The organism is Geodermatophilus sp. SYSU D00766 (assembly GCF_054049915.1).
This window is the reverse complement of record NZ_JBJGYI010000030.1, coordinates 1-56,108: the sequence shown is the minus strand read 5'-3', so window position 1 is coordinate 56,108 and position 56,108 is coordinate 1. Positions and strand designations below refer to the sequence as shown.

General features: G+C 76.3%; 58 protein-coding genes and 1 tRNA gene. 32 read left to right on the top strand and 27 right to left on the bottom strand.

Going from position 1 to position 56,108, the window contains the following annotated elements; all coding sequences use genetic code 11:
• The first annotated feature begins 12 nt into the window (after positions 1-12).
• Complete coding sequence (locus ACI8AD_RS18820; RefSeq protein ID WP_456872050.1) at positions 13-729, top strand: methylase; 717 nt, start codon at positions 13-15, stop codon at positions 727-729.
• Between the two features lie 6 nt (positions 730-735).
• Here ACI8AD_RS18820 and ACI8AD_RS18815 read toward each other — a convergent pair whose 3' ends face one another.
• Positions 736-1,440, bottom strand: coding sequence for a hypothetical protein (locus tag ACI8AD_RS18815; RefSeq protein WP_456872049.1), 705 nt, complete (start codon positions 1,438-1,440; stop codon positions 736-738).
• Between the two features lie 52 nt (positions 1,441-1,492).
• On the bottom strand, positions 1,493-2,116 hold the full coding sequence (locus ACI8AD_RS18810) for a TetR/AcrR family transcriptional regulator (RefSeq protein WP_456872048.1): 624 nt from the start codon (positions 2,114-2,116) through the stop codon (positions 1,493-1,495).
• Positions 2,117-2,595: 479 nt separating this feature from the next.
• On the opposite strand from ACI8AD_RS18810, the gene steA reads away from it, so the two are divergent.
• Genes steA through ACI8AD_RS18770 form a run of 8 tightly spaced genes read left to right on the top strand, consistent with a single transcriptional unit; the run spans position 2,596 to position 12,951 of the window.
• The gene (gene steA, locus ACI8AD_RS18805) at positions 2,596-3,732 is read left to right on the top strand and encodes a putative cytokinetic ring protein SteA (RefSeq protein ID WP_456872047.1); all 1,137 of its coding nucleotides are present in this window, start codon (positions 2,596-2,598) and stop codon (positions 3,730-3,732) included.
• Positions 3,729-4,682, top strand: coding sequence for a copper transporter (locus ACI8AD_RS18800; protein ID WP_456872046.1), 954 nt, complete (start codon positions 3,729-3,731; stop codon positions 4,680-4,682). The genes steA and ACI8AD_RS18800 overlap by 4 nt, the downstream gene beginning before the upstream one ends.
• Positions 4,679-5,497, top strand: a complete 819-nt coding sequence (locus tag ACI8AD_RS18795) for a hypothetical protein (protein WP_456872045.1) — start codon at positions 4,679-4,681, stop codon at positions 5,495-5,497. The genes ACI8AD_RS18800 and ACI8AD_RS18795 overlap by 4 nt, the downstream gene beginning before the upstream one ends.
• Positions 5,498-5,514: 17 nt before the next feature.
• On the top strand, positions 5,515-7,134 hold the full coding sequence (gene murJ / locus ACI8AD_RS18790; protein ID WP_456872044.1) for a murein biosynthesis integral membrane protein MurJ: 1,620 nt from the start codon (positions 5,515-5,517) through the stop codon (positions 7,132-7,134).
• Positions 7,127-8,275 carry a glycosyltransferase family 4 protein gene (locus tag ACI8AD_RS18785; RefSeq protein ID WP_456872043.1) on the top strand — a complete coding sequence of 383 codons (1,149 nt, stop codon included), beginning with the start codon at positions 7,127-7,129 and terminating at the stop codon, positions 8,273-8,275. Before murJ ends, ACI8AD_RS18785 begins: the two co-directional genes overlap by 8 nt.
• Positions 8,272-10,635 carry a hypothetical protein gene (locus tag ACI8AD_RS18780; RefSeq protein ID WP_456872042.1) on the top strand — a complete coding sequence of 788 codons (2,364 nt, stop codon included), beginning with the start codon at positions 8,272-8,274 and terminating at the stop codon, positions 10,633-10,635. Before ACI8AD_RS18785 ends, ACI8AD_RS18780 begins: the two co-directional genes overlap by 4 nt.
• Positions 10,628-12,349, top strand: a complete 1,722-nt coding sequence (locus ACI8AD_RS18775; protein WP_456872041.1) for a CTP synthase — start codon at positions 10,628-10,630, stop codon at positions 12,347-12,349. Before ACI8AD_RS18780 ends, ACI8AD_RS18775 begins: the two co-directional genes overlap by 8 nt.
• Positions 12,350-12,351: 2 nt before the next feature.
• On the top strand, positions 12,352-12,951 hold the full coding sequence (locus ACI8AD_RS18770; RefSeq protein ID WP_456872040.1) for an NUDIX domain-containing protein: 600 nt from the start codon (positions 12,352-12,354) through the stop codon (positions 12,949-12,951).
• Between the two features lie 97 nt (positions 12,952-13,048).
• Here the strand turns inward: ACI8AD_RS18770 and ACI8AD_RS18765 are convergent, their stop codons facing one another.
• Positions 13,049-13,738, bottom strand: coding sequence for a hypothetical protein (locus ACI8AD_RS18765; protein ID WP_456872039.1), 690 nt, complete (start codon positions 13,736-13,738; stop codon positions 13,049-13,051).
• Positions 13,739-13,785: 47 nt separating this feature from the next.
• Positions 13,786-14,439: a hypothetical protein gene (locus tag ACI8AD_RS18760; protein ID WP_456872038.1), complete on the bottom strand. Its 654-nt coding sequence runs from the start codon at positions 14,437-14,439 to the stop codon at positions 13,786-13,788.
• A gap of 192 nt (positions 14,440-14,631) precedes the next feature.
• Between ACI8AD_RS18760 and ald the strand changes: the two genes are divergently transcribed.
• The 8 genes from ald (at position 14,632) to ACI8AD_RS18720 (ending at position 22,008) form a co-directional block, all read left to right on the top strand.
• On the top strand, positions 14,632-15,747 hold the full coding sequence (gene ald / locus ACI8AD_RS18755; RefSeq protein WP_456872037.1) for an alanine dehydrogenase: 1,116 nt from the start codon (positions 14,632-14,634) through the stop codon (positions 15,745-15,747).
• A gap of 50 nt (positions 15,748-15,797) precedes the next feature.
• Positions 15,798-16,733: a site-specific tyrosine recombinase XerD gene (locus tag ACI8AD_RS18750; RefSeq protein WP_456872036.1), complete on the top strand. Its 936-nt coding sequence runs from the start codon at positions 15,798-15,800 to the stop codon at positions 16,731-16,733.
• A 198-nt stretch (positions 16,734-16,931) separates the two neighbouring features.
• Positions 16,932-17,837: a ParA family protein gene (locus ACI8AD_RS18745; RefSeq protein WP_456872035.1), complete on the top strand. Its 906-nt coding sequence runs from the start codon at positions 16,932-16,934 to the stop codon at positions 17,835-17,837.
• Positions 17,834-18,334, top strand: a complete 501-nt coding sequence (locus tag ACI8AD_RS18740; protein ID WP_456872034.1) for a hypothetical protein — start codon at positions 17,834-17,836, stop codon at positions 18,332-18,334. The genes ACI8AD_RS18745 and ACI8AD_RS18740 overlap by 4 nt, the downstream gene beginning before the upstream one ends.
• 28 nt (positions 18,335-18,362) lie before the next feature.
• Positions 18,363-19,199 (top strand): segregation and condensation protein A, encoded by an 837-nt coding sequence (locus ACI8AD_RS18735; RefSeq protein ID WP_456872033.1) that lies wholly within the window; start codon positions 18,363-18,365, stop codon positions 19,197-19,199.
• Positions 19,196-20,011, top strand: a complete 816-nt coding sequence (scpB, locus tag ACI8AD_RS18730; RefSeq protein ID WP_456872032.1) for an SMC-Scp complex subunit ScpB — start codon at positions 19,196-19,198, stop codon at positions 20,009-20,011. The genes ACI8AD_RS18735 and scpB overlap by 4 nt, the downstream gene beginning before the upstream one ends.
• An 18-nt stretch (positions 20,012-20,029) precedes the next feature.
• Entirely contained in the window at positions 20,030-21,097 is a 1,068-nt protein-coding gene (locus ACI8AD_RS18725; RefSeq protein WP_456872031.1) for a DUF2332 domain-containing protein, read from the top strand.
• A 65-nt stretch (positions 21,098-21,162) separates the two neighbouring features.
• Positions 21,163-22,008, top strand: a complete 846-nt coding sequence (locus ACI8AD_RS18720) for a pseudouridine synthase (protein ID WP_456872030.1) — start codon at positions 21,163-21,165, stop codon at positions 22,006-22,008.
• Positions 22,009-22,040: 32 nt separating this feature from the next.
• On the opposite strand, the gene ACI8AD_RS18715 is transcribed toward ACI8AD_RS18720, so the two are convergent.
• The gene (locus ACI8AD_RS18715) at positions 22,041-22,208 is read right to left on the bottom strand and encodes a hypothetical protein (RefSeq protein WP_456872029.1); all 168 of its coding nucleotides are present in this window, start codon (positions 22,206-22,208) and stop codon (positions 22,041-22,043) included.
• Between the two features lie 116 nt (positions 22,209-22,324).
• Entirely contained in the window at positions 22,325-22,489 is a 165-nt protein-coding gene (locus tag ACI8AD_RS18710; RefSeq protein WP_456872028.1) for a hypothetical protein, read from the bottom strand.
• A gap of 379 nt (positions 22,490-22,868) precedes the next feature.
• Between ACI8AD_RS18710 and aroH the strand changes: the two genes are divergently transcribed.
• From aroH to der, 3 genes are read left to right on the top strand one after another with little or no spacing between them, the layout of a single operon-like run.
• Positions 22,869-23,231, top strand: coding sequence for a chorismate mutase (gene aroH, locus ACI8AD_RS18705; protein WP_456872027.1), 363 nt, complete (start codon positions 22,869-22,871; stop codon positions 23,229-23,231).
• A gap of 35 nt (positions 23,232-23,266) precedes the next feature.
• A complete protein-coding gene (gene cmk, locus ACI8AD_RS18700) occupies positions 23,267-23,962 on the top strand; it encodes a (d)CMP kinase (protein WP_456872026.1) in 696 nt (231 codons plus the stop codon).
• Positions 23,959-25,305, top strand: a complete 1,347-nt coding sequence (der, locus tag ACI8AD_RS18695) for a ribosome biogenesis GTPase Der (RefSeq protein ID WP_456872025.1) — start codon at positions 23,959-23,961, stop codon at positions 25,303-25,305. Before cmk ends, der begins: the two co-directional genes overlap by 4 nt.
• 3 nt (positions 25,306-25,308) lie before the next feature.
• On the opposite strand, the gene ACI8AD_RS18690 is transcribed toward der, so the two are convergent.
• A complete protein-coding gene (locus tag ACI8AD_RS18690; RefSeq protein ID WP_456872024.1) occupies positions 25,309-26,880 on the bottom strand; it encodes an MDR family MFS transporter in 1,572 nt (523 codons plus the stop codon).
• Between the two features lie 152 nt (positions 26,881-27,032).
• Positions 27,033-27,209: a hypothetical protein gene (locus ACI8AD_RS18685; protein ID WP_456872023.1), complete on the bottom strand. Its 177-nt coding sequence runs from the start codon at positions 27,207-27,209 to the stop codon at positions 27,033-27,035.
• A gap of 404 nt (positions 27,210-27,613) precedes the next feature.
• On the opposite strand from ACI8AD_RS18685, the gene ACI8AD_RS18680 reads away from it, so the two are divergent.
• Positions 27,614-30,247, top strand: coding sequence for a LuxR C-terminal-related transcriptional regulator (locus tag ACI8AD_RS18680; protein ID WP_456872022.1), 2,634 nt, complete (start codon positions 27,614-27,616; stop codon positions 30,245-30,247).
• A gap of 5 nt (positions 30,248-30,252) precedes the next feature.
• Here ACI8AD_RS18680 and ACI8AD_RS18675 read toward each other — a convergent pair whose 3' ends face one another.
• Positions 30,253-30,459, bottom strand: coding sequence for a hypothetical protein (locus ACI8AD_RS18675; protein ID WP_456872021.1), 207 nt, complete (start codon positions 30,457-30,459; stop codon positions 30,253-30,255).
• Between the two features lie 292 nt (positions 30,460-30,751).
• Between ACI8AD_RS18675 and ACI8AD_RS18670 the strand changes: the two genes are divergently transcribed.
• The 4 genes from ACI8AD_RS18670 to ACI8AD_RS18655 all read left to right on the top strand — a co-directional run bounded on the left by ACI8AD_RS18670 (position 30,752) and on the right by ACI8AD_RS18655 (position 33,920).
• The gene (locus ACI8AD_RS18670; protein ID WP_456872020.1) at positions 30,752-31,486 is read left to right on the top strand and encodes a CPBP family intramembrane glutamic endopeptidase; all 735 of its coding nucleotides are present in this window, start codon (positions 30,752-30,754) and stop codon (positions 31,484-31,486) included.
• A 78-nt stretch (positions 31,487-31,564) separates the two neighbouring features.
• Positions 31,565-31,638: transfer RNA gene (locus ACI8AD_RS18665), tRNA-Pro, on the top strand.
• Between the two features lie 286 nt (positions 31,639-31,924).
• Positions 31,925-32,887: an AraC family transcriptional regulator gene (locus ACI8AD_RS18660; RefSeq protein ID WP_456872019.1), complete on the top strand. Its 963-nt coding sequence runs from the start codon at positions 31,925-31,927 to the stop codon at positions 32,885-32,887.
• A gap of 64 nt (positions 32,888-32,951) precedes the next feature.
• A complete protein-coding gene (locus ACI8AD_RS18655; protein ID WP_456872018.1) occupies positions 32,952-33,920 on the top strand; it encodes a helix-turn-helix transcriptional regulator in 969 nt (322 codons plus the stop codon).
• 408 nt (positions 33,921-34,328) lie between these two features.
• Here ACI8AD_RS18655 and ACI8AD_RS18650 read toward each other — a convergent pair whose 3' ends face one another.
• The 3 genes from ACI8AD_RS18650 to ACI8AD_RS18640 form a co-directional block, all read right to left on the bottom strand.
• Complete coding sequence (locus ACI8AD_RS18650) at positions 34,329-34,607, bottom strand: hypothetical protein (RefSeq protein WP_456872017.1); 279 nt, start codon at positions 34,605-34,607, stop codon at positions 34,329-34,331.
• Between the two features lie 178 nt (positions 34,608-34,785).
• Complete coding sequence (locus ACI8AD_RS18645; RefSeq protein WP_456872016.1) at positions 34,786-36,135, bottom strand: ANTAR domain-containing protein; 1,350 nt, start codon at positions 36,133-36,135, stop codon at positions 34,786-34,788.
• 613 nt (positions 36,136-36,748) lie between these two features.
• Positions 36,749-37,996 carry a PP2C family protein-serine/threonine phosphatase gene (locus ACI8AD_RS18640; protein WP_456872015.1) on the bottom strand — a complete coding sequence of 416 codons (1,248 nt, stop codon included), beginning with the start codon at positions 37,994-37,996 and terminating at the stop codon, positions 36,749-36,751.
• A 141-nt stretch (positions 37,997-38,137) separates the two neighbouring features.
• Here ACI8AD_RS18640 and ACI8AD_RS18635 point away from each other — a divergent pair, with 141 nt between their 5' ends.
• A complete protein-coding gene (locus ACI8AD_RS18635) occupies positions 38,138-38,275 on the top strand; it encodes a hypothetical protein (RefSeq protein WP_456872014.1) in 138 nt (45 codons plus the stop codon).
• Positions 38,276-38,736: 461 nt separating this feature from the next.
• Positions 38,737-39,126 carry a VOC family protein gene (locus tag ACI8AD_RS18630; RefSeq protein ID WP_456872013.1) on the top strand — a complete coding sequence of 130 codons (390 nt, stop codon included), beginning with the start codon at positions 38,737-38,739 and terminating at the stop codon, positions 39,124-39,126.
• 116 nt (positions 39,127-39,242) lie between these two features.
• Here the strand turns inward: ACI8AD_RS18630 and ACI8AD_RS18625 are convergent, their stop codons facing one another.
• The 7 genes from ACI8AD_RS18625 to ACI8AD_RS18595 form a co-directional block, all read right to left on the bottom strand.
• Positions 39,243-39,524 (bottom strand): winged helix-turn-helix transcriptional regulator, encoded by a 282-nt coding sequence (locus ACI8AD_RS18625; RefSeq protein WP_456872012.1) that lies wholly within the window; start codon positions 39,522-39,524, stop codon positions 39,243-39,245.
• On the bottom strand, positions 39,521-39,925 hold the full coding sequence (locus ACI8AD_RS18620) for a VOC family protein (protein ID WP_456872011.1): 405 nt from the start codon (positions 39,923-39,925) through the stop codon (positions 39,521-39,523). The genes ACI8AD_RS18625 and ACI8AD_RS18620 overlap by 4 nt, the downstream gene beginning before the upstream one ends.
• On the bottom strand, positions 39,922-40,296 hold the full coding sequence (locus tag ACI8AD_RS18615; protein WP_456872061.1) for a site-specific integrase: 375 nt from the start codon (positions 40,294-40,296) through the stop codon (positions 39,922-39,924). Before ACI8AD_RS18615 ends, ACI8AD_RS18620 begins: the two co-directional genes overlap by 4 nt.
• A gap of 375 nt (positions 40,297-40,671) precedes the next feature.
• Positions 40,672-41,193 (bottom strand): hypothetical protein, encoded by a 522-nt coding sequence (locus tag ACI8AD_RS18610; RefSeq protein ID WP_456872010.1) that lies wholly within the window; start codon positions 41,191-41,193, stop codon positions 40,672-40,674.
• Positions 41,194-42,646: 1,453 nt separating this feature from the next.
• Positions 42,647-43,078 (bottom strand): hypothetical protein, encoded by a 432-nt coding sequence (locus ACI8AD_RS18605; protein WP_456872009.1) that lies wholly within the window; start codon positions 43,076-43,078, stop codon positions 42,647-42,649.
• Between the two features lie 16 nt (positions 43,079-43,094).
• Complete coding sequence (locus ACI8AD_RS18600; protein WP_456872008.1) at positions 43,095-43,868, bottom strand: GAF and ANTAR domain-containing protein; 774 nt, start codon at positions 43,866-43,868, stop codon at positions 43,095-43,097.
• Positions 43,849-44,301: an STAS domain-containing protein gene (locus ACI8AD_RS18595; protein WP_456872007.1), complete on the bottom strand. Its 453-nt coding sequence runs from the start codon at positions 44,299-44,301 to the stop codon at positions 43,849-43,851. Before ACI8AD_RS18595 ends, ACI8AD_RS18600 begins: the two co-directional genes overlap by 20 nt.
• Positions 44,302-44,544: 243 nt before the next feature.
• Between ACI8AD_RS18595 and ACI8AD_RS18590 the strand changes: the two genes are divergently transcribed.
• Positions 44,545-44,868: an ANTAR domain-containing protein gene (locus ACI8AD_RS18590; RefSeq protein WP_456872006.1), complete on the top strand. Its 324-nt coding sequence runs from the start codon at positions 44,545-44,547 to the stop codon at positions 44,866-44,868.
• Between the two features lie 44 nt (positions 44,869-44,912).
• Here the strand turns inward: ACI8AD_RS18590 and ACI8AD_RS18585 are convergent, their stop codons facing one another.
• The 3 genes from ACI8AD_RS18585 to ACI8AD_RS18575 all read right to left on the bottom strand — a co-directional run bounded on the left by ACI8AD_RS18585 (position 44,913) and on the right by ACI8AD_RS18575 (position 46,710).
• Complete coding sequence (locus tag ACI8AD_RS18585; protein WP_456872005.1) at positions 44,913-45,185, bottom strand: hypothetical protein; 273 nt, start codon at positions 45,183-45,185, stop codon at positions 44,913-44,915.
• A gap of 80 nt (positions 45,186-45,265) precedes the next feature.
• Positions 45,266-45,991 (bottom strand): Crp/Fnr family transcriptional regulator, encoded by a 726-nt coding sequence (locus ACI8AD_RS18580; protein WP_456872004.1) that lies wholly within the window; start codon positions 45,989-45,991, stop codon positions 45,266-45,268.
• Positions 45,992-46,062: 71 nt separating this feature from the next.
• Positions 46,063-46,710, bottom strand: coding sequence for a chemotaxis protein CheB (locus ACI8AD_RS18575; protein ID WP_456872003.1), 648 nt, complete (start codon positions 46,708-46,710; stop codon positions 46,063-46,065).
• Positions 46,711-46,838: 128 nt separating this feature from the next.
• Here ACI8AD_RS18575 and ACI8AD_RS18570 point away from each other — a divergent pair, with 128 nt between their 5' ends.
• From ACI8AD_RS18570 to ACI8AD_RS18560, 3 genes are all read left to right on the top strand, one after another.
• Complete coding sequence (locus ACI8AD_RS18570; RefSeq protein ID WP_456872002.1) at positions 46,839-47,285, top strand: hypothetical protein; 447 nt, start codon at positions 46,839-46,841, stop codon at positions 47,283-47,285.
• 76 nt (positions 47,286-47,361) lie between these two features.
• The gene (locus tag ACI8AD_RS18565; protein WP_456872001.1) at positions 47,362-48,384 is read left to right on the top strand and encodes a chemotaxis protein CheB; all 1,023 of its coding nucleotides are present in this window, start codon (positions 47,362-47,364) and stop codon (positions 48,382-48,384) included.
• 4 nt (positions 48,385-48,388) lie between these two features.
• On the top strand, positions 48,389-50,317 hold the full coding sequence (locus ACI8AD_RS18560; RefSeq protein WP_456872000.1) for a CheR family methyltransferase: 1,929 nt from the start codon (positions 48,389-48,391) through the stop codon (positions 50,315-50,317).
• Positions 50,318-50,326: 9 nt separating this feature from the next.
• Here the strand turns inward: ACI8AD_RS18560 and ACI8AD_RS18555 are convergent, their stop codons facing one another.
• Both ACI8AD_RS18555 and ACI8AD_RS18550 read right to left on the bottom strand, forming a co-directional pair.
• Positions 50,327-51,628 (bottom strand): ANTAR domain-containing protein, encoded by a 1,302-nt coding sequence (locus ACI8AD_RS18555; RefSeq protein ID WP_456871999.1) that lies wholly within the window; start codon positions 51,626-51,628, stop codon positions 50,327-50,329.
• Entirely contained in the window at positions 51,615-52,016 is a 402-nt protein-coding gene (locus ACI8AD_RS18550; RefSeq protein WP_456871998.1) for a hypothetical protein, read from the bottom strand. The genes ACI8AD_RS18555 and ACI8AD_RS18550 overlap by 14 nt, the downstream gene beginning before the upstream one ends.
• A 148-nt stretch (positions 52,017-52,164) precedes the next feature.
• Between ACI8AD_RS18550 and ACI8AD_RS18545 the strand changes: the two genes are divergently transcribed.
• Positions 52,165-52,956: a GAF and ANTAR domain-containing protein gene (locus ACI8AD_RS18545; protein WP_456871997.1), complete on the top strand. Its 792-nt coding sequence runs from the start codon at positions 52,165-52,167 to the stop codon at positions 52,954-52,956.
• A gap of 27 nt (positions 52,957-52,983) precedes the next feature.
• Here the strand turns inward: ACI8AD_RS18545 and ACI8AD_RS18540 are convergent, their stop codons facing one another.
• From ACI8AD_RS18540 to ACI8AD_RS18530, 3 genes are all read right to left on the bottom strand, one after another.
• Positions 52,984-54,090 (bottom strand): LacI family DNA-binding transcriptional regulator, encoded by a 1,107-nt coding sequence (locus ACI8AD_RS18540; RefSeq protein ID WP_456871996.1) that lies wholly within the window; start codon positions 54,088-54,090, stop codon positions 52,984-52,986.
• A 127-nt stretch (positions 54,091-54,217) separates the two neighbouring features.
• Entirely contained in the window at positions 54,218-55,054 is an 837-nt protein-coding gene (locus ACI8AD_RS18535) for a carbohydrate ABC transporter permease (RefSeq protein ID WP_456872060.1), read from the bottom strand.
• A gap of 34 nt (positions 55,055-55,088) precedes the next feature.
• A complete protein-coding gene (locus ACI8AD_RS18530; RefSeq protein WP_456871995.1) occupies positions 55,089-55,937 on the bottom strand; it encodes a carbohydrate ABC transporter permease in 849 nt (282 codons plus the stop codon).
• Between the last annotated feature and the right edge of the window lie 171 nt (positions 55,938-56,108).

Sequence of the window (56,108 nt, the reverse complement as noted above, 5' to 3'; positions counted from 1 at the left end):
CGGGGACGTCCGGTGAGCTGCTTCAGCTCCGCCGACGAGTCCGCGCACTACGGCTTCTCCGTCTGCATGCTGCTGCAGCAGTACCGCGAGCAGCTGGGCTGGGAGTCCGTCCCGGTGGTGGAGCTCGGCACCGGGGACGCCTCGGCGATCGCCGACGTCGTCGCGGGCCTGCCCGGGCTGCGCGTCCGCAGCTCCGACATCAGCGCCGACTCGGTGGAGCAGGCCCGGGCCAACACCGCCCGGCGCGGCGTGGCCGACCGCTACACCGTCGAGCTCGGGAACTTCTTCGACCGGGCCGACGCGGCCGGCGGCGAGCCGGTGACCACCGCGATCGCCAACCCGCCCTACATCCCCGCGCCCGACCGCGACATCCTCATGCCCGAGCTGTGGGGCGGCGTGCGCGGCAACGACCTGACGCTGCAGCTGCTCAAGGCCGGCTACGAGAACGTGGTCACCGCCGTCGCCAGCTACGCCGACCCGGTCACCACCGTCTCCACCGCCACCGACCTCGGCTACCGGGTGGCCAACTTCCTCGCCATGGGCCTGGACTTCGGCCCCTACAGCAGCGAGCCGAAGGTGCGCGCGCAGATCCGCCGGATCGTCGAGGAGGGCCGCGGCTGGGCCGGCGACGACGAGTACATGGTCGCCGTCGCGCTGTTCACCCGGGACCCGGCGATCCCCGGCGACCGCGCCGACCAGCTGCTGCGGGCGCTGCAGCTGCCGGCCTGAGGGCCCTCACCCCAGGGGCACGCACAGCGCCGCGGGGTCGTCGGCGCACCCGCCGGCGGCCACGGTCACCTCGTCCCACGGGCCGGTCGCGTTCGACCCGGCCTCGTTGCGCAGCCCCCACACCCGCAGCACCAGGTCGTCGGTCGGGGCCCCGTCGCGGGCCACGACCCAGACGGTGACGGTGGTGACGCTGCCGGTCCCGCTGCCCACGCCGAAGCCGTCGGTCACCGGCGACGGGCCGTCCTGGCACCAGCGCGTCCCCGGCGCGGAAGACCCGACCAGGACGGCGGTACCGGCGCGCGGCGGCCCGCCGTCGGCGGCGGTCAGCGCGACGTCGGCGGCCAGCCCCGCCATCCCCGCCGTCGAGGTGTCGGTGAAGGTCAGCTCGACGGCCAGCGTGCGCACCGAGCCGTCGTCGGGCAGGTCGCAGTCCTCGGCGACCGGGCCCGGCAGCGGGGGCAGGCCGACCGACACCGGGGTGCGCACGACGCCGACCGTGCCGGAGTAGGCGGTGCCGCCCGAGACGTCGGCCAGCGTCGCGCCTGCCACCGGCGCCGGGGTCACCGGCGCGATCGGCGGGGGAGAGCCCTCGAACCGCGGCACGGCCACCGGGTCGCCGGCCGGGTCGTCGGCGTCGACCAGCCAGGCGCAGCCGGGCAGCACCCCGGTCAGGGCGAGGCAGAGGACGGCGGCGGGCCGGCGGGGACGCACGCCGCGCACCCTGGCAGAGCGCCCGGCCGGACGCGAGCACCCGCCGGACGTGTCAGCAGCGCCGCTTGGCGTACCCGGCCAGCCCGAACTGCAGCAGCGACAGCCCCCGGCGGCCGGCCGCGCGCAGCTCGGCGGCCAGCTCGGGACCGGTCACCCCCGCCAGCACCCGGTCGCGGGCCAGCTCGAGCAGCCGCCCGTAGAGCGCGGTGACCGCCGACGCGGTGAGCTCGGGCTCCACCGCGCCGTCGGGGGCCCCGGTCTCCTCGCGGATCTGCGCGGCCAGCGCGGCGGTGATCTCCCCGAGGATCTCCCGCTCGCGCACCTGCAGCGTGCGCGAGCCGCGCACCACCCGGGCCATCACCGCCACGCCCTCGGCGGCCTCCGGGTCCCCCAGCGACGCCATCGCCGCGACGAGGAACGTCCCGGCCGCCGCGGCCGCCGACTCCCCGGCCGGCCGCTCGGCGACGGCCCGCAGCAGCGCCGCGCGCACCGGTGGGTCGGTGGAGAGCACCAGGCCCTCCTTGACCGGGAAGTGGTTGAACACCGTCTTCTCGACCACGCCGGCGCGCTGGGCGATCTCCACGACGCTGACCGCGTCGAAGCCGCGCTCGGCGAACAGCGCCGCCGCGACCTCGACGATGCGGTCGCGGGTCTCCAGCCGCCGCCGCTCGCGCACCCCCGAGCCGCGCCGCTGCCGCCGCCGGGCGGCCCGCCCGGCCGGCGGTCCGTCGGGACCCGCCGGCGGTTGGGCGGGGGCCGCGCGCTCGCCGGCCGGTGCGGCAGGGGGCCCGGACAGGGGCTCGGACGGGGGCTCGGGGCGCGTCCCCGGGACCGCCCGGATGACCGGGGCGGGGGCCGGTGCCGGCGCGTGCTCCGGCACCCCGTCGGCGGCGCCGGGGCCGGTCGCCGGGAAGCTGGCAGCTGGAGCCCCACGTGTCACGACGACGACGCTAGACAGCGATACCGGACACTCCGAGGGTGCTGGTGGGGCGCGCGCGCCGGGCGTGTCGCGCTCACCGTGGTGTCGGACACCCTGCGTGACCAGGCGGTCGCCGAAGCGCGTCGGAGGGCGGCCCCCACAGGCGTGCGTGGGAGCATGCGGGAATGCGCATCGGCACCCTGCGACGGAGCCGGGCCCAGGAGGCGGCACCCGGGGTGAGCGGCACCGTCCGGCTGGACCGTCGCACGAAGAACCTCACCAAGCGCCTGCGGCCCGGGGACATCGCCGTCATCGACCACGTCGACATCGACCGCGTCAGCGCCGACTCCCTGGTCGCCGCCAAGGTCGGCGCCGTGGTCAACGCCGCCCCCAGCATCTCCGGCCGCTACCCGAACCTGGGGCCGGAGATCCTCACCGCCGCGGGCATCCCGCTGGTCGACGGCGTCGGCAAGGACGTGCTCGGCGCCCTCAAGGAGGGCGCGCAGGTCCGCGTCGAGGGCGACACCCTCTACGGCCCCGACGGCGCCCCCGTCGCGAAGGGCACCGAGCAGACGCCGGACACCGTCGCCGCGGCGATGGCCGAGGCCCGGGCGGGGCTGTCCACGCAGCTGGAGGCCTTCGCCACCAACACGATGGAGTACATGAAGCGCGAGCGCGCGCTGCTCCTCGACGGCGTCGGCGTGCCCGACGTGCGCACGACGATCGAGGGCCGGCACGTGCTCGTCGTCGTCCGCGGGTACGACTACAAGGAGGACCTGCAGGCGCTGCGGTCCTACATCCGCGACTACCGGCCGGTGCTCGTCGGCGTCGACGGCGGCGCCGACGCGCTGGTGGAGGCCGGCTACTCCCCGGACATGATCATCGGCGACATGGACTCGGTCAGCGACCACGTCCTCAAGAGCGGCGCCGAGGTCGTGGTGCACGCCTACGCCGACGGCCGCGCCCCCGGGCTCAAGCGCGTGCAGGACCTCGGCGTCGACGCCATCACCTTCCCGGCCGCGGCGACCAGCGAGGACATCGCGATGCTGTTGGCCGACGAGAAGGGCGCCAAGCTCATCGTCGCCGTGGGCACCCACGCCACGCTCGTGGAGTTCCTCGACAAGGGCCGCGGCGGCATGGCCTCGACCTTCCTCACCCGGCTGCGGCTGGGCGGCAAGCTCGTCGACGCCAAGGGCGTGAGCCGGCTCTACCGCAGCCGCATCTCCACCGGGGCGCTCGTCGTCCTGGTGCTGGCGGCGCTGCTGGCCATCGTCGCCGCCCTGGCCGTCACCACCGCCGGGCGGATCTACCTCGACCTGCTGGTCGACCAGTGGGACAGCTTCGTGTTCTGGTTGGAGAACCTCTTCTCGTGATCGACTTCCGCTACCACCTGGTCTCTCTGATCGCGGTGTTCCTCGCGATCGCCCTGGGGCTGGTGATCGGCGCGACCCAGCTGTCGGGGCCGGTGCTGGACAACCTGCGGGGGCAGGTCAGCTCGCTGCAGGAGGACAAGCGCGCGCTGGAGGACACCACCCAGACGCTGCAGACCCAGGTCGACGCCGACGACGCCTTCGAGTCCGCGGTCGCACCCGCGCTGGTGCAGGGCACGCTCACCGGCCGCAGCGTGCTCCTGGTGCTCGCCTCCGAGGACGTCGCCACCGAGACCGTCGAGGAGGTGACCGCGCTGGTCACCGAGGCCGGCGGCACGATCGCCGGGCAGCTCACCCTCACCCCGGAGTACAGCGACCCGGCCAGCGAGTCGGCGCTGCAGAGCTACGTGACCACCCCGGCCGGCCGGCCCGCCGGCGTCGCGCTGCCCGAGACCGACGACACCGGCCAGCTCGTCGGCGCGCTGCTGGGCCAGACCCTCGTGGTCCCGGCCGCCGGCGCCCCGGTGCCCGACACCGCCGCCGTCTCCACCGTCCTGGCCGGGCTCACCGCGCTCGACGTGCTCTCCCAGGACTCGGACTCGGTCACCCCGGCCGACCACGCCGTCGTCCTCACCACCGGCGCCTTCGACGGCGAGGACGCCGCCGACCGCACCGACACGCTGGTGGACCTGGTCACCGCCCTCGACGCCGCGGGCTCGGGCGCCGTGGTGGCCGGCGACGCCGCCTCCGCCGGGGAGAACGGCCTCGTGGGCGCAGTCCGCGACGACCCCGGGACCGCCGCCGCCGTCTCCACCGTGGACAACGTGACCAGCCCCTCGGGCCGGATCAGCACCGTGCTGGCGCTGGGCCGCGAGCGCGAGGGCACCTCCGGCGCGTACGGCACCGGGGAGGGCACCCAGCCGGTCCCGCCGCTGCCGGCCGCCACCCCGTGAGCCCGCACCCGGCGCTGCTCGTGGCGGCCGGGGCGGCGGCGGCCCGCGCCGGACTCGCGGCGGCCGCCGCCGTGGACGCCCGCCCGGCCGGGGCGCCGTGGCGGCGCACCAACTACGCCGGCCGGCCGGTGACCCTGCTCGGCGGGCCCGCGCTGGCCGCCGCCGCCACCGCCGGGGCGGTCCTCGGCGCCCCGGCCGGCACCCGCGGCGCGGCCGCCGTCGCCGGGGCGGTGTCCGGGCTGGTGGGCGGCTACGACGACCTGGCCGGCGCCCGGCCCGAGCAGGCCCGCGACAAGGGGCTGGCCGGGCACCTGCGGGCGCTGCGCGCCGGGCGGGTGTCGGCCGGCGCGGTCAAGGTCGCCGGCATCGGCGCTGCGGCGGCCGTCGCCGCGCTCGCCACGCGCCGCGGCCCGGCCGACGCCGTCCTCACCACCGGCCTGGTCGCCGGCACCGCCAACCTGGTCAACCTGCTCGACCTGCGCCCGGGCCGGGCGGCGAAGGCCGCCGCCGTCGCCGCGGCCGCCGGGCTGCGCGGTCCCGCCGGCGGCCTGGTCGCCGGCCCGCTGGGCGCGGCGCTGGCGGTGCTGCCGGCCGACCTCGGCGAGCGGGTCATGCTCGGCGACGCCGGCGCCAACGCCGTCGGCGCGCTGCTCGGGCTGCGGGCCGCCGCCGTCCCCTCCCGCCCCGTGCGCGCCGGCCTGCTGGCCGCGGTCACCGCGCTGACGCTGGCCAGCGAGCGGATCAGCTTCACCCGGGTGATCGAGGCCACCCCGGGCCTGCGCGAGCTCGACCGGCTCGGCCGCCGCCCGGCGTGACCGCGGCAGGGCCGACCGTGTCGGGACGCCGGGTGGCCGAGGGCGTGGCCGGCGCCGCCGCGCTCATCGCCGTCCTCACCGTGCTGGCCCGCCTGGCCGGGTTCGGCCGCACGCTGGTGTTCACCAACGCCGTCGGCGCCGACAGCACCGGCGACGTCTACACCGCGGCCAACACCGTCCCCAACATCGTCTTCGAGGTCGTCGCCGGGGGAGCGCTGGCCTCCCTGGTGGTCCCGATGCTCGCCGGCGGCATCGCCACCGGCGACCGCGAGCAGGTGCGCCGCACCGCCTCGGCGCTGCTGGGCTGGACCCTGCTGCTGCTCGTGCCGCTCGCCGCGCTGGTCGCCGTCCTGGCCGAGCCGATCGCGCGGCTGCTGCTCGGCGGTGGCTCCGAGGCCGAGGTGGCCCTCGGCGCCCGGTTCCTGCTGGTCTTCGCCCCGCAGGTGGTGCTGTACGGGCTGGGCATCGTGCTCACCGGTGTGCTGCAGGCGCACCGCCGCTTCGCCGCGCCGGCGATCGCGCCGCTGCTGTCCAGCGTCGTCGTCGCCGGCACCTACGGGCTGTTCGCGCTGCTCGGCGGCGCCCGGGACGTCGCGGCGCTGTCGACGCCGGCCGAGCTCGTCCTCGCGGTCGGGACGACGCTCGGCGTGGCCGCGCTGACCCTGCCGCTGCTGGTGCCGCTGCGCCGGCTGCACCTGGGGCTGCGCCCGTCGCTGCGGTTCCCGGTGGGCGCCGCGCCGCGGGTGCGGCGGCTCGCCCTGGCGGGCGTGCTCACCCTCGCCGGGCAGCAGCTGGTGGCCGCTGTCGCGATCCGGCTGGCCAGCGGCGGGCCCGACGGCACCCAGGTGGCCTACACCGCCGGGCTGACGCTGTTCCTCGTGCCGTGGGCCGCGGTCGCGGTGCCGCTGGCCACCTCGGCCTACCCGCTGCTGGCCGAGCGGGCCGGCACCGGCGACGAGGCCGGCTACCGGCGCGCGCTGGCCCCGGTCACCACGCTGGTGCTGGTGGCCTCGCTGGGCGCCGCCGCCGTGCTCGCCGCCGTCGCCGGGCCCATGGCGCGGGTGTTCCTCCTCGGCGGCAGCACCGGCGACGTCGCCGCGCTGCGCGACACGATCCTCGGCTTCGCGCCGGGCCTGGCCGGCTACGGGCTGGTCGCGGTGCTCACCCGCGCCCTCTACGCCCGCGGCCTGTGGAAGGCGCCCACGGCCTGCGTGCTCGGCGGGTGGCTGCTGGCGGTCGCCGCCGACGTCGGGCTGGCGCGCGCCCTCCCGCCCGCGGACCGGGCACTGGCGCTGGCCGCCGGGCACAGCCTCGGGGTGACCGTCGCCGGGCTGGCGCTGCTCGCGGTCACCGCCCGGGCCGCCCCCGGCGGGCTGGCGGGGCTGGCCCGCTGCGGCCTGCCCGCGCTGCTGGCCGCCGCCGCCGGTGCCGCCGCGGGGCTGCTCACCGCCCGGGCGCTGGGCGCCGACCCGGTCCCGGCCGGCTCGCTGCCCGGCGCGGTCGGCGCCGGGCTGCTGGCCGCCGCGGCCGTGACCGCGGTGGCGGCGGCGGTCATGATGGTCACGGCGCGCCGGCCCCTGCTCGCGGCGGTGCGCGCGTTGCGGACGCCCGGGGGGACGGAGGTGCACGGTGGCTGAGCGGGAGCTGGCCGGCCGCCGCCTCGCCGAGGTGCTGGCCACCAGCACCGGCGGCGTGGGCACCCACCTGCGCTCGGTGCTGCCCGCGCTCGCCGACGCCGGCGCCGCGGTCACCGTCTGCGGCCCGGCGGCCACCGACGCGCTGTTCGGGTTCTCCGCGGCCGCCCGGTTCACCCCGGTCGAGATCTCCGCCGGGCTCGACCCGGTCGCCGACACCCGCGCCGTCCTCTCCCTGCGCCGTGTGCTCGACGGTGCACTGTCCGGCGCCGACCTGGTGCACGCCCACGGGCTGCGCGCCGGGCTGGTCGCCGCCGCCGCGGTGCGCGTCGCGGGCGGGGCCCGCCGGCCGCTGGTGGTCACGCTGCACAACGCGCTGCCCGACCGCACCGGCCCGCTGCGGCGGCTCCTGGCGCAGGCCGAGCGGGCCACCGTCCGCGCCGCCGACGTCGTGCTGGCCGCCTCGGCCGACCTCGCCGCCAACGCCCGGCGCCTCGGCGCCCGCGACGTCCGGGTCGCGCCGGTGGCGGCGCCCGCGCTGCCGCCGGCGACCCGCTCCCGCGCCGAGGTGCGCGCCGGGATCGGCCTGGCCGACGGGCGGCCCCTGGTGCTCGCCGTGGGCCGGCTGCACCCGCAGAAGGGCTACGACGTCCTCCTCGACGCCGCCGCCACCTGGGCCGCGCGTCCCGACCCGCCGCTGGTCGCCGTCGCCGGGGACGGCCCGCTGCACGCCGAGCTGACCGGGCGGATCCGCGCCGGCCGGCTGCCGGTCACCCTGCTCGGCCGCCGCGACGACGTAGCCGACCTGCTCGCCGCCGCCGACCTCGTGGTGCTGCCCTCCCGCTGGGAGGCGCGCTCGCTCACCGCCCAGGAGGCGCTGCGCGCCGGTGTGCCCCTGGTCGCCACCCGCACCGGCGGGCTGCCCGACCTGCTCGGCGACGGGGCGCGGCTGGTCCCGCCCGGTGACGCCGCCGCGCTCGCCGACGCCGTCACCGGCCTGCTCGCCGGCCCCGGAGCCGCCGCCGCCCTCGCCGCCGCCGGCCGGGAGCAGGCCGCGGGCTGGCCCGACGAGGCGGCCACCGCGCGCACGCTGGTCGCCGTCTACCGGGAGCTGCTGGGACCGCCGGGGACCGGCGCGGCATGAGGCGCGCCGCCGTCCTGCTGGGGACGCTGCTGACCCTGCTCGTGGCCGGGCTGCCCGGCGCGGCGGCCGCCGCCGAGGACTGGTCGGCCGACCGGGTGCTCGTCGTCGGCGTCCCCGGGCTGGTGTGGAGCGACCTCGACCCCGCGACCACGCCGGCGCTGTGGGAGCTGGCCGACACGTCCCCGATCGGCGCGGTGTCGGTCCGCGCGGCGCGCTCGACCACCTGCCTGCTCGACGGCTGGGCCACCCTGGGCGCGGGCAACCGGGCCCGCTTCCCCGCGCCCGACGAGGCCGCGCCGCCGGTGCCGCTGCCCACGGTCCCGCTGCCGGGCGAGGACGCCGGCGCGGGCGCCACCCCGTCGCAGGCGCCGGTGCCCGCCGGGCCGCCGGTCAGCCCGGCGCTGTCGCACTGCGGCCTGCAGGAGCGGCTGGCGCAGGTCGGGCTGGCCGATCCGCTGACCGCCGTCCGCGCCGTCGCCGAGGACCCCGCCACCGCCCGCTTCGGTGCCGAGCCCGGCGCGCTCGGCACCGCCGTGGGCTGCGCGACCGTCGTCGGCCGGGCCGCCGCGCTGGCCGTCGCCGCCCCCGGCGTCGGGCTGACCCGCGAGGAGGCGCTGCCCGCCGACCCCGCTGCCGTCGCCGGCCTGCTCGAGCCCTGCCCGCTGACGTTGGTCTCCCTCGACGGGCTGGTCGACGCCGGCGTGCCCGCCCCGGAGGGCAGCGAGACCGGCACCGAGCCGGCCTCCCGCGCGGCGGCCGTGGCGGAGGTCGACGACGCCGTCGCGCGGTTGCGCGCCGCGGTGGCCACGCTGCCCGGGGAGACGCTGCTGCTGGTGCAGGGCGTCTCGGAGGTCAACGACGGCCGCCCGCAGCTGCACGTGGGCATCGCCTCCGGGCCGGGCTTCACCGGTCCGGGCTGGCTCACCTCAGCCAGCACCGGCCGGGCGCCGTTCACCCAGCTCATCGACGTCGCTCCCACCGTGCTGCGGGCGCTGGGCGCCGAGCGGCCCATCTCGGTGAACGGGCAGCCGCTGACGGTCACCGGCGGCCGGCCGCCCACCGCCGAGGCGGTCGCGGCCCTGGAGCGGGCCAACACCGCGGCGGTCACCCACCACCGCAGCACCGGCACGTTCTTCGTCGCCCTGGTGGCCGTGGACGCCGCCGTCGTCGTCCTCGGGCTGCTCGTCCTCGGCCTGCGCCGCGGCGCGCGCGCCCCGCTGGCCCGGCTGCGGCCGCTGCTGGAGGTCGCCGCGCTCGCCGCCGCGTCGCTGCCGGTGGCCACCCACCTGGCCGGGCTGCTGCCGTGGGAGCGGGCCGGGTCCCCGCGCTGGGCGCTGGCGGGGTCGGTGCTGCTGGCCGCCGCGGCGGTGACGGCGGTGGCGCTGCTGGGGCCCTGGGCGCGGGGGACCGGGCGACGGCGCAGGCTCGGCCCGCCGCTGGCCGTCCTCGGGATCACCGTCGCGACGCTGGTCGGCGACGTGCTGGCCGGGTCGCCGCTGGAGCTCGACGGACTGCTCGGCTACGACGCGATCGTCGCCGGTCGCTTCACCGGCTACGGCAACCTCGGCTCCGGCCTGCTCGCCGCCGCCGCGCTGGTCGCCACCGCGGTCGTGGCGACGGCGGCCGGCCGGCGCGCGGGAGCCGGGCGCGACGACGGCGGACGGCGGCAGCGGCGCGTCACCGGCGCCGTCGTGCTGGCCGCCGGGGCGCTCACCGTGGTGCTGGTGGGCGCGCCGGGCCTGGGCCGCGACTTCGGCGGCGTGCTGGCGACCCTGCCGGGCTTCCTGCTGCTGGCGATGCTGCTCACCGGGGTGCGGGTGACGCTGGTCCGGCTGGCCGCGGTGCTCGCCGCGGGCGTGGTCGCCGTCGGCACGCTGGCGGTCCTGGACTGGACGCGGCCGGCCGACGAGCGCAGCCACCTGGGCCGGTTCGTCGAGCAGCTGCTCACCGGCGAGGCGTGGACGGTGGTCAGCCGCAAGGCGCAGGCCAACCTCGACATCCTGCTGGGCAGCGCCCTGGCGTGGGTGCTGCCCGTGGCGCTGGTGGCGGTGCTGTGGCTGGTCCGCGGCCGGCGGCCGCGCGGGTACGGGCTGCTGCGCGACGGCGGCTCGGGCCTGGCGCCGGCCGATGCCGCGGTGCTGCGGTCCGGGCTGCTCGCCGCCGCCCTGAGCCTGGCCCTGGGCGCCGCGGTCAACGACTCCGGGGTGGCGCTCCCGGCGACCGCCGCGACGCTGCTGGTGCCGCTGCTGGTGGCGCTGGCCGCGACGTCCCCGGCGGGCGGCGAGGTGTCCGGCGGCACCCGGGGGGATCTGGCCGATCGTGTTACGGTGGGTTCCCGTGGGTCGACCTGGAATGCGTGATCGCGGGCTCCTCCACAACTCCCAGCCGACGAAGTTCGTCTTCGTCACCGGCGGAGTTGTCTCCTCTCTGGGCAAGGGCCTGACGGCCAGTTCCCTCGGCGCGCTGCTGTCCGCCCGCGGCCTGCGGGTGACCATGCAGAAGCTGGACCCCTACCTCAACGTCGACCCCGGGACGATGAACCCGTTCCAGCACGGGGAGGTGTTCGTCACCGAGGACGGTGCCGAGACCGACCTCGACGTCGGCCACTACGAGCGGTTCCTCGACACCGACCTCGGCGCGCGGTCGAATGTGACGACCGGGCAGGTGTACTCCGACGTCATCGCCAAGGAGCGGCGCGGGGAGTACCTCGGGGACACCGTGCAGGTGATCCCGCACATCACCAACGAGATCAAGGCGCGCATCCTCGCGGCCGCCGAGGTCGACGGCGAGGACGGCGAGGACTCCGCCGACGTCGTCATCACCGAGATCGGCGGCACGGTCGGTGACATCGAGTCGCTGCCCTTCCTCGAGGCCGCCCGGCAGGTGCGCCACGAGATCGGCCGTGACAACTGCTTCTTCCTGCACATCTCGCTGGTGCCCTACATCGCGCCGTCGGGGGAGCTGAAGACCAAGCCGACGCAGCACTCGGTGGCGGCGCTGCGCAACATCGGCATCCAGCCCGACGCGCTGGTGTGCCGCGCCGACCGCGAGATCGCCACCGGCCTCAAGCGCAAGATCAGCCTGATGTGCGACGTCGACGCCGAGGGCGTCATCTCCTGCCCCGACGCGCCGTCGATCTACGACATCCCCAAGGTGCTGCACCGCGAGGGTCTCGACGCCTACGTCGTCCGCCGGCTGGGCCTGCCCTTCCGCGACGTCGACTGGACGGTGTGGGGCGACCTGCTCGACCGGGTGCACCGCCCGAAGCAGACGGTGACGATCGCGCTGGTCGGCAAGTACGTCGACCTGCCCGACGCCTACCTGTCGGTGACCGAGGCGCTGCGCGCCGGCGGGTTCGCCCACCGCAGCCGGGTGCAGATCCGCTGGGTGCCCTCCGACGACTGCCAGACCCCCGAGGGGGCGGCCGCGGCGCTGTCCGACGTCGACGGCGTGTGCATCCCCGGCGGGTTCGGCGTGCGCGGCATCGAGGGCAAGCTCGGCGCCATCCGCTACAGCCGCACCAACGGCATCCCGACGCTGGGCCTGTGCCTGGGCCTGCAGTGCATGGTCATCGAGTACGCCCGCAACATGGCCGGCCTCGAGCACGCCAACTCCGCGGAGTTCGACCCCGACACCCCCGACGCGGTCATCGCCACCATGGCCGACCAGCTCGACGTCGTCGCCGGCGAGCGGGACCTCGGCGGCACCATGCGGCTGGGCAGCTACCCGGCGCACCTGCAGAAGGGGTCGGTGGCCGCGGCCGCCTACGGCTCGACCGAGGTCACCGAGCGGCACCGGCACCGCTACGAGGTCGCCAACGCCTACCGCGACCGGCTCACCGAGGCCGGCTTCGTGTTCAGCGGCACCTCGCCCGACGGCCACCTGGTCGAGTTCGCCGAGCTGCCGCGCGAGGTGCACCCGTTCTTCGTCGGCACCCAGGCCCACCCCGAGCTCAAGAGCCGCCCCACCCGGCCGCACCCGCTGTTCGCCGCCTTCGTGCAGGCGGCCGTCGACCGCGCGGAGTCCGCGCGGCTGCCGGTGCCCGACCTCGAGGCCGAGAAGGTCGGGATCTGACCGTGGGCGAGCCGGCCGCCGGCGGCGGGTACCGGGTGCTGGGCACCGAGACGGTCTACGAGGGCCGGGTCATCCGCCTGGTCCGCGACACCGTCGCCATGCCCGGCGGCGGGGACAGCGTCCGCGAGGTGGTCCGCCACCCCGGCGCCGTCGCCGTCGTCGCCCTCGACGACGAGGGCCGGGTCGTCCTGCTGCGGCAGTACCGGCACCCGGTGGGCGGCTACCTGTGGGAGCTGCCCGCCGGCCTGCGCGACGCCGCCGGCGAGCAGCCGCTGGCCACGGCGCAGCGGGAGCTGGCCGAGGAGGTGCGCCTGGCCGCCGACCGGTGGTCGCTGCTGACGACCACGTACAGCACCCCGGGCTTCTGCGACGAGCTGGTGCTGGTCTACCTGGCCGAGGGCCTCACCGACGTCGACCTGCCCGAGGGCTTCACCACCGAGCACGAGGAGCTCGACATGACCGTCGAGCGGGTGCCGCTGGCCGACGCGGTGCAGCGGGTGTTCGACGGGTCGATCCGCAACGCCGCCGCCGTCATCGGCCTGCTCGCCGCCGCGCAGCACCGCGCGGCGGGGACGACGCTGCGCCCCGTCGACGCGCAGTAGGACCCGTCCCGCGTCGCACGAGATCGGCGGTCTCGTGGCCATCGGCGGCTGATCGCCACGAGACCGGCGATCTCGCGGGGGTGGAACGCCGCCGGGGTCAGCCGACGACGACCGGGCTCGACCAGCCCACCTGCACGTACTCGACCACCTGCGTGTCGGCGTCGAGCAGCGCCTCCTCGAGCCAGAACACGTAGGGCACGCCCGGGGTCAGCCCGCCGAGCACCGTGCTGACCTCGCCGCAGTCCGCGCGCTGGGCGACGTCGACCCGCGGCGGCGCCGGCTGCCCGCCGGGCGTCAGCGCCTGGCTGACGGCGGTGACCCGGTAGCCCCGGACGTCGTCGCGGCCGTCGGCCTGCCAGCTCACCGTCGCCGACCCCGCGCCGGGCACCACGCCGGGCGTGACCTGGCGCGGGTTGCCGTAGCCGCCGCACTCGGCCGGCGGCGGCGTGACCTGCAGCGGCTGACCGCGGGGCACCACCGGCGTCGGCAGCTCCACCTGCAGCCGGCGCGGCGGCGCCGTCACGGGGAGCTCGGCCACCGGTGCGGGGGCGACGGTGGCCGGCGCGACCGGGTCGGCCGGCGTGGCGGGAGCGGGCGGGTCGGCGGGCGCGGCAGCGCGGACCGGCGCCGCCGAGGCGGTCACCCGCGCGGCGAGCTCGGTGGCCGGGGCCGACAGCGCCACCAGGCCCACGGCCGCGGCCGCGGTCAGGCGGACCGCGACCCCGCCTGCCGACGGGCCGCCGCGCCGCCGGCGGGACCCCGACGGCCGTCGTCTCGCTCGTCCCACGGACACCTCCCGGCTCGGGAGGGACATCGGCACCGGGGACGGCGGACTCAACCCGAGCGCGGCGGTGCGGTGGCGCCGGACCCGGCCGCGTCCGGCACCGGCAGCCGCAGCCCCAGCCGGCCGGCCTCCAGGGACGCCAGCAACCGCACGGCCGCCGGGTCGCCGGCCCGCCACGCCTCCCCGGTGCCCGGCGGCAGCGCGGCCAGCCGGGGCAGGGGAGCGGTGGCCACCGCACGGGCGGCCAGCAGCTCCAGGTCCGGGTCGGCCGCCCGCAGGATCTGGGAGGCCGCCGACGCCTCCCGGACCCAGCGCAGCCGCCAGGGCAGCCAGCGCAGCAGCAGCCAGCCCACCGGCAGCACCACCAGCACGACGGCGAGCACGGAGGCCAGCGTGGCGACGGCGTCCTGCGCGGCCTGCCCGGCGCCGCTCACCGACCCCGCGGCGTCGCCGAGGGACCCCAGCGGCTCGGCCAGCTCGTCGCCGACCACCGGCACGTCCTCGGCCGCCGACGCCGCCGACCCCATGCTGTCGGCCACCGAGGTCCCGAGGTCCTCCACCGCCCGGCCGGGCTCGGCCAGCACCAGCACCGCGCCGTGCACCGCCCGGGCGACCAGCACCCACAGCACCAGCCAGGCGAGCATGCCGGCGTCGGCCAGCACCTGGCCGAGCCGGCGGTCGGAGCGCGAGGCGTACAGGCGCATCGGGGTGTTCCTCCTCCTCGGGGGTGACCCGGCCACTACCCGGGTCACCCGCCGGGCCATCGTGGGCGCTGCGCGGACTGACGGCAGCCCGGGCGCTGGTTAGGGTCCGTTCCGGGTCCCCTCACCGGGGGCGCGAGGACAGGCGCGGGACCGACGACCTCGGACCGGCCGCAGCGACAGGAGTGGACCGCCATGCACGTCGGGGTGCCCCGAGAGGTCAAGAACAGGGAGTACCGGGTCGCGCTGACCCCCGCTGGGGTCACCGAGCTGACCAGGGCCGGTCACACGGTGCTCGTCGAGCGGGGCGCGGGGGAGGGCTCCTCCATCCCCGACGGCGACTACACCGCCGCCGGCGCGCGCATCGTCGACAGCGCCGACGACGTCTGGGCCGACGCCGACCTGCTGCTCAAGGTCAAGGAGCCCGTCGAGGAGGAGTACGGTCGGCTGCGCGCCGGGCAGACGCTGTTCACCTACCTGCACCTGGCCGCCTCGCGGCCCTGCACCGAGGCGCTGGTGGCCTCGGGCACCACCGCGATCGCCTACGAGACGGTGCAGACGGCCAACGGCGCGCTGCCGCTGCTGGCGCCGATGAGCGAGGTCGCCGGGCGGATGGCGCCGCAGGTCGGCGCGCACAGCCTGGAGCGGGCGCACGGCGGTCGCGGCGTCCTGCTCGGCGGGGTGTCGGGCGTCTACGCCGCCAAGGTGGTCGTCATCGGCGCCGGGGTGTCGGGCATGAACGCCGCCACCATCGCCCTGGGCATGCAGGCCGAGGTCGTCGTCCTGGACAAGGACGTCGACAAGCTGCGCGCCGCCGACAACGTCTACCGCGGGCACCTGCAGACGGTGACCTCCAACGCCTACGAGGTGGAGCGGGCCGTCCTCGACGCCGACCTGGTCATCGGCGCGGTGCTGGTGCCCGGCGCCAAGGCCCCGACCCTGGTCAGCAACGACCTGGTCAAGCGGATGAAGCCGGGCTCGGTGCTCGTCGACATCGCCGTCGACCAGGGCGGCTGCTTCGAGGACAGCCGGCCCACGACACACGACGACCCGACCTTCCGGGTGCACGAGTCGGTGTTCTACTGCGTGGCGAACATGCCCGGAGCCGTCCCGAACACCTCCACGCACGCGCTGACCAACGTGACGCTGCCCTACGTCATGGCGCTGGCCGAGCAGGGCACCCGCGCGGCGGTCACCGCCAGCCCGGCCCTCGCCCACGGCCTCAACGTCGCCGCCGGGCAGGTCGTGCTGCCGGAGGTCGCCGAGGCGCACGGGATGACCGCCGTGCCCTGGGAGGAGGTCCTGTCCTGACCGTCACGGCGCCGGCCGGCACGCCCGCGCGGGACACCGACGTCGAGCGGGTGGTCACCGGTTACCTCGACCACCTCGCCGTCGAGCGCGGGCTGGCCGCCAACACCATCGCCTCCTACCGCCGCGACCTGCGGCGGTACGCGCAGTACCTGGCCGCGGCCGGGGTGCGGGGGCTGGGCGAGGTCGCCGAGAGCGACGTCGCCGGGTTCCTCGCCGCGCTGCGCGCCGGGGACGACGGGCACCCGCCGCTGTCGGCGACGTCGGCCGCGCGGGCCGTCGTCGCCGTCCGCGGGCTGCACCGCTTCGCGCTGCTCGACGGGCTGGTGCCCGGCGACGTCGCCGCGGAGGTGCGGCCCCCGGCGCCGGCGCGGCGGCTGCCCAAGGCGGTGCCGGTGGAGGCGGTGGTGGCGCTCATCGAGGCCGCGGGCTCGGTGGAGGGCCCGCGCGGGCTGCGCGACCGGGCGCTGCTGGAGGTCCTCTACGGCACCGGGGCGCGCATCTCCGAGGCCGTGGGCCTGGCCGTCGACGACCTCGACCGCGGCCAGTCGGTGGTGCGGCTGGCCGGCAAGGGCGGCAAGGAGCGGATCGTCCCGGTGGGCAGCTACGCGCTGCGCGCGGTGGAGGACTACCTGGTGCGCGCCCGCCCGGCGCTGGCCGCGGCCGGGACGAGCGCGGCGCGCGGCGGGGTCCGCGGCGGGCGGCTGTTCCTCAACGCCCGCGGCGGGCCGCTGTCGCGGCAGAGCGCCTGGGCGATCCTGCGCTCGGCGGCCGAGCGCACCGCCGACGCCACCCTCGCCCGGCACGTCTCGCCGCACACGCTGCGGCACTCCTTCGCCACCCACCTGCTCGACGGCGGCGCCGACGTGCGCGTCGTGCAGGAACTGCTCGGGCACGCCTCGGTGACGACGACGCAGGTGTACACGCTGGTCACCGTCGACAAGCTCCGCGAGGTCTACGCCGGGAGCCACCCGCGTGCCCTGTCCTGACGAGACGACCCCGTCCGCGTCGGCACCTCTTGCCAGCTCCTACTGAGGAGTACGGACTCGTCACCGGCAAGATCCGCCAGCGACGGCGTGTCCCGTGGATCGGTGCAGGTCATCTCCCTACCGTCGACCCCGACCCGAGCGGACCGGGCCGGCCGACCGCGGCCGGCACCGCCGGGGAGCACGGAGGAGTGGCGACTCATGGCGATCCGAGGGGACGTGGCCGGTCAGGCTCTCGCACTCCCGGCCGACGGCGGGGAGATGGGGGCGGCCGCCTCGCGGCTGGACCCCGCCCGCGCGCGTCAGCACCGGCTGCCCGAGCCCCCGCCCCTCGAGCGGCACGGCCCGGCCCGGGTCATCGCGATGTGCAACCAGAAGGGCGGCGTCGGCAAGACGACGTCGACGATCAACCTGGGCGCCTCGCTGGTCGAGTACGGCCGCCGGGTGCTGCTGGTCGACCTCGACCCGCAGGGCGCGCTGTCGGTCGGCCTGGGCGTGCCGGCCCAGCAGCTGGACCGCACCATCTACAACGCGCTGATGGAGCGGCGGACCACGCTGGCCGACGTCCGCGTGGGCACCGACGTGCCCGGCCTGGACCTGGTGCCGAGCAACATCGACCTGTCCGCAGCCGAGGTGCAGCTGGTCAGCGAGGTCGCCCGCGAGCAGACGCTGCTGCGCAAGCTGGACTCGGTGCGCGAGGAGTACGACTACATCCTCGTCGACTGCCAGCCCTCCCTCGGCCTGCTCACCGTCAACGCGCTCACCGCCGCGCACGGCGTGGTCATCCCGCTGGAGTGCGAGTTCTTCTCCCTGCGCGGCGTGGCGCTGCTGGTCGACACGATCGACAAGGTCAAGGAGCGGCTCAACCCGTCGCTGGAGATCGACGGCATCCTCGCCACGATGTACGACTCGCGCACCGTGCACTGCCGCGAGGTGTTCAGCCGCGTCGTCGAGGCCTTCGGCGACACCGTCTTCCGGACCGTCATCCACCGCACGGTCCGCTTCCCGGAGACCACCGTCGCCGGTCAGCCCATCACCACCTGGGCGCCGACCTCCTCGGGTGCGGCCGCCTACCGCGACCTGGCGAAGGAGGTGATCGCGCTGTGACCCGCCGTCCGGTCCTGCCGGGCGCCGACGAGCTGTTCCGGCGCACCGACACCCCGCCCGCGGCGGAGGTCACCGAGCTGACCCCGCTGAGCTCCGCGGTGGCGTCCCCGTCGCTGCGCGCGGCCCGCCGGGCGGTGGCCGAGCCCGAGCCCGAGCAGCCGGCGCCGCTGACGCTGGTGCCCGGCGGGGCCGCCACCGACCCGCTGGCCGCCTTCCGCGCCCCGGCGCCCCCGCCGCTGCCCGCGCCCGGCGCGCGCGCCCGCGGCAAGGCGGCCCGCGCCAGCGGGGCCGGCCGCACCCGGCACGACGAGAAGATCACCGTCTACATCTCCGCCGAGGACCTGCTGGCGCTGGAGAGCGCGCGGCTGTCGCTGCGCGCCCAGCACGGCGTGGCGGCCGACCGCGGCCGGATCGTCCGCGAGGCGGTGTCGGTGCTGCTCGCCGACCTCGCCGAGAACGGCGAGGACTCCGTGCTGGTGCGCCGCCTCAAGGGCTGAGGCGCTCCAGGGCATACATTTGCACTCCGTGAGCGGAGAGGCGCACGCGGTCGCGACCGCGCCGGAGCCGGTGGACACCGGCCGCTTCACCGTCCGGCTGACCAACTTCGAGGGCCCGTTCGACCTGCTGCTGCAGCTGATCAGCCGGCACCAGCTCGACGTCACCGAGATCGCGCTGTCGGTGGTCACCGACGAGTTCATCGCCCACCTGCGCGCGCTCGGCGACGAGCTCGACCTCGACCAGGCCAGCGAGTTCCTCGTGGTCGCCGCGACCCTGCTCGACCTCAAGGCCGCCCGGCTGCTGCCGGCCGCCGACATCGAGGACGAGGACGACCTCGAGCTGCTCGAGGCCCGCGACCTGCTCTTCGCCCGGCTGCTGCAGTACCGCGCCTACAAGGAGGCCGCCGCGGTGCTGCGCGAGCGGGAGGCGGTCGCCGTCCGCCGGCACCCCCGCGAGGCGCCGCTGGAGCCGCGGTTCGCCGAGCTGCTGCCCGAGGTGCTGCTCGGCGTCACCCCCGAGCGGTTCGCCGCGCTCGCCGCGCGGGCGCTCACGCCGAGGGAACCCCCGACGGTCGGGGTCACCCACCTGCACGCGCCGCCGGTCAGCGTCGCCGAGCAGCTGCTCGCCGTCCGCTCGGCGCTGCTGGGCGCCGGCACGCTGACCTTCCGCGCGCTCACCGGCGACTGCGCCACCACGCTGGAGGTCGTGGCCCGCTTCCTCGCGCTGCTGGAGCTCTACCGGCAGCAGCGGGTCACCTTCACCCAGCTCACCCCGCTCGGGGAGCTGCAGGTGCGCTGGACCGGTCCGGCCGACGTCGCCGCGGTGGCCGACCTCGGCGGGGCGGCCGACGGGGAGGCCCCGTGACCGGGGAGCCCGAGGACCGCGGCCCGGTCTCCTGGGAGGCGCTGGCCGCGGAGCTGGCGGCCACCCGCGAGGAGGCGGCCGGGCGGCCCGACGCCGACCCCGCCGTCTGGGACGCCGTCGCCGCCGAGCTCGCCGCCCGCGTGGCCGAGCGTCCCGCGCCGCCGGCCGGCGACGTGCCGCCGGTACCGGAGGAGCCGCTGGTCCTGCCCGGCATGCCCGAGCCGGAGCCGGAGGAGGAGCCGGAACCGGAGGAGGAGCTCGACCCGGCCGACCTGCGCGGCGGGCTGGAGGCGCTGCTGTTCGTCGCCGAGGGGCCGCTCGACGAGGCCACGCTGGCGGGGGCGCTGCGCGTCCCGGTGCCCCGGGTGCGGGCGGCGCTCGCCGAGCTCGCCGACGGCTACGACGGGCGCCGCGCCGGCATCGCGCTGCGCCGCGCGGGGGAGGGCTGGCGGCTCTACACCCGCGAGGAGTTCGCGCCCGTGGTCGAGCGGCACCTCACCGGCGCCGCGCGCAGCCGGCTGACCCAGGCGGCGCTGGAGACCCTCGCCGTCATCGCCTACCGGCAGCCGGTGACCCGCGCGCGGGTGTCGGCGATCCGCGGCGTCGGCGTCGACGGCGTCATGCGCACGCTGCTCTCCCGCGGCCTGGTCGCCGAGGTCGGCACCGACCCCGACAGCGGCGGTGGCCTCTACGGGACGACGGCGCTGTTCCTCGAGCGGCTCGGGCTCAGCGGCCTGCACGAGCTGCCGCCGCTGGCGCCGCTGCTGCCCGACGCCGCCGAGGTCGCGCGGGAGACCTCGGAGACGGCCTGACCGCCTAGGGTCGCCGTCGTGCCGGGGCCGACCGCGGGTGGCGCGCTCGCCGACGCGTACCGGCGCTTCGCCGGAGACGCCACCACCTCGCCGCTGTCCGCGCGCGTCGCCGCGGCGGTGGGCGGATCGGAGGAGGCGCTGCGGGCGCTGGCGGCGGTGCCGGCGCGCCGGCGGGGGCCGGCGGCGGTCCTCGCCGCGCTGCACGACCTCGCCCTCGCCGGGCGCGCTCCGGCCCTGGCCGCGGCCCACGGCTCCGGGGACGGCGAGGCCGCCGCCGTCGCGGCGGTCGACACCCTGCGGCGGGCGGCCGACGCGGTGGAGGCGGCCGGCGCGCGGCGGCGGGTGCTGTCCGACGAGACCGGGCACCCCGCGGTGCTGTACCCGGCGCTCGCCGAGGCGGCGCGGCGGGCCGGTGCCGACGCCGTCGGGCTGGTCGGCGTGGGCCGCCCGGCGGGGCTGGACCTGCTCGTCGACCGCGTCGGCATCTCCTACACCGACGGGCGATCCCTGGGGGACCCGTCGTCGCCGGTGCAGGTGACGGCCCGGGTGGTGGGGGACCGGGCGGTCCCGACCCGGTCGCTGCCGCCGGTCCTCGCCCGGGTCTGCGCCGACGTCGACCCGCTGGACGTGACCGACGCCGACGACGTCCGGTGGCTGCGCGCCTGCCTCCCGCCGGACCGGCCCGAGCGCCGGGCGGGGCTGGACGCGGAGCTCGCGCTGGCCGCGGCCGACCCCCCGGTGCCGGTGCGCGGCGACGTCGTCGAGGTGCTGCCCGACGCCGTCGCCCGGGTGCCCGCCGGCGCCCTGCCCGTCGTCGTGACGGCGTGGTCGCTGGTGCGGCTCTCCCCGCAGCGCCGGGAGCGCTTCCTGCACCGCCTGGACGAGGTCGCGGCCGGGCGGCCGGTGGCGTGGGTGTCGGTGGAGGGGGTCGGGGTCGCACCGGGCGTCCCGACGCTCGGCGACCGCCCCGCCTCGGGCCACAGCACCGTCGGCGTCACGCTGGCCGACCGGTCGGCGCGGCGGGCCGAGGCCGTCGGCCGGTGCTGGTCGCGGGGCCGCGTGCTCGCGTGGCTGGCCGGCACCTGACCGCCCGGCCGCCCGGCCCGCCGCCGCGTCCCGGCGGCCGGCGAGAGGGTGGGAGACTGGCGCGGATGGACACCGCACCGCAGCCCGACGACCTCCCCGGCACCCCCGGCGGTGAGGGCTGGTCGGAGGACATGGAGCTCGCCCCGGCCCACCCCGGCGACCGCCCGCCCTCCGCCACGGCCGACCGCGAGGGCGAGCGGCTGCAGAAGGTGCTCGCCCGCGCCGGCGTCGGCTCGCGGCGGGTGGTGGAGAACATGGTCGACCAGGGCCGGATCAGCGTGAACGGCCGCACGGTCACGGTGCAGGGCACGCGGGTGGACCCGGCGAGGGACAAGATCGCTGTCGACGGGCAGCGGATCGAGCTGCGCGACGACCGGGTCACCTACGCGGTGAACAAGCCCGCCGGGGTGATCACCGCGATGAGCGACGACCGGGCGCGGCCGACCGTCGGCGACATGGTGGGCGACCTCGCGCCCGGGCTGGTGCACGTGGGCCGGCTCGACCAGGACACCGAGGGGCTGCTGCTGGTCACCAACGACGGTGAGCTCGCCCACCGGCTGGCCCACCCGAGCTACGGGGTGAAGAAGACCTACCTCGCGCAGGTGTCGGGCTCGATCTCCCGCGACCTGCACCGCCGGCTGCGCGCCGGCATCGAGCTCGACGACGGCCCGGTGAAGGTCGACTCCTTCCGGATCGTCGACGCCCACGCCGGCCAGTCGGTGGTGGAGGTCGTGCTGCACGAGGGCCGCAAGCACATCGTGCGGCGGCTGCTGGCCGCGGTCGGCCTGCCGGTCTCCCGGCTGACGCGCGTCGCGGTCGGCCCGGTCTCGCTGCAGCGGATGCGCAGCGGCGCGATCCGCCGGCTGACCCGCCAGGAGGTCGGCGCGCTGGAGGAGCTCGTCGGGCTCTGAGCCCGCCCACCGTCCCCGGCCGCTCGGCGCGGTCAGACGGTCAGCGCCAGGCAGATCCAGCACAGCGGGTCCCCGGCGTCGGCCCCGTCGTCGGGCCAGGCCCACTCGGCCGGGTCGAGGAGCGTCACCGGTGCGAGGCACACCGACCGGCCGACGGCGAGACCGTCGCCGCTGACCGCGTGGAGGCGACCCAGGGGCACGCGCAGCGATCCTCCTGAGCGGTAGAAGGGCCGCACCGCGTCCGCACCCACCGTCCAGCGCCCACCGGGCTCGGTGTCCGGGCACCGGGCTCCCTCGGGGCCCTGCTGGCCACCGGTCACCGGAGCACCAGCTGCTCCCCGGCGGGGGATCGCCGGGCGAGCCCGGCCAGGATCGCGCGGGCGTCGTCGGTGAGCGTGGCCGACCCGAGCCGGACGACGACGCGCCGGTGACCGAGCTGCCGCAGCGCGGTCACGGTCCGGCACAGCGCCTCGGCGCCCACCCGGTCGAGGTGGCCGCGGAGGGAGACCTGACCAGCGGCGCGGTCGGTGCGCGCGGTGAAGGACGGGGGCTTCGCACGGGACGGCCCGTCGCGGGGCGGTCCCGGTGGGCGTGCGGGGGGCCGGCGGTGGGTCTCTTCTCGACTCACCCCTCAACCGTTACGAATCCGTCCGATAGACCCCAGGGCCTTTGGTCCCCGGAGGGCGCCCGGGGTCCTGGACCGTTATCCCCAACTTGTGCACGGACCTGGTCCGACCGAGCGGCCGGCACCGGGGTCGAGGCACCGGTGGGGGAGGACCGGTCCGGCCGGGTGGCGGGCGGAACCTAGACTCGACCGGGCACCCCGGATCCGGGAGCCCGATCGACGGAGGAGGGTGCTCGTGGCCGTACGGGCCATCCGGGGCGCGACACAGGTGGACGCCGACGACCGCGGCCTGGTGCTCGAGGCCACCCGGGAGCTGGTGAACGCGGTGGTCGAGCGCAACGCGCTGCACCACGACGACATCATCAGCATCCTGTTCACCGCGACACCGGACCTGGTGTCGGAGTTCCCGGCCCTGGCCGCCCGCGAGCTGGGCATGGGCGACGTGCCGCTGATGTGCGCCACCGAGATGGCGGTGCCGCACGCGCTGCCGCGGGTGCTGCGGCTGATGGCGCACGTGGAGACCGACCGGCCGCGCGCGGGCATCCAGCACGTGTACCTGCGGGGCGCGGTGGCGCTGCGGCGGGACATCGCCCAGTGAGCGGTCCGGTGACCCGAGGAGTGGAGGACGTGGACATGAGCGGTTTCCGGGGACAGGTGACCCTCGACGGCCCGTCCGGCACGGGCAAGTCCAGCGTCGCGCGGGCGGTGGCCGCCCGGCTGGGCGCCGCCTACCTCGACACCGGCGCGATGTACCGCGCCGCCACGGTGGCGGTGCTCGACGCCGGCGTCGACCCCGAGGACGCCGACGCGGTGGCCCGCGTGGTGGCCGGCGCCCGGATCGAGGTGGGGACGGCGGCGGAGACCGAGCGGGTGGAGGTCGACGGCACCGACGTCGCCGAGCGCATCCGCGGCGCCGAGGTCACCCGCGCCGTCTCGGCGGTCTCGGCGGTGCCCGCGGTGCGGCGGCAGCTGGTCGACCGGCAGCGGTCGCTGGTGGGCTCGGCCGACGCGGTCGTCGTCGAGGGGCGCGACATCGGCACCGTGGTGCTGCCGGAGGCGACCGTGAAGGTCTACCTGACCGCGGCGCCGGAGGCCCGCGCGCAGCGGCGGGCCCTGCAGCTGGGGATCAGCGACCCGGCGGAGGTGGCCGCGCTCGCCGCCGAGCTGCGCCGCCGCGACGAGTACGACAGCAGCCGCGCGGACAGCCCGCTGCGGCCGGCCGCCGACGCGGTGGTCGTGGACAGCACCGACCTGGACCGGGAGGGCGTCGTCGACCGGGTGGTCGGGCTGGCGCTCGCGGCGGCCGGGGCACGAGGGGTGGACGCGTGAGCGAGGAGGGCACCGGCGGCCCGCTGCCGGTGGTGGCGGTCGTCGGCCGGCCGAACGTGGGCAAGTCGACGCTGGTCAACCGGATCCTGGGCCGCCGCGCCGCGGTGGTGCAGGACGTCCCGGGCGTCACCCGCGACCGGATCTCCTACGAGGCGCTGTGGAACGGGCGGCGGTTCACCGTCACCGACACCGGCGGCTGGGACCCGAGGGCCGAGGGGCTGGGCGCGTCGATCACCCGGCAGGCCGAGTTCGCGATGCGCACCGCCGACGTCATCGTGCTCGTCGTCGACAGCCAGGTGGGCGCCACCGACACCGACCTGGCCGCCGCGCGGATCCTGCGCCGCAGCGACCGGCCGGTGATCGTCGTCGCCAACAAGGTCGACGACGAGCGCAGCGAGTCCAACGCCGCGGAGCTGTGGTCGCTGGGGCTGGGGGAGCCGCAGCCGGTCAGCGCGCTGCACGGCCGGGGCTCGGGGGACCTGCTCGACCTGGTCCTCGACGCGCTGCCCGAGGCGCCGCGCGAGCAGCCGGAGGAGGGCGGCCCGCGCCGGGTGGCGCTGGTCGGGCGGCCGAACGTGGGCAAGTCGAGCCTGCTCAACCGGCTGGCGAAGGAGGAGCGCTCGGTCGTCGACTCGGTGGCCGGCACCACCGTGGACCCGGTCGACTCGATCATCACGCTGGGCGGGGAGGAGTGGCGGTTCGTCGACACCGCGGGCCTGCGCCGCAAGGTCAACACCGCCAGCGGCACCGAGTACTACGCGAGCCTGCGCACCGAGGCCGCGATCCAGGCCGCCGAGGTCGCCGTCGTGCTGCTGGCGGCCGACGAGGTGATCAGCGAGCAGGACCAACGGGTGATCACCCAGGTCATCGAGGCCGGCCGCGCGCTGGTCATCGCGTTCAACAAGTGGGACACCCTCGACGAGGACCGGCACGCCCAGCTCGAGCGCGAGATCGAGCGGGACCTCGCCCGGGTGCGGTGGGCCTCGCGGGTCAACATCTCGGCGGCCACCGGCCGCGGCGTCGGGAAGCTGCCCGAGCACCTGCGGGCCGCGCTGGCCTCCTGGGAGACCCGGGTGCCGACGGCGGAGCTCAACGCCTACGTCCGCCAGCTGGTGCAGGAGACCCCGCCCCCGGCCCGCGGCGGGCGCGCCCCGAAGATCAAGTACGTGACGCAGGCCGACGTCCGGCCACCGCGGTTCGTCGTCTTCTCCACCGGCTTCCTCGAGGCCGGCTACCGCCGCTTCCTCGAGCGCAAGCTGCGGGAGCGGTGGGGCTTCGGCGGCACCCCGATCGACATCTCGGTCAAGGTCCGCGAGGGCCGGGGGAACGAGCGGCGCGGCTGACGGTCAGGCCACGGTCGCGGCGTCGTCGGCGGGGTCCTCGTCGGGGTCGTCGTGGGGGTGGTCGTGGGGCTCGTCGTCGAAGCGCAGCGGCTCGGTCCGCCGGGGCATGGCCAGCACGGCGAGGGCGATGACGACGGCGGTGACCGCCGTGGCGACGAAGACGCCGTGGGAGGCCTCGTGCAGGCTCTCCCGCGCGAAGTCGGCGACGGCGCCGCCCTGGGCGAGCGCCGCGGTCGTGCTGTCGACGTCGGTGGGCACCTCGCCGTCGAGACCGGGCGGCGGGGCGGCGAAGCGGGCGGCCAGGGTGGTGTTGGCGATCGCGCCGAACACCGCGGCGCCGATCGCCGAGCCCATCGACCGGGAGAACATGTTGGTGGCGGTGACGACGCCGCGCCGGTCCCAGCCGACCACCGACTGCACCGCGACGATCAGCGGCGCCGACGACAGTCCGAGGCCGAGGCCGGTGAGGAACATCCAGGCGCCGACCTGCCACAGCTGCGCCGACGGGCCGAGCAGCGCCGTCCCGGCGGTGCCCGCGACGGCGAGGACGACGCCGAGCAGCGCGGTGTCGCGGAACCCGATGCGCAGGTAGAGCCGGCCGGACAGGCTCGCCGCGATCGGCCACCCGAGGGTCAGGGCCGCCAGCGCGAAGCCGGCCTCCAGTGCCCCGGCGCCGAGCACCCCCTGCGCCCACGTGGGCAGGTAGGAGCTCAGGCCGATGAGCAGCGCGCCGAGCCCGAGCGCGGCGACGTTGCCGCTGAGCAGGATCCGGCGGCGCAGCACCCACGGCGGCAGCACCGGCTCGGCGGCCCGCCGCTCCACCAGCGCGAAGGCGACGAGCAGCACGGCCGCCGTCGCGAGGACCGCGATCGAGACCGGTGACGACCAGGCCCAGGCGCTGCCGCCCTGCAGCAGGCCGACGATGAGCAGCCCGGCGCCGGCGGCGAGCAGCACCGACCCGGCGACGTCGAAGCGGGCCTCCCGGCGCTCGACCCGCTCGGTCCACCGCCGCCACAGCGCGACCAGGGCCACCGCGCCCAGGGGCAGGTTCACCCAGAAGATCCAGCGCCAGGACAGGTAGTCGCTGAAGACCCCGCCCAGCGTGGGGCCGAGCACCGCGGAGATCCCCCACACCGAGGCCACGTAGCCCTGCACCCGGGCGCGTTCCTCGACGGTGTAGATGTCGCCGATGACGGTCATGCCGATCGGCTGGATCGCCCCCGCCCCGATGCCCTGCAGCGCGCGGCCGACGATCAGCGCCGGCATCGACCAGGCCAGGCCGCAGAACAGCGACGCCGCGACGAACACCGCGATGCCGACCAGCAGCACCGGCTTGCGCCCGTGGACGTCGGCGAGCTTGCCGTAGACCGGCACCGTCACCGCCTGGGTGAGCAGGTAGACGCTGAACAGCCACGGGAACTGGCTGAAGCCGCCGAGGTCGTCGACGACGGCGGGGACCGCGGTGGCGATGATCGTGCTGTCCAGCGCGATGAGGGCGGTGCTGAGCATGACCGCCCCGAGCACGGGACCGCGCTCGGAGCGGAGGCCGATCGAGGCCCGGGTTCCCGTCGTCACGGGCAACGACAACCCGGGGGAGCGCCGGCGCGTTCCCGACGCCGGAGCTCACCGCCGGACGGGCGCCCGCAGCTCGTCCGCACGCCGGTCCGTCCGGCCCTCGGGACGCAGCAGGAGCGTCCTGGCCACCCCGGCAGCTGCATCGGAGGAGCTCACGGCGCGCCCACCGGCCAGCCTGCGGACGCCCAGACGACGACGATCGCCACGGCGAGCACGCCGAGGGTCAGCAGCAGCGCCCAGGCGGCGAAGGCGGGGCTGTACTCGTCCTCGGCCGGGTCGCGACCGGCCGGGTCGGCCAGCTCCGGAGGGTGCACCTCGGGGATCGGCATCGGTCCTCCTGGCATCCGCCGGGACGGGCACACGGGCAGCGGCGAGCGTGGCCGCAGGCGCTCGGCACGGCCTCACCTGCGGCGGATGAGTTCCGGGCCGCAGAGGGACCGCGATGCCGCTCCGCCGCCGGGGAGCCGACCACCGGCCCGACCGCGGTGAGCGGGCGGCGGGGTCGTGGACCACCCGACCGCCCACGACCTCGTCCGGGCGGGGTGAGACCACAGCCGGCGGACCCGCACGGAGCCGGATCGCCGCCCCGGCCGTCGCCGTCCGGTCCCGTCCGGTTGCGTTCCGTCTACGGTCCGGGCCGGTTGCCCCTGTCGGGATCGTCTCGGTCGTCGTACGTTCGTGCTGCTGCGAGGGGGATGCCGTGGCCTCAGCGAGGGGCGCGAGACGGTCCGGGGTGCCACGGGCGAAGACCGCGGTGCCGCGGTTGTCGCCCGGGTACGTGCCCCGGCCCCGGCTGCTGGCCGCGGTCGACGCCGCGGCACCGGGCCAGGTCACCGCGGTGTGCGCGCCCGCCGGTCACGGCAAGACGCTGCTGCTCGCCGACTGGGCCTCCCGCGTCCCGGACCGGACGGCCTGGGTCTCCCTGGACGGCGACGACGACGACGACCAGCGCTTCTGGTCGGCGGTCCTGACCGCGCTCGCCTCCTGCCCCGTCGTGCCGGAGGACTCCCTCCTGCAGTCGATCGCGGCGCCGCACCTGCCGAGCCGGGACCCGGCGTTCCTCGCCGCGGTGGTCGACGCGATCGACGCCGTCCCCGAGCCGGTGCGTCTGGTCCTCGACGACGTGCACGAGCTGACCGCACCCGAGCCCAGGCGCGGGCTGGCCACCCTCGTCCGCGACCGTCCCCCCGGGCTGCACCTGGTGCTCACCGGACGCACCGACCCGCCGCTGCCGCTCAGCCGCATGCGGGTGGCCGGCGAGCTCAACGAGATCCGGGCGGAGGCCCTGCGGTTCTCGGTGCCGGAGGCGGACACCATGCTGGCCTCGGCCGACGTCGAGGCGAGCCCCGACCAGGTGCGCCTGCTCGTCGAGCAGACCGAGGGCTGGGCCGCCGGGCTCCGGCTGGCGGCGCTGTCGCTGCGCGAGACCGACGACCCCGACCGCTTCCTCACCGACTTCGTCGGCAACGGCCGGGCCGTGTCCGACTACCTGGTGGGGGAGGTCCTGGCCCGGCTCCCGTCCGACGTGCTGGACCTGCTGCGCGCGGTGAGCGTCTGCGACCAGCTGTCCGCGCCACTCGCGATCGCGGTGTCCGGCCGGCCGGACGCGGCGGAGGTCCTCGACGCGATGGAGCGCGACACCTCGCTGGTGCTCAGCTGCGGTCAGGGTCGCATCTGGTACCGCGTGCACCCGCTGCTGCGCTCGCACCTGCTGGCCGACCTGACGCGCCGCCGTCCCGAGGAGGTGCTGCGCCTGCAGCGCAGCGCGGCCGGGTGGTACGCGTCCCGGGGCCGGACCGTCGAGGCCCTCACCCACGCGCGGCGGGGTGGGGACCCGGCCGCCGTCGTGCGGCTGCTCCGCCAGGACAGCGCCCGCCTGGTCGCCGACGGCCGCTACGGGGCGATGCGGGAGGCGCTGGACTGGCTGGGGGATGCCGTGGCCGCCGACCCCTGGCTGGAACTGCTGGCCGGGCTCGTCGACGTCGAGGCGGGCGCGCTGGTCGCGGCCGACGGCCACCTCGCCCGTGCCGACCTCGTCTGGCCGACCGAGCCGGGGCAGGAGCTCACGGAGCTGCGCACCCTGGTCCGCGCCCGCCGCGTGACCATGACCGGGAACCCGGCGGACATGGTGACGGCGACGGAGGCGCTCGCCCCGACGGTCGAGGAGGCCACCGGCCTGGCGGTGACGGCGGCGCTCGACCGCGCGCTGGCCCTGCTGACGGTCGGCCGGTGGGACGAGGCGGAGAGCCTCGTGCGCGGGGCGCTCGCCCGGGCGGAGGCCTCGGGGCAGCGGTACCTGACCGCCCGGGCCCGCACCGTCCTCGCCGCCCTCGCCGGGGTCCGCGGGGACTTCCGGCGGATGTCCGCGCTCGCCGAGCAGGCCGACGTCGGCGCCCACGGGACCGACTGGCGGGCCACGGCCGGCGTCGCCTTCACGGCGTCGATGCGCGCCTACGCGGCACTGCTGCGGGTGGAGCCGCAGTCGTGCCTGGACCTGCTCTCCCCGGCGCTCGCCTTCTACGACCGGGAGCCGCCGCCCCCGTCGAACCCGGTCGCGGTCACCGTCCGGGCGCTGTCCGGCGCCGCGTCGGCCGACCTGGGGCGCGAGGTCGACGGGCTGGAGGAGATGCGGCGGTCCCGGACGGCGGTGGCCGACCACCCGATGGCGGCCAGCGCGGCCGCGCTCGTCGCCCTGCTCGAGCACGGCGTGGCCCACCGCACCGGGCACGCCGAACCCGCCCGCGCCGCGCTGGAGTGGGCCGAGTCGACGCTGGGGACCGGCGGGGACGTGGCCCTCATGCGGGCACACCGGCTGGCCGCGCTCGGCCGGTACCGCGCCGCCGGCGAGGTCCTGCGGCCGCTGCTGGACCGGTCGCTGGCGGCCACGGTCCCGTGGGCGCGGTTGGCGGGCTGGGTGCTCGACTGCCGGCTCGCGGTGGCGGAGGGCCACCCGGCCCGCGCGCGCGGCAGCCTCGAGCAGGCGCTCGCGCTGACCGAGGCGACGGACGCGCTGCGGCCGCTGGCGCTCGCGCCGGACGAGGTGGTCGAGCTGCTCACCCGGCAGCTGGGCAGCTTCGGCGGCCTGGACCCGACCGCGCACCGGGTGCTCGCCGCGCGGCAGGCCCTGGGGGTCGGCACCCACCCGGTGGCGCTGACCGAGCGCGAGCGGGCGGTGCTGCGCCTGCTGCCCACCCAGCGCTCGTTCGACGAGATCGCCGGCGACCTCACCGTCTCCCACAGCACGGTGAAGACCCACGTCCGGGCGATCTACGGCAAGCTCGGCGTCAACTCGCGCAGGGACGCGGTGGAGACCGCCCGGCGCCGTGGCGTGCTCGTCGAGTCGAGGTCGGAGGACGCGCGGTCCTGAGGGCCTCAGCCGGGGACCTCGTGCAGGGACACCACCCGCAGCCCGAGGTCCTGCATCCGTGCCAGCACGCCGTGCAGCTGTGCCTCGTCGACGATGTCGCCGTGGATGATCGTCTCGGGCGGGGCCTGCACGACCTCCAGGTCGGAGAACGCCCCGCGGGTGTGGTCGGACAACCACCCCGCCACCCGGAACTCGTAGCGTCGCGACGACACGGGTCACCTCCTGGCTCGATCCCCGCGGATCGTCCCCGGACCGGCCGCGCGGCAGGTCCCCCGCCCGGGATGAGATGCCGCTGCGCCCCGACCGGTCGGCGCGGCCGCGGCGGACGTCATCCGCCGCGGAGGAGGTCGCGGGTGCCGCCGCCCAGCACGCTGTCCCCGCGCCCGGCCGACGCATCCGTGCCCGGCCTGACGGAGTCGAGGGGAGATCCGGTGGGCCTGGCCGCTCCCCGACGACGAGTTCGCGCAGCAGAGGGCGCGACTGCTCGCGGGGTAGGAGCCGGTCGTGACGGCAGGCGCCCGGGTCCCGCGGCGGACCACGGCGGGATGGCGGGGCGTGCCGCTCGCCGTCGTGCTCGTCGGGGTGCTGCTGCTGTGGAACAACGTCGTCGTCCCCGCCCTGCCGGGGGACACCGGGACCTACGTCGCCGTGAACCTCGCCGCCGCCGGTGTGCTGCTGGCCACCGCCCGGCTGACCGGTTCCTCGTGGGCGGACCTCGGCCTGGCCCGCCGCGACGTGCCCGCGGGGCTGCGGTGGGGCGGTGCGGCCCTCGCGCTCGTCGCGGCCGGCTACGCGGCCGTCCTCGCGTTGCCCCCCACCCGCCCCCTGCTCGCCGACGCCCGTGTCGCCGGCCTCGACCCGGCGGAGCTCGCCGGCGACGTGCTCCTGCGCATCCCCCTCGGCACGGTCCTGTGGGAGGAGATCGCCTTCCGCGGGGTGCTGCTGGCGGTGCTGCTCCGGGTGCTGCCACTGCGTGCCGCGACGGCGGTGGCGGCTGGGGTGTTCGGGCTGTGGCACGTGCGGCCCACGCTGAGCGGCTTGGCGGCCAACGACCTGGTCGACGGGCCGCTCGCCACGGCCGCGGCGGTGGCGCTGGTCTGCGCGGGGACGGCGGTGGCCGGCGTGCTGTTCACCTGGCTGCGGCTGCGCAGCGGCAGCCTGCTGGCCCCGGTGCTGCTCCACCTGGCGACCAACACGCTGGGCACCCTGGCCGCGCTCGCCGCCCACCGGCTCGGCTGAGGCCGCCTTCGGGATGCTGGGAGCGGGTGCGGTAACCTGCTGTGGCAGCGATCGGGCGGTGCGAGCCGCCCGGGCGCTCGGGCTGTAGCGCAGCTTGGTAGCGCACTTGACTGGGGGTCAAGGGGTCGCAGGTTCAAATCCTGTCAGCCCGACAGTGGAACCGCAGGTCAGAGGCGGGTCACCCGACGAGGGTGGCCCGCCTCTCGCGTGTGTACAGGAACGCGTACAGCAACGCGGCGAGCGTGACTGCGGAGGCCCACCTGGTAGCCCCGTTCGCCGGCCGGCCGTACTCCGTCGAGTGCGTGCGCGAAGCGGCATGCACTGCGCTGCGGGGCGAAGGGCTTCGCACAGCGGGTGTCGGCGGCTACCGTCGGCCAGGCCGGCACTGCCGGCGGCGGCTCAGCCACGGCCTCCGAAGCGCGCGCACGGAGGCGCGTCATGCCGGTCGAGGTCGTCGAGCTGTCCATCCGGGAGCCGGACGTCGCCCAGGCCGTGCTCACCGACCTCTACCGCTCGGAGCGTCCGCTCGCGTTCTCCGGCGTCCGCGGGTCGTTCACCTGCGAGCTCCGGTCGGCAACGGCCGGTCACTTGACGGCGGACCGGCTGAAGTTCACCGCGGGCATGCGCTGCGCTGTCGCTCCGCTGAGCGACCTGGTGGTGGCCAGTCCGGTGAGCGGTGGGTGCCGGTACGTGGCGGGCCGGGAGCAGGTCACCACACGACCGGGCGTGGTGTTCCGGTGCCCGACCGGCGTGCCGTTCACGAACGAGTGGGACGACGTGGACGTGGGCATCGTCCGGCTGCCGCTGGCGGTGATCGAGCGGGTGGCCGAGGAGCGGCTGGGTGTCCCCGGGGCCGACGTCCGGTTCGACGGGACGAGCCCGGTGTCCGAGCCGATGCGCCGCACCTGGCTGGGGCTGATGCGGTTCGTGCACCAGCAGGTGGCCGATCCCGGCAGCGGGCTGGCCGAGCCGCTGGTCGCCGCGCAGCTGGCCGAGCTGGTGGCGGCGACCGCGCTGGCGGCGTTCCCGAACACCACGATGACGTCGGGCCACCTGCCCGGCGCCGGCGCGGTGGCGCCCGCGGTCGTACGGCGAGCGGTGGCGTTCGTCGACGCGCACGCCTCGCTGCCGATCAGCGTCACCGACGTCGCCCGCGCCGCCGGGGTCGGCCCGCGGGCGCTGCAGCTGGCCTTCGCCCGCCACCTCGGGCTGAGTCCGATGGGCTACGTGCGGCGGGTGCGGCTGGAAGGCGCACACCGGGAGCTGCAGGCCGCCGACCCGACCGCCGGGGACACGGTGGCGGCGATCGCGCTGCGCTGGGGGTTCGCCAAGCCCGACCGGTTCGCCGCCGCCTACCGCGCCGCCTACGGGGTGACCCCCGCCCACACCCTGCGCACCTGATGGTCCTGGGACTGACATCGCCCTGCGAGTCGACATCGCCTCACGAGCGGGAGGGGAGGGCGGCATGGGAACCGCCACACCGGGAGCACTACGGCGGCACGAGTACGCCACGTCTGACCCGGGCGAGGCGCGACAGCTCATCGACGACCTCTTCGGCGGCCGACTGCAGCTGGAGGCTTCCCCGGACACCAGATGGGAGGCCAGAGTCAGGACGCTGGACGCGGGTGCGTTCAGCATCAGCGATGTCCTGGTGCCCGCCGACCTCACGTTCGACCTGGCCGGCCAGGACGACGTCCTCGTCTCCGTAGCCGTCGCCGGTGCCATCGGGTACGACCGCGGGCACGCCCTCGAGCGGTACGTGCCCGGGGACGTGTTCATCGCCAACCACCCCGACTCCCGAGCCGTCGCCGACAGTCATGAAGCTCGGACCCTCAGCGTCGCCCTCCCACAGTCACTGCTCACGGACGTCGCCCGGGGCACGTCGGCCACGAACGAGCCGTGGCGGTTCACGGCCTCACAGGCCACTCCCGGCGGAGCTGCTCGATGGCGGCAGGTCACCCGCTTCGTCGACGACCTGGTCGCCGAGCCCGAGGCCGCGGCCTCGCCGCTGCTGCTCGGGCCGGCCGCACGGCTGCTGGCCGCGACCGCGCTGACGATCCTGCCGAACACCGCCGTTGCCGAACCCGCGGCCGCGGACCGCGCCGACGCCCACCCCGGCACGCTGCGCCGCGCGATCGCGTTCATCGACGCCAACGCGGACGCCGACATCTCCCTGGCCGACATCGCCCGGGCCGCCCACGTCACTCCCCGCGCGGTGCAACTGGCCTTCCGCCGACACCGGAACACCACCCCGACCGCCTACCTCCGCCGGGTGCGGCTGGCCCAAGCGCACCGGCAGCTACGCGACGCCACCCCCGGCGACGGTGTCACCGTGACCGCCGTCGCCGCCCGCTGGGGCTTCACGCCCAGCCGGTTCACCGAGCGCTACCGCGCCGCCTACGGCGTGCTGCCCAGCTCCACCCTGCGCACCTGACCCGCCCCGTGCGGTCCGCAACCGGCGGACCTCCAGTCCCCGGCGCAGCGCCTCCGCCCGCTGCCGGCACGCGGCGGCGTCGGCGACGAGCTCGACCGCGTAGCGCCGGGCCCGCTCGGCCGCAGCGGCGCGGCGCGCCGCCATCTCGGACAGGTCGATCGGCGTCGCACGCTGCGCGTGCCCCCGGCTGTCGGCCATCGCGCTCACCGGTGCCCTCGCTGCCCACTCGTGGGGCGCCGCGTGCGGAGAGCCACCGCCTGGGCTCAGCGGGGCGCTGCTCGTCCGAGAGACCGGCCGCACGCGGCGACCCGCGGTCAGCGGACTCCCCGACCGTGGGCGGCGCCGACCGAGCGGGCACGCGGCTGCGCTCCGTGGGGGTGTCGGTTCGCCGGCCCGGGGAACTGCGGGTCAGTGCGCGGCGGACTCGAGCGCGTCGGCTCGCGCCCACATCCGCAGCGCCAGGCGGCGTTGCGCGTCGGCCCGTCTGCGCGCCCGTGCCGCCCGGTTCCGGTGCGGCCCGGGCTCATCGGTGGTGCCGGCGGCGGCGTCCGCGGCCTCCGCGACGGCGTCGTAGCTCAAGGCCGCGGCTGCGGCCGTCGCGGCGGCCGCCCGGATCGCTTCAGCGGACTGGCGCACGGCCGCGGCCCGCCAACCGCTGAGCGGCGACCGCTCGGGTGCTGCCGTCACGGGATGAGCGTGCGCAGCCCGCCACCGGCCGGCTACACCTCCGGGCGAACGGTCCACCCCGCGGACTCGCCCGGGAACGAAGCACACCGCCAGAGGGCCGCCGACGTCGGACGAGGCTGTGCCACAGCACTCGGTGCCCGGGACTCGGCGAGGTGGACGACGGCGACCTGCGGCCCGGTCAGATGCGGTCGAGGACGGTCAGCACGTCCGGATCTCCCGCGACCACCATCGGGGCCAGGTCGCGGAGCTTGACGTTGAGCGCCTGGCTGAGCCGGGACAGCCGGTTGAACGCGTCCTCGGCGGAGCCGCCGGTGCGGGCGATCAGCACGCCTTTCGCCTGGTCGATGACCGCCCGGGAGGTCAGCGCCCGCTCCAGGTTGGCCGCCAGCTGTCCGAGCGCGGCCCGCTCGGCGACCTCGCGCAGGATGGCGGCGACCGCCGCGGCGACCATCTCCCCCAGCCGGACGCTGCCGCCGGTGAACACGCCCGGGCGGTCGCTGTAGACGTTGAGGACCATCCACCGCTGGTCGGGCAGCTGCGCCGGCACGGCCAGCACGCTGCGCACGCCGGCATCGGTGAGCAGGCCGCGCAGCCGCGGCCAGCGGGCGTCGGTGGTGACGTCGGCGGTGACGACGACGGCTCGCTGCTCGTAGGCGTCCTGGCAGGGGCCCTCCCCGGCGACCATCTGGTGGCCGTCGAAGACCTGCGCGACGGTGTCGTCGCTGGCCAGCAGCTGTGGCTCCATCGGCGGGCCGACGGTGATGCTCAGCGCGGTCGCGCCGGGCACTGCTCCGCGGACGACGGTGACGATCCGGTGCAGCAGCCGCTGTTCGTCACCGGCGTCCAGCGGCAGCAGGACCAGCTCGGCGAACGCCTGGGCCATCGCCATCCCCGCGCCGCCGGCGTCGCCGGCCGCCTCCGTGGCCACCGGCTCGGTGGCTGCCGCCTCGCCGGCCGGGGGCAGCGCGGCCGGGCTGCCGGTGGCGGGCGCTTCGATGCCCAGCCAGCGCAGCACCGCCGGTCCCGGCGAGGTGGCCTCCCGCCAGCCGAACAGCCGGACCGGCCGGGCCCGCCCGTCCCGGCCGTGGAAGGTGACGTCGACCTGGGCCTCGCCACGCTCGCCGGTGGCCAGCACCGACAGCGCCCGGCGCAGCGGGCCGCGGTCGGCCAGCTCGAGCGAGGCCAGCAGCACCCGCCGGGCCAGCCGGGCGGCGGGCAGGCCGAGCAGCTGGGCCGCGGCCGGGTTGCCGTGCAGGATCTGCCCCTCGGCGTCGGTCCGCAACAGCGCCACCGGCAGCGTGTCGGCCAGCTGGTGTTCCCGCCGCCGCCGGTCGGTGGCCAGCAGTTCGGCGATCGTCTCCTGCTGGGTGCGCAGCTCCTCCTCGGCGACCCGCAGCTCCTCGTAGGCGACCTCGAGCTCGCCCAGCGCCTCCGACAGCTGTTCCTCCGGCGCCGGCGGAGCGCCCCGGAGCCGTTCCAGCGCGGCGGCGATGACGGCGGAGTCCACCCGCGTCGGCGGTTCGGCCACGGTGCCCTCCCCGCGAGGCGGGATGTCAGCGCGGAGCTCGTGCGCCACCGAGCGTACGGCCGGCCGTGCCGATGCGGAGAGCGCCGTCGAGCCCACCGCATCGATCCGGCGACGTCGACGCATCGGCGGGTGGGTGGCATGCCGTCGACGCGGGGTCTACGAGGGCACCGCGAGGCGGCGGACGGCGAGGACGGGGTCGGCGGAGCCGGTCAGGACGGCGAACCCTCGATCCGCCATCGGCGATGACCGGCTCCCGGTGGACACGGCACCGCACGTGGTGCAGGGCCGCATCGGCGAAGGTCAGGCGGCGCCTTCGGCAGGATCGCCCCCGCCCGGTCACGCGCGGACCTGCTCCACAGCCGGAGCGCGATCGCCGTCTCCCGTGCGGTTCGGGGCCGGATCCGTTGCACGGCCTGTCCCTCCTCGTCTCGTGCCCGGACTGGCGTGGTGCGCCACCTCGGCATCGCCCCCGGCGGTTGCCCCGGCTGTCCGTGCGCACTGGTGTCGCACCCTCGGTGACCGCGCCGACACCGCGGACATCGTGCGGTCACGCCCCGCCGACAGGACCCGTCTCCGAGAGCCCTCCCGGAGCTGCGGGCTTCCGAGGTGCGGATCAGACTCTCGGCGAGGTGCGGTCGGGGTCGGCCCCCTGCTCGGCGGTGCGGGCGCGCGGCGGCCCGCCGTACCAGTCGAAGCAGAGCATCGTGGCGTCGTCGCGGAGCTTCCCGCCGGTCGCGGTCAGTACGGCGGCCCCGAGGGCGTGCACGACCTCCCGCGGGTGCAGGTCCGCGGTGTCGGCCAGCGCCGCGGCCACGTCGAGGGATGCCGCGTTGCGCTCGAGCATGCCGTCGGTGAGGAACACGATCCGATCGCCGGGCTCGAGGGGGAGACGCTGCACGTCGAAGGCCTTGCCGGGCAGCACCCCGAACGGTGCCTCGACGCGCAGGGCGATCTCCTCCACGACGCCGCCGCGCAGGCGCAGCGGCAGAGTGTGCCCGGCGTTGACGATCTCGGCGGTGCCCGCGCGCAGGTCCACGCGCACGAGCTGACCGGTGACGAACTGCCCCGGAGGCGCGTTCTCGGCCAGGCAGTCGTTGGCGTACCCGGCCTGCGCGGCGAGGTCGAGCCCCTTCCGGCGGCCGTTGCGCAGGCCGCCGACCAGCAGGGTGGCCAGCAGGGCTGCCGCGACCTGGTGACCGACCGCGTCGGTGATCGACAGCTGCAGGACGTCGCGGTCGAGGTTGTAGTCGAAGGTGTCCCCACCCACCGCGGCGGCCGGCTCCAGCCAGCCGGCGAGGGTGAACTGCCCGGCCTCGCAGGTGTAGGCGCCCGGCAGCAGCCGGCGCTGGATCTCCGCCGCCAGGGAGAACGGAGTCGTGCGCATGCCCCACTCGAACACGTCGGTGTGCCGGCGGGCGGCGACCAGGACGTAGGCCAGCGCGTGCGCGGCGTCACCGATGTCGGCGACCTCCCGAGCCGAGGGAAACCGGGGCAGCGTCAGCTCCAGGAGCCCGATGGCGTCGCCGCGGTCGGTGACCGGAACGACGAGCCGGGCGCCGCCGGCGACCCGCTGCACATCGGCCTGCTGCGTCCGCAGGACGTGGTCGTACACGCTGCCCGGCAGCGGAAGCGTCTCGGCCTGCTCCGGGCCCCGGCTGCGGGCGCCGTCGACCCGGTCGGCCGACGTCAGCCGCACGACCGCGCGGCCGCTGAAGTCGACGAGGAGCAGGTGCACCTGGCGGGCGTCGACCATCTCCGCGAGCGCGGCCGCGACCGCCGGCACCGCCTCGACCGGCGCGGCCGCCTCGACCTCGTGCAGCAGTCCACCGACATCCAGCCGGCCCCCGCCCGGTCCACCCACGCGCCGACCCTAGCCGGGCGACGACGGCCCGCGGCGACACTGGTCCGGCCGGCCGGTCGCGCCGGTCGGCGCAGGTCGGCGCAGGTCGCGGCCGGCTACGGTCCGCGCCGCGGGACGAAGCAGACGAAACCGGTCCCCGCCGTGCAGCTGAGCCCGGCCTACGTCGCCTGGGACGGCTACGAGGAGGACGTGGCCGAGCAGTTGACGGCGGTGGCGGCCGGCCCAGCGGCCGGCGGTTCGCCGCGGCACTGCGGGACTGGCTCGACGCGCACGGGGTGAGCGACGACGGCGAGGCCTTCGTGGGGCGGCCTCCGGCGTGCGTCGTCCTGGTACCGCGGGTCGTGCAGCCGCACGCCGACCGGGTCGACCCCGACCGCTACGTCTTCGCCGGACCGTGCCCCGACCCGTCGCGGCTGACCGGCTGGACGCCGGCACCCGGCGACGACCGGCCGCTGGCCTACGTCGGTCTGGGTACGGCCTGTTCAGGTGCAGCCGTGCGGCAGCACGAGAGGTGCAGCTCCTCGGCGGCTGCGGGAGGCGAGCGCAGGGCCGGGCCTCGGGATCCACCACGCCGCGACGTCAGCCGTCCGGCAGATCGCTGTCGGACCGCTTCTCCGACCGCCCATGGCGTGGCGGAGGGGTCCGGGGCCGGGGGAGCGCGGCCCTTGACGCGTCGACCCGGACTCCACACGATGCAGGGCGACCGTCGCCGGGAGGTTCCAGCCTGGAGAGGCTCCACCATGTCGTTCCCCCGCATCGCCCACGTCGCGCTCACGGTCACCGATCTTGAGCGCAGCGTCCCCTGGTATCGGCAGCTGTTCGGCGCTGAGCCGGTCCTGGACGAGGACACCGGTCCGTTCCGGCACGTCGTGTGGGCGCTGGGCGACACGCTGGTCGGCCTGCACCAGTTCCCGGACGGCGTCGACGACGTGCCGTTCGACGAGCGGCGACCGGGCCTCGACCACCTCTCCTTCGCATGCGCCGACCAGGCCGAGCTGGCGCAGTGGGCCGCCCGGCTCGACGAGCTCGGGATCCGCCACGGCGGCATCAAGGAGGCCGGCTACGGCCTCGGCCTCTCGTTCCGGGACCCGGATGGCCTTCCGCTCGAGTTCTTCGCTCCGCCCGCCTAGGTCGGTCCTGCGGAGGATCTGCGCGCCCCGGGACGCCCGTGTCGCTGAGCGGCCCGCCACGGGACAGGCCGCGCCGCGGCTGAACCCCTGTCGCGCACCGCGATCCCGCGCCACACCTAGGCCCGCTCGGCGCCCCAGCGTGCGAGCGCGACGATCGCCTCGCGCAAGGCGAGCCCGCGATCGGTCAGCGCGTAGGCCCGGGTGTTGTGCCGGAGCGGCAGGCGGGTCAGCACGCCGGCGGCTTCGAGCTCGCGCAGGCGGGTAGCGAGCACGTTCGTCGGCACTCCGAGGTCGCGCTGCAGATCGCCGTAGCGCTGCGGCCCCTCGAGCAGCCGCTCCACGACCAGGAGGGCCCACCGGGCCCCGACGACCTCGAGGGCCGCGGCGAGGTCGCTCACGCGGTCGGATCGGCGTCCGGCTTCATCCAGAACGGCGAGTAGTGGTAGCCGTCGAGGTCGTCGAACTGGCGCTGGTACATGAAGGGGTAGTCGTCGGTGTCACCGATCCGCCCGCCGGCCGCGGCGGCGCGCTCGGTGAGCTCGTCGACCGCCTCGCGGCTGCCGAGGTCGAAGGAGACGGTGACCTTCGAGGGCGTGCGGGGTCCGCCGACCAGCTCCTCGACGCCGCCGACGCTCGCGTACATCTCGCGGCTGCCGAGCATGACGTACTGCTCGGGCGCGATCGCGAAGCACGAGACGTTGTGATCGGACATCTCGGTGTTGAGGGTCCAGCCGAGGGCGGTGTAGAAGGCGGTCGCGCGCTCGACGTCCTCGACCGGGCAGGTGATGAAGAGGCTCATGCGGCGACACTTGCAAAATGCAAGTGCGACGTCAAGCCCCGGCCGCGCGTCCGCGGCCGTGGACGGATCACCGGCTCACGGTCGCGCCGGCTCCCCTCGGCCGAGCACCACTCCTCCTGCCGGAACCGGTGGACCTGCAGTGTCTCGACAGCGGAGCGGGGGAGGGGCACGGTCCGCCGGGACCTGTCGGTCTTGGGCTCACCGAGCTGCAGGCCGCGGGACGTGTGCGTGAAGTTCCAGCGGACCCGCAGCGTGCCGGCGTCGAGGTCGACGTCCCGCCAGTGCAGGGCCAGCGCCTCCCCGCGGCGCAGCCCCGTCGCCAGCATCAGGCGGAACAGGCTCTCCAGCCGGTCGCCGCGCACCTCGTCCAGGAGTGCTGGCGCGTCCTCGACGATCAGGTACCCGGCGTCCCGGCGGTCGACGGCCGGCCGCGGCGGGGTTGCGGCGGAGGAGTCCGTCGCGGACGGCGACGTCCGATGCGCCGCGGAGGACGGTGTAGATCGTCCGCACCGTCGACGGCGCCAGCCCCGCCTCCCGCTTCGCGACGACGAGGGCCGCCACGTCCGAGGGGCGGATGCGGTCCAGGCGGCGGCTGCCCAGAGCCGGAACGAGGTGCTTGCGAGCGATGCTGGCTTAGAGGTCGATCGTCATCACCATCCCCACCGCGGCCTCGATCGACCGCGGTGCACCACCGCAGCGGCTGCCTGGTGACGTCGCCGTGGCGTCGGTCGTTCACGCACGGCGGCTCAGAACGCCGCGACCGCCTCGGCCTTCAACGTCCCTGAGTCATCGACCGTGACATGCCAGACCCTCACGTCCTTGCCCCCGAGGTGGTCCTTCTCGAAGAAGACCACCTTGCCGTCCAGCCCGCGTCCGTGGCCGCGCACCAGGTGGTGCTGGTCCTTCCGGGCGATGGTGAACTCCGCGTCGCCGATGAACGCGTCCAGCGTCGCTGGGGTGCCGTCGGCGACGGACGTCACGACGTAGGGAACGCCGGAGATCACGGTCTGCCTGATGCCGCCAGTCATGCGGTGCCCTCTTCTCGGGTCGACTGTCCGACCGTGGTCGGGGAACGCCCAGCCTGTCCCCGATCGCGTCCGCTGTCCATGGACGCCGTGGACTGCCGACAGGGATCCGCGCGGTGACGCCGCGCCTGACGTCCGAGCTGCTCGGCCTTCCTCGGCCACCGCCAGCTCGTGCACCGCGAGCGCCTCGAGGAGTTGCTCGAGCGGCAGCCTGGTCAGCAGGCATCGCCGGTCGTCCTCCACCCGTGGAGTCGTGCACCTGTGACCGGCGGAGGATGCCGGTCGCTCAGCCGGGGTCACCCGCTGGAGGCCCCGGGAGGGGACCGACGGTTCCGTCCTCGGGAGCACTAGCGGCCTTGGCCATCGCCCGGGTCAGCAGGCCGGCCGCGACGGTCGCGACGGCTGCTGTGGCGGAGCGGAGCAGCTGGTGTCTGCGACTCATGGCTGCCTCCTGGATGGGGTGTCCGGATCCTGCTCCGGCGGCTCGATCGCCTCAACGGTGCGTCACGTCGGTGCTCAGTGCTCCGGCAGGCCCGCGATGGCACGACCACACCGAGATCACCTGGCCGGCGCTGCTCGTCGTCGGGCATCGGAGGAGGTTCGTCGGTCGCACGTCGTCCCGGGTGATGGGTGCCTTCGGCCACCGAGGATGCGGCTCCACAGGAGACATCCACTGGCGAAGGACCGGGGGACCGCAGCTCAGGGGCCGTGTCCGGAGAGATCCGGAACGGCCCCTGACTGCTCCACGGGGCGGGTCGACGACCACCGTGAGTCCGCGGACGCTCCCGCGGCATGGGATCGGCGCCGCGCGGGTAGTGCGGCACGCGGGACGGAACTCTGACAGCACGGGTCCGGCCGGTCCGACGGGACGGGTGAGCAGCCCACCGGGGTCGAGCACGGACTCGGCGCTCTCCGGGATGGGGCACATGGGCCACTCGTCGTGGGCGCAGCGGCCACCGCCGGCGCCGGGGCCGCGAGCGGTCGCCGTGTGGCACGGGCAGCCGGGCACCGCCGCGGAGCTGACCGCCATGCGACGTCGGCTGCGTGCGGCCCTGACCGACGGCGGGCTGCCCGCCGGGACCGACGACGGCGAGCGGCTGCTGCTGGTGGTCGAGGAGCTGGCCTCCAACGGACTGCGGCACGGCCGGGCACCGGTGCAGATCACGGTCACCGCGGCCGGTCCCGGCTGGCTCGTGGAGGTCAGGGACACCGCGACCGCGCGGCCGCCGACACCGGCGATCGGCCGCGACGCCGCACTGGGGGCGTGGGCCTGCACCTGGTGGCCCGGCTCAGCCGCGCGCACGGCTGGGCCGTCGACGGGGACCGGAAGACCGTGTGGGCCTACATCGCCCACCGGCCGCCCTCGCCGGCGCCACCACCACAGCGGATCCGGGCAGCCACCCAGCGGGCCCGCGACCTGGCCGCGTGCCTGGCCGCCACCGAGGTCCGGATCGCGGCGACGCTGCAACGCACGGCGACGGACGCCGCCGTCGAAGGCAGGCACGAGCGTGCCGACGTCTTCCGCGTCGTCGCCGAGTGCGCGCACAGGGACGCCGAGCAGGCGCGCCGGACCAGCCTCCCGCGCTCCCGGCCCCCACCGGGGGAGACCGCCGGCCCGGTGCTCGGTCCGGTCGACCGGACAGGGAGCGGCCGGCCCTCCGTCGGAGGGCCCGCCGGCGCCGACCGCGTGGTCCGCTCAGGTCGTGGCGCCGTGAGCCGTTCCCGCGCTGCCGCCCGGTTCCGCGTGGCCCGTCGACGACGGAGGCGGAGCCGGTGGCGCGTCCTCCCCCTGCGGGCGCGGAACTGCGGCTGAGCCATCGGGGCTCAGCAGCGCCTCGGCGACGGCGCGGCCCTCGGTGGGCGCCGAGCCTCGGGGCGGGCCGGTGGGTGGCGGGGTCAGCGGGACCCGGGCGGCGCGGTAGAGCTCCTCGAGCCCCTCGTTCACGGCGACGGCGAGGACGTTCTGGTCGAAGCTCCGGAGCGGCAGCAGCCCGTTGAGGTAGGCGTCGAGATCGAACAGGTCACCGTTGCCGCCGAGCGCGATGTAGCGCAGCCACAGCTCGTGGACGGTCATCTCCGCGCGCCGGCGCGCGGCCTCCACCCGCTCGTGCCGGTCCTGGTCCGTCACCTCGGCCGCCGTCGACTCAGGACGTCGGCGGGTCGGCGACGTCACCGGCGAGCGTGGCGAGCAGGTCCTGCGCGACGTCGCGCACCGGGCGGCGGGTGCGCTCGGCGGCGGTGGCCAGCGAGGCGAAGGCGGTCTCCCGGTCGGGAGCGCCGCGGGCCAGCAGCACACCGATCGCCTGGCTGACCACGTCCCGGCCGGCCAGGGCGTCGATGAGCCGGCGGCTGAGCTCCCGGGCGCCGGCCAGGTTCTGGGTGGTGGCCAGCAGGATGGCTGCCTGCCGGGCGAACAGCGTCATCACCTGCTCGTCGTGCCGGTCGAACCGGCCGGGCTGCACCCCGTACAGCTTGATCGCGCCGATCGACCTCCCGTCGGTGACCAGCGGTGCGCTCAGCACCGACCGGATGCCCAGCCGGGCGGCCTGCTCGCTCCACGTCGGCCAGCGCCGGTCGCCGGTGGTGTCGTCGATGCGCACCAGCAGCCCGGTGTGCCACGCGCTGAGGCACGGTCCCTCGTCCAGGTCGTACTGCAGCGCGTCGGCCCGTGCGGCCAGCTCGCTGGTCGCGGCCATCGTGCGGGTGCCGCGCTCGTCGACGACGGTCACCGCGGCTCCGTCGGTGTCCGGCGCCGTCGCCGACGCCAGCGCGGTGACCAGCTCCACCGCCGAGCGGACCGTCTCCTGCGACAGCACCAGCCCGGCCATCTGCACCAGCGTGGCCGCCAGCCGATCGGGCCCCTGGGCGCCGGCCGGCCCGTCCGGCCCCGCGGCCGCGTCAGGATCGACCGGCGGCATCCCGCGTCTCCCTCACCGGTGTACCGGCGCCCCGCCACGGTGGCCCGGCCGGCGTCGGTCCCGCCGTCGCGTGCCGGACCGCGGGAGCGCCGCCGGAGTGGCCCGCGACCGGCCCGGCGATCGACCGTGCCACCGGTGGCAGCGCGTCGTCGAGGCCGACCAGCGGCAGCAGTCGTCGGAGGTAGGGCCGCGCCCCGACCACGATCACGGCCGCGCCGGCTGCCTGCGCCGCCCGTCGGACCGCCGCCAGCGCCCGCAGCCCCGGCACGTCGCAGAAGCTCAGTCCGGCCAGGTCCAGCACCCACGCCGGGACAGCGGCACGGCCCAGCACCGCGCAGGCGGCGTCCAGGTGCCCGCAGGTCGCCCTGTCCAGCTCACCGCTGAGCAGGATCCGCCCGGCCGGGAGGTCGAGGGTCACCAGCAGCTCGGCCACGGCCGGGTCCGCCGAGTGGAGAGAAGTCGTCGCCTGTGACATGGCACGTCCCGGGCTCGGGTGCGCGCGACGACGGATCCATCCCGGTCCCGGGCTCCCCCCGGGCGAGCGCGCACGGATCGGGCCGGGCGTTTCGACCCCTTCCCTCACGGTAGCCCTCGTCGGCGTCGGCGACCACCGGCGGCGAGGGCCGGCCACACGGGTCCCGCGCGGGCACGAGGCCGTGCTGCGGCCGGTGCCCCGGTGTCGCTGGTGCCTGCCGCCGGGTCCGCCGGCGCGTTCGACGAGGACGGCCGAGCAGTCGCCGGCCGCTGCGGCGCCTACGCCGCGGTCGCCGCCGGCAACCTGTACGCCTACCGCAGCGCGCGGGACCTGGCCGACGACCTGCAGGTCGCGCTGGAGTCCCGCGGGGTGATCGACCAGGCCGAGGGCGTGCTGGTCGAGCGATACCGGCTCACTCCGGACCAGGCCTCCCAGCTGCTGGCGCGGGAGTCGAACGACGCCGACCGGAAGCTGCGCGACGTCGCCGACCACCTGGTGCACACCGGCGAGTTCCCCCTCCGGTAGGTCTTCGCGGCAGGGCGGCGGCGTCGGCTCCCGGCCGCCCGGCGTCAGCCCACGTCCTCGACGCCCTCGGCGGTGAGCCGTGCCCGGACGGTCGCGGCACGGGCCCGGGCGACCCCGGCGAGGTGGCGCTCGGTCGCGGCGCGCGCCCTGAGCGCCTCGGCCCGGGGGAGGTCGACCTCCACCAGCACGGCCTCGTCCAGCCGGCCGGCCGTCGCGTCGTGCAGGGCGGCGGCACGCTCGTGCAGCGCGATCGCGGCCCGCTCCCGCCGCACCGCGCGGTGGAACGCCTCCTGGCCCCGCCCGGTGGGATCGGTCACGCCGTCCAGTGTGCTCCCGCGGACGTCCCGCGGAGCCCGTGCGGACGGGGGTCCCGCCGCGCCGGGCGGCGCCGGATCGGTCACGCCTCGGGAGCGGCCGTGAGGCGCCGGTACTCGGCCTGCACGACGTCGTAGCACTCGCACGCCGCCTCGTGCAGCGCGGCGGCGTCGACGACGGTGATCCGCCCGCGCGTGTAGCGGATGACCCCCGCCTGCTGCAGCACCCCGGCGGTGAGCGACACGGTGCCGCGGCGCACGCCCAGCATCTGCGCGAGGAACTCCTGGGTGAGGGTGAACTCGTCGGCGCCCACCCGGTCGCGGGTCTGCAGCAGCCACCGGGCGCAGCGCTCCTCGGTGGTGTGCAGGCGGTTGCAGGCCACGTTCTGCGACAGCTGCACCATCGTCGCCTGCGTGAAGCGGTGCAGCAGGTCGTGCAGCGCGCCGTCGGCGGCGAGGAACCGGCGCAGGTCGCCCGTCGCCAGGCGCGCGGCGGTCCCGGCGACCTGGCAGAAGCAGTCGTGGGGGCTCTCGGCGGTCCCCAGGAACGCGGGCAGTCCCGACATCCCCTCGCGCCCGACGGTGGCGACCTCGACCGCCGCCTCGCCCTCGACGGTGGCGATCACCGACAGGACGGCGTCGACGGGGAACCAGACGTGCTCGATGGTCTTCCCGGCCCTGTACAGCTCGTCGCGGACCTCCAGCGGGACGACCTCGAGCAGCGGCTCCAGGCGACGGAACTCCTCGGCGGGGAGGAGGCCGAGCAGGAGGTTGCGGTGCAGGTCCGGTGCGGTGCGGTCGTTCGGCACGGGCCACCTCCCGGTCGGACGGTGCTCCCGTCGTCTCCGGGAGCGGCCACGGTACTCCCGGAGGACGGGGGTCAGGCCGGCACGGGCCGTGGGCCCAGCCGCGCCCACGGCGGTACGGGGACGGCGAGCAGGTCCGCGCCCCCCGGCGCCATCGTGTACGCCACCAGGGCCGGGGCGACGAGCGCCAGCGGCAGGGCGTGCTCCACGCAGCCGGTGGCCAGGGCCGCGCTCGGCATGCCGGGGGCCTCGGCGTCGTCCGGCTGCTGGACCAGCACCCGGCCACCGGCCCGCCGGACCGCGCGCACGCCCTCGGCGCCGTCGGCCAGCCGCCCGGTCAGGACCACGGCCAGCACCCCGGTCCCGTACGCGGCGGCGGCACTGGTGAGGAGGTGGTCGGCGCCGCCGAGCGTCGGCGCGCAGCGCAGCACGAGCCCGTCGTCGCCGACGTCCGCGGTGGTCCGGCCCGGCAGCACGGTCACGCCCGGGAGCAGCGGCCCGGAGGCTGCCGTGCGCACCGGGAGCCGGCTGCGGGCACGGAGGATGTCGCCCAGCATCTCCGGCGTGCCGGGACCACGGTGCTGGACCACCAGCACGGGCACCGGGAAGTCCGCCGGGAGGCCGCCCAGCACGGCCGACAGGGCCCGCACCCCGCCGGTGCTGGCGGCCAGCACCACCACCCGGAAGCCGCCGCGGGCGTCGGGGTAGGGGAGCGCCGCCACCTCCGCGAGGCTACCCCTGTGTCAGGCACCTGACACAGCACCACGTGTTCCGGCGGGTCGCCGGTTGCGGAGCGACGTAGGCTGGGAGCACCCGAGCGACCGGCCGGACGACCGGGGAGGGCGCGGCCGTGGAACCTGACGAACTGGCGCTGGCCTGCCGGCTGAGCGGGCTGCCCCTCGGGGACCTGTGGCTGGCCTACCTCGAGATGGGCGGCAGCCGGTCGCGGCCGGAGCTGGAGGCCCGCCTCGGCGGCGTGGCCTGGCCGGAGCGGGAGGACCGCTACCTGGCCGTCGTCGCCGACGAGGCCCTGCGGGAACGGGGCCTGCCGAGCCTGGCCCTGCTCCCTGCCGCTCCGGAGCCGCTGCCGGGCCCGCCCGCGGGCGACGACGGCGGGGTCGCGCTGTGCCGGACCACGAGGGCGGTGCTCGAGACCCGGGCCCACGGCAGCAGGCTGACCGCGCTGTTCGAGCGGTGTGCCCGTGCACGCGAGGACGCGCGCGGGGCCCGCGAGCGCGCCCAGGCGTTCCGGCAGGCCCGCGACGCGGAGGTCCTGCCCGCGCGCGGTGGGCGCTGAGCGACCCGGCCCCGCCTCGGCGCTACGGTGCAGGGAGGACCCTGCGCGGCTGCGCACGGGAGAACGGAGAACCGCCGTGGCGCGACGTGACCTGGTCGTGGTCGGTGCCTCGGCGGGCGGCGTCGAGGCGCTGCGCGTCCTCCTCGGCAGCCTGCCGCCGGACTTCCCGGCCGCCCTGCTCGTGGTCATGCACGTGCCGTCGACCGGCCGCAGCGCCCTGCCGGAGATCCTCGACCGCGCCTGCCCCCTGCCCGTACGGCGGGCGGAGAGCGGCGCTCCCCTCCGGCCCGGCACGGTGACCGTCGCCGTCCCCGACCACCACCTGCTCGTGGTGGGGGACCACCTGCTGCTCTCCCGCGGTCCCCGCGAGAACGGGCACCGCCCGGCGGTCGACGTCCTCTTCCGGACCGCTGCCCGCAGCGCCGGGCCGCGCGTGGTGGCCGTCGTCCTGTCCGGGGCGCTCGACGACGGGACGGCGGGGATGATCGCCGTCCGCGAGCGGGGCGGCGTGGGCGTGGCGCAGGACCCGGAGGACGCGCTGTACCCCAGCATGCCGGCGCACGCGGTCGAGGTGGCCTCCGCCGACCACGCCGTACCGGTGGCGAAGATGGGGGCCCTGCTCACCGATCTCGTGGCCGAGGAGGTCGCCGACGGCGCTCCGGCGGCCAGCGACCTGATGGACAAGGAGACGGCCGTGGCGGAGTTCGACGTCGCCGCGCTGAACGACGACGTGCGGCCCGGCACGCCCTCGGGGTTCGGTTGCCCGTCCTGCCACGGCGCGCTGTTCACGATCACCGAGGGCGGCATGGAGCGCTACCGCTGCCGGGTGGGTCACGCCTGGTCGCCGGAGGCGCTGGCCGCCGAGCAGTCCGAGGCGCTGGAGGGCGCGTTGTGGATGGCGCTGCGCGGCCTGGAGGAGCGGGCGGCGCTCAGCCTGCGGATGGGGGAGAGGGCCCAGCAGCGGGGCCACACGCACACCGCCCGGACCTTCCGCACCCGCCACGACGAGGCGCAGGCGGCGGCGCTGCTGATCCGGCGGCTGCTGCAGCGCGAGCAGCTCGACGGCGGGGCGCTGCCCGACGAGGTGGGGGGGCCGTGAGCCGGTGACCGAGCGACGACCGGAGCCGGGCGGGGACGAGGACGACCTGCCCGCCGACGAGACCGACGCGCAGGACGACGGCGCGGTCGGCGGTGCCCTCGAGCCCGACCCCGACCTCGAGGCGCTGCTGGTCTACCTGCGCGAGCAGCGCGGCTTCGACTTCACCGGGTACAAGCGCCCCAGCCTGGCCCGCCGCGTCCGCCGGCGGATGGCCGAGGTCGGCATCGACTCGGTGGCGGAGTACCAGGACCACCTGGAGGTGCACCCCGACGAGTTCACGCCGCTGTTCAACACGGTGCTCATCAACGTCACCAGCTTCTTCCGCGACCGGAAGGCGTGGGACCACCTCCGCGACGAGCTGCTGCCCGACATGCTGGCCGGGGCCGGCCCGACGATCCGGGTGTGGAGCGCCGGGTGCGCGTCCGGCCAGGAGGCCTACAGCCTGGCGATCCTGCTGGCCGACGCGCTGGGCGCCGAGCAGTTCCGGCAGCGGGTGAAGATCTACGCCACCGACGTCGACGAGGAGGCGCTCGCCCAGGCGCGGCAGGCCTCCTACACCGAGCGGGAGCTGGCCGGCCTCACCCCGGACCAGGTCGAGGAGTACTTCTCGCCCGAGGGCGCCCGGTACGTCTTCCGCAAGGACCTGCGCCGGTCGGTGATCTTCGGCCGCAACGACCTGGTGCAGGACGCGCCGATCTCGCACGTCGACCTGCTGCTGTGCCGCAACACCCTCATGTACTTCACCGCCGAGACCCAGAGCCGCATCCTCGGCCGCCTGCACTTCGCGCTCAACCCCTCGGGTGTGCTGTTCCTCGGCAAGGCCGAGATGCTGCTGTCCCACAGCCAGCTGTTCACCCCGGTCGACCTGACCCGCCGCTTCTTCCGCAAGCGCGGCGGGCGCCCGGTGGTCGAGCGCCCGCTCCTGGCCGCGCCGCTCCCCGTCTCGCCGCCGGTCAGCGAACTGGAGCTCTCCCGGCTGCGGCGCGAGGCGATGCTGTCCGCGCCGGCCGCCCAGCTCGCCGTCGACGCCGACGGCCGGGTGGCGATGGTCAACCGGCAGGCCGAGCAGCTGCTCGGTGTCGACGACCGGGACGTCGGCCGGCCGTTCCACGACCTGGAGATCTCCTACCGCCCGGTCGAGCTGCGAGGGGCCATCGCCGAGGCCGCGGCCGAGCGCCGGCCGATCTGGCTGCGCGGCGTCGAGCGCCGCCGGCCGGGCCAGGAGCCGACCGTGTTCGACGTGCAGGTGCGGCCGCTCTACCGCGAGGACAGCACCCTGCTCGGCACCACCATCGTCTTCGACGACGTGACGCAGTACCGGCGGCTGCAGACCGAGCTCGAGTACGCCAACCGGCAGCTGGAGACCGCCTACGAGGAGCTGCAGTCGACCAACGAGGAGCTCGAGACCACCAACGAGGAGCTGCAGAGCACGGTCGAGGAGCTGGAGACCACCAACGAGGAGCTCCAGTCGACCAACGAGGAGCTCGAGACCATGAACGAGGAGCTGCAGTCGATGAACGACGAGCTGCACTCCACCAACGAGGAGCTGCGCCGCAGCACCGACGAGGTCGGTGCCCTCAACCGGTTCATGACCGGCGTGCTCGGCAGCTTCAAGGCCGGGGTGGCCGTGGTCGACCCCGACCTGCGGGTGCTCGTGTGGAACGCCGCCGCCGAGGACCTGTGGGGCCTCCGGCAGGACGAGGTCTCCGGCCAGCACCTGCTCAACCTCGACGTCGGGCTGCCGCTGTCGGACCTGCACCCGCTGCTGCGCCGGCAGGTCGCCGGCGACGGCCCGCCGCACGAGACCGTCGACCTCGCCGCGGTCAACCGGCGCGGCCGGCCGGTGCAGGTGCGGGTGACCGTCAGCTCCTTCGCCCACGGCCCCGAGCAGCGTGGCGGCGCGGTCATCCTGATGGACCCCAGCGAGCTCTGAGCCGGGCGGTCAGTCGCCGGCGGCGATCACCAGGTCGGTGTCGCCCTCGACGACCAGCCGGGCGAGGTCGCGCACCTTGACGTTGAGGCGGTTGCTGAGCGCCACCAGCCGGGCGAACGCCTCGTCGGGGCCCACCCCGAGCCGGGCCACGAGCACGCCCTTGGCCTGGTCGATGACGGCCCGGGAGGTCAGCGCCCGCTCCAGGTTGCCCGCCAGCGAGGTGAGTGCCTCGCGCTCGGCCACGTTCTGCAGCACGCCCGCGACCGCGGCCGCGGCGAGCTCGCCGATCCGGCGGTTCGCCGTGCCGAACGTCTCCGGCCGGGCGGAATAGAGGTTGATGACGCCGGTGGTCTCGCCGTCCTCGCGCACCGGGACGGCCAGCACGGCGCGCACCGCCGCGTCCGCCGCGAGCGCACGCAGCCGGGACCAGCGGTCGTCGGCGCGCACGTCGGGGGAGCTGACCGCCCGGCCGGTGCGGTAGGCGTCCCAGCACGGCCCCTCCTGGACGCGCAGCTGCCGGCCGTCGAGGTCCTGGGCCTCGGGGGAGTCGCTGCCCAGCCGCTGGGGCGCGAGCGGGGAGCCGAGTGTGATGCTCACCCAGTCGGCGCCGGCCACGGCGCTCCGGACGAGGGTGGCCATCCGGCCGAGCATCCGCTGCCGGTCGGGCTCGTCGACCGGCAGGGCCGACAGCTGGGCGAACGCCGCCGCCAGCCCCAGGACGTCGGTGACCTCGCCCGCGCCGGCGTCCGGTGGGAGGTCGTCGGGCACCGCGGCCGTCCGCTGCTCCTGCACTCCGCCGTCCCGGGGAGCCAGCACCCACTGCACCCGGGCGGACGCCGGCGGACCCGGGGTCTCGGTGAAGCCGAACAGCTCCGACCGGCGCTGCGGTCCGCTCCGCGGCCGGAGGGTCACGTCCAGGCGCTGCTCGGCCCCGGCAGGGCGCGACAGCGCGCGCAGGGCGTTGCGGAACGCCAGGACGTCCTCCGGGGAGAGGAAGACCGACAGCGGCTTGCCCAGCAGCCGACCGGGGCCGACCCCGACCGCGCCGACGAGCGCCGGGTTGGCCTCCAGCAGTTTGCCGTTGCCGTCGGTGAGCGCCAGGCCGAGGGGGACCACGGCGGCGAGCTGGCTGCGCCAGCGGACCTCGGCCTCGTGCCGGCCGAGCAGGGCGGTCACCTGCTCCTGCTGCACGCGCAGCTCCTCGGAGACCACCTCCAGCTCCTCGGAGCGGACGTCGAGGGACGCCAGCTGGGCCATCACCTCGTCCACCGACGGCGGCCGGCCGGGGGAGCTGCTCTCACCGATCGTCATCGGGGTGCTCCTCCCGCCGAACCGCCGCGGCGGTGCGGTCGTCGGCGGCGGCTCCCCGGTCGTCCTCGGCAGCCGCGACGCGGTGCTCGGCGGCGCGGGCGCGGTGCGCCTCGACGTCGCCGACGCCCGCGCGGGCCACGGCCTCGTGGAGCTCGGCGCTGCGCTCGTGCGCCCGGGCCGCCCGCCGGTGCCCGTCGCGGGCCCGCTCCAGCGACTCGCGCGCCCGCTCGGCTGCCGTCTCCGCCCGCGCCCGGGCCTCGCGGACGGTCTCGTCATCGGCTGCCTGCCCCGCCGCCAGCCGGGCGAGCCGGTCGGACAGCTCCTGCGTGCGGCGGCCGGCCGCCTCCGCGCGCTCCGCCGCCCGCGATCCGGCGTCCTCGGACTCCATCCCGGGCTCCCTCCCTGCGGTCGGGCCCTCCGCTCCATCCTCCCGTGCCACCCCCCCCCGTTGTCGCGCCCCTGACCCGGGGAACGGGCGACGGTCATGCCACTCGACGGTCGTTCCACTCGACCGCGCACCGTGACAGAGTTCCGCCATGGACCGCAGGAGTTCTGGACCGGCCGGCGAGCGCTCGCCGACCGAGGGTCCCGTCGCGCCGGCCGAGCGCCGGGGACGGCCGTCGGCGCACGCGACCGGCGAGGCGCTCCGCCAGGACCTGTCCCAGCGGCTCGCCGACCTGGCGCGGGACATGCAGCACCAGACCGACCCCACGGCGGTCATGGAGACCATCGTCTCCGCGGTCAGGGGGACGATCCCCGGCGCCGACGAGGCCACGATCAGCCTGGTGCAGGGCCGCCGCCGGGTGGTGTCGGCCGCGGCCACCGGCGAGCGGGCGCGGCGCTTCGACGACCTGCAGCAGCAGGTCGGGCAGGGCCCGTGCCTGGACTCCATGTACGAGCAGGTCACCGTCCGCGTCGACGACCTGGCCACCGACCCGCGCTGGCCGGAGCTGGGCCGCCGGGCCCCGTCGGAGCTGGGCGTGGCCAGCATCCTGTGCTTCCAGCTGTTCGTGCACGAGAGCGACCTCGGGGCGCTGAACCTGCTGTCGAGCCGCCCCGGGGCGTTCACCGACGAGTCCGAGCGCGTGGGGCTGCTGTTCGCCAGCCACGCGGCGATCGCGGTGGCCGATGCGCAGGACCTCACCAACATCACCGTCGCCCTGGCCAGCCGCGACGTCATCGGTCAGGCCAAGGGCATCCTGATGGAGCGGTACAAGATCACTGCGGACGTGGCGTTCGCGCTGCTGGCGAAGACCAGCCAGGACACCAACCGGAAGCTCACCGAGGTCGCCGAGCAGTTGTCGCAGACCGGGGCCCTCGACTCCTGACGACCGTGCGGCCGGGTGCGTGCCCCGTCAGGAGAGCTGTCCGGGAGGGGCGGTGGAGGACCGGACCACGAGCGAGGTGGCCTGGGTGCGGTGCCGGTCGGCCACCTCCTCGCCGGAGATGAGGGCCAGGAGCATGGCGGCGGCCTCCTCGCCCATCCGCCGGATCGGCTGCTGCACCGTGGTCAGCGGGGGTGCGGCGAGGGCGGACTCGGGGATGTCGTCGAAGCCGACCACCGAGAGCCGGCCCGGCACCTCGAGCCCGAGCTCCGCCGCCACCTCCAGCGTCACCAGCGCCGAGAGGTCGTTCGCCGCGAAGACCGCGGTCGGCGGCGACGGGAGGGAGAGCAGCTCGCGGGCCGCCTCGCGCGCGATCTCCGGCTCGAAGCCGCCGGACCGCACCATCGCCTCGTCCACCGGCAGCCCCGCGGCGACGAGCGCCTCGCGGTAGCCCTGCTCCCGCTGCTGGGCGGACAGCAGGTCCGCGCGGCCGGTGATCATGCCGATGCGGGTGTGGCCGAGCCCGGTCAGGTGCTCCACGCCGAGCCGCGCGCCCTGCAGGTTGTCGGCGGTGACCGAGGGCAGTCCCGACGGACCGGTGTGCGGGTCCACCGCCACCACCGGCCCGTCGGCCTGCACCTCGGTCACGGTCGGCGTGACGAGGACGGCGCCGTCGACGAGGCTCCCCATCAGCCGGCTCAGCGACCGGCGCTCCCACCCCACCGGGGCCTCGACGTGCCCGCCGGCGGAGTAGGCGATCAGCTCGTAGCCGGAGCCGTGGATGGCGTCGGCGACTCCCTTGAGCACCTCGGTGCTGAACGGCTCGAAGTCCATGACCAGCACGCCGACGACGTTGGTGCGGCGGTTGCGCAGGCTGCGCGCGACGAGGCTCGCCTCGTAGCCGAGCCGGTCGATGACCCGGGTCACGTGGTCGACGGTGTCGGCCGAGATGCCGTACCGGCCGTTGATGACCTTCGAGACGGTGGAGATCGAGACGCCGGCCTCCGCGGCCACCTGCTGCATCGTCACCCGGCCGCGGAGGGCCGGCAGGGGGACCTGCCCGGTCGGGGTGCCGTCGGCCGACCCCACTCCGAGGCCCGGGCCGGTGCGGTCGTCGGTCGGTGCGTCGAGATCCATGGGTCCTCTTCTCGGTCCGCTGGTCACACTGCCAGAGGAGGGGGCTGCGCTGTCCAGGACACCGGCGCGGGAGGCCTCGCCCACCCGGAGCCGGTCCCTGCGGCGGCTCCGGGTGGGCGTGCCCGGCTCAGCCCTTCACCGCGCCCTGGAGCCCGCTGACGATGCGCCGCTGCATGGCGAGGAACAGCATCAGCGCGGGGATCATCGCGATGGTCGTGAACGCCAGCACCCCCGCGGTGTCGGCCGAGTGCTCGGTCGAGTAGTCGGCCACGCCCAGCGGGAGGGTGCGCATGTCCCCCTGGAGGAGCAGCAGCGGGAGCAGGTAGGCGTTCCAGGAGGCGACGAAGGCCAGGACGCCGACCGTGACCAGGCCGGGCATCGACAGCGGCAGCGCGATCCGCCAGAAGATGCCGACCCGGGAGGCGCCGTCGAGCATGGCCGCCTCCTCGACCTCCTTCGGCAGCGCCATCAGGAAGGGCCGCAGGATCACCACCGTCGTCGGCAGCGCGAACGCCGCCTGCGGCAGGGCGATGCCCCACCAGGTGTTGCCCAGCTGCAGGTCGCGGGTCACGAGGATGAACAGCGGGACGATCGCCACGGCCGCGGGGAAGAGCAGCCCCAGGACGAACACCAGGAACAGCGGCTCGCGGAACCGGAACTGGTAGCGCGCCAGCGGGTAGGCGGCCATCACGCCCGCGAGCACCGCCACCACCGTGGTGATGAGGGCGACCGCCGTCGAGTTCAGCGCGTAGCGCCAGAAGTCGGGGTTGGTGACGACGCCCCGGTAGTTGTCCAGCACCCACGGGTCGGGGAGCCCAGCCGGGTCGCGCGCCAGCTGCTCGTTGCTGCGGAAGCCGCCGAGCGCGCCGTAGAGCACCGGCCCGAGCGTGACCGCCACGACGCCGGCCGCCACCAGGTAGACCAGCGGGCCACCCCGCCCGTACGTCGTCGCCCGTCGTGCCATCACCGGGCCCTCCTCTCGTGTGTCTCGGGCAGGTTCACGCGTCCGCCTTGGTGTCGCGGCGCAGCACCAGGAACTGGTAGGCGACGGCCAGCGCGAACCCGATGAGGAACAGCACGACCGAGGCGGCTCCGGCGATGCCGAAGTTGCTGCGCTGCGTGCCCTGGCTGACGAGGTAGGTCGCCATGGTGGTCGTCGCGTTCGCCGGCCCGCCGCCGGTCAGGATCCAGACCATGTCGAACAGCTGCAGCGAGCCGATCATGGACAGGAAGACCCAGGTCCGGATGGTCGGGGCGAGCAGCGGGATCGCGATGCGGCGCTGGGTCTGCCACCACGAGGCGCCGTCGAGCTGGGCGGCCTCGGAGAGCTCGTCGGGGACCCCCTGGAGCCCGGCCAGGAAGAGCAGCACGGCCAGGCCCAGGTACTTCCACGTGAGGACGACGAACACGGTGGCCAGCGCCAGGTCGGGGGTGCCGAGGAAGCCCTGCTCGGGGACCGGGATCCCGACCGACGACAGCATCGACTCGAGCAGTCCCGACCGCGGCTGCAGCAGTTGGAACCACACGACGCCGGCGATGACCTCGGCGAGGACGTAGGGGACGAAGATGATCGTCCGCAGCAGCCCCCGCCCGCGGATGCGGCGGTTGAGCAGCAGCGCCAGGGCCAGCCCCAGCGGCAGCTGCACGAGGATCGACGCGAAGACGATGACGAAGTTGTGCACCACCGCGTCGGTGAAGACGTCGTCGGCGAGCACCCGGGCGTAGTTCTGCAGGCCGACGAAGTCCACCATCGGGCCGAAGCCCTTCCAGCGGTAGAACGACATCCGGGCCGCGGAGAAGACCGGGTAGACGACGAAGACGGCCATCAGTGCCAGGGCCGGCGCCACGAAGAAGAGGATCTCCAGGCGCTTGCGGCCCCTGTCGCGACGGGGGCGGCCGGTCCCACCGGGGGTCCGGCCGGGGGCCCCCCGCGCGGCCCGCGGCCCGGCGCGGGCGGGCCCCGCCGGCCCCGGCGCCGCCGCCCGCGGCGCGGGGATTCTCGCTACTCATCTCCACTC

Bases quoted from the DNA above. Each gene is read 5' to 3' on its own strand.
- ACI8AD_RS18780 (WP_456872042.1), top strand. From the start codon at position 8,272: ATGAGGCGCGCCGCCGTCCTGCTGGGGACGCTGCTGACCCTGCTCGTG.
- ACI8AD_RS18775 (WP_456872041.1), top strand. From the start codon at position 10,628: ATGCGTGATCGCGGGCTCCTCCACAACTCCCAGCCGACGAAGTTCGTC.
- ACI8AD_RS18760 (WP_456872038.1), bottom strand. From the start codon at position 14,439: ATGCGCCTGTACGCCTCGCGCTCCGACCGCCGGCTCGGCCAGGTGCTG.
- ald (WP_456872037.1), top strand. From the start codon at position 14,632: ATGCACGTCGGGGTGCCCCGAGAGGTCAAGAACAGGGAGTACCGGGTC.
- ACI8AD_RS18745 (WP_456872035.1), top strand. From the start codon at position 16,932: ATGGCGATCCGAGGGGACGTGGCCGGTCAGGCTCTCGCACTCCCGGCC.
- ACI8AD_RS18720 (WP_456872030.1), top strand. From the start codon at position 21,163: ATGGACACCGCACCGCAGCCCGACGACCTCCCCGGCACCCCCGGCGGT.
- cmk (WP_456872026.1), top strand. From the start codon at position 23,267: ATGAGCGGTTTCCGGGGACAGGTGACCCTCGACGGCCCGTCCGGCACG.
- ACI8AD_RS18685 (WP_456872023.1), bottom strand. From the start codon at position 27,209: ATGCCGATCCCCGAGGTGCACCCTCCGGAGCTGGCCGACCCGGCCGGT.
- ACI8AD_RS18660 (WP_456872019.1), top strand. From the start codon at position 31,925: ATGCCGGTCGAGGTCGTCGAGCTGTCCATCCGGGAGCCGGACGTCGCC.
- ACI8AD_RS18655 (WP_456872018.1), top strand. From the start codon at position 32,952: ATGGGAACCGCCACACCGGGAGCACTACGGCGGCACGAGTACGCCACG.
- ACI8AD_RS18630 (WP_456872013.1), top strand. From the start codon at position 38,737: ATGTCGTTCCCCCGCATCGCCCACGTCGCGCTCACGGTCACCGATCTT.
- ACI8AD_RS18620 (WP_456872011.1), bottom strand. From the start codon at position 39,925: ATGAGCCTCTTCATCACCTGCCCGGTCGAGGACGTCGAGCGCGCGACC.
- ACI8AD_RS18600 (WP_456872008.1), bottom strand. From the start codon at position 43,868: ATGCCGCCGGTCGATCCTGACGCGGCCGCGGGGCCGGACGGGCCGGCC.
- ACI8AD_RS18555 (WP_456871999.1), bottom strand. From the start codon at position 51,628: ATGACGATCGGTGAGAGCAGCTCCCCCGGCCGGCCGCCGTCGGTGGAC.
- ACI8AD_RS18550 (WP_456871998.1), bottom strand. From the start codon at position 52,016: ATGGAGTCCGAGGACGCCGGATCGCGGGCGGCGGAGCGCGCGGAGGCG.
- ACI8AD_RS18545 (WP_456871997.1), top strand. From the start codon at position 52,165: ATGGACCGCAGGAGTTCTGGACCGGCCGGCGAGCGCTCGCCGACCGAG.
- ACI8AD_RS18540 (WP_456871996.1), bottom strand. From the start codon at position 54,090: ATGGATCTCGACGCACCGACCGACGACCGCACCGGCCCGGGCCTCGGA.
- ACI8AD_RS18535 (WP_456872060.1), bottom strand. From the start codon at position 55,054: ATGGCACGACGGGCGACGACGTACGGGCGGGGTGGCCCGCTGGTCTAC.